This window comes from Vreelandella glaciei, from assembly GCF_013415125.1.
GTDB lineage: Bacteria > Pseudomonadota > Gammaproteobacteria > Pseudomonadales > Halomonadaceae > Vreelandella > Vreelandella glaciei.
This window is the reverse complement of record NZ_JACCDE010000020.1, coordinates 57,672-104,064: the sequence shown is the minus strand read 5'-3', so window position 1 is coordinate 104,064 and position 46,393 is coordinate 57,672. Positions and strand designations below refer to the sequence as shown.

General features: G+C 55.2%; 48 protein-coding genes (1 of these 48 running past the window's edge). 13 read left to right on the top strand and 35 right to left on the bottom strand.

Annotation, left to right across the window (positions count from 1 at the left end):
- Window positions 1-161 precede the first annotated feature (161 nt).
- From HZS80_RS14280 to HZS80_RS14245, 8 genes are all read right to left on the bottom strand, one after another.
- On the bottom strand, window positions 162-1,478 hold the full coding sequence (locus tag HZS80_RS14280) for a DUF2252 domain-containing protein (protein WP_179916465.1): 1,317 nt from the start codon (window positions 1,476-1,478) through the stop codon (window positions 162-164).
- Between the two features lie 123 nt (window positions 1,479-1,601).
- Entirely contained in the window at window positions 1,602-3,092 is a 1,491-nt protein-coding gene (locus HZS80_RS14275) for a sodium:solute symporter family protein (protein WP_179916464.1), read from the bottom strand.
- On the bottom strand, window positions 3,085-3,312 hold the full coding sequence (locus HZS80_RS14270; RefSeq protein ID WP_035559978.1) for a hypothetical protein: 228 nt from the start codon (window positions 3,310-3,312) through the stop codon (window positions 3,085-3,087). Before HZS80_RS14270 ends, HZS80_RS14275 begins: the two co-directional genes overlap by 8 nt.
- Before the next feature lie 80 nt (window positions 3,313-3,392).
- On the bottom strand, window positions 3,393-4,808 hold the full coding sequence (locus HZS80_RS14265) for an amidase (protein WP_179916463.1): 1,416 nt from the start codon (window positions 4,806-4,808) through the stop codon (window positions 3,393-3,395).
- Window positions 4,809-4,931: 123 nt separating this feature from the next.
- Window positions 4,932-5,843: a LysR family transcriptional regulator gene (locus HZS80_RS14260; RefSeq protein ID WP_101147762.1), complete on the bottom strand. Its 912-nt coding sequence runs from the start codon at window positions 5,841-5,843 to the stop codon at window positions 4,932-4,934.
- 9 nt (window positions 5,844-5,852) lie between these two features.
- A complete protein-coding gene (locus HZS80_RS14255; RefSeq protein ID WP_179916462.1) occupies window positions 5,853-6,329 on the bottom strand; it encodes a GNAT family N-acetyltransferase in 477 nt (158 codons plus the stop codon).
- Window positions 6,330-6,389: 60 nt separating this feature from the next.
- Entirely contained in the window at window positions 6,390-7,079 is a 690-nt protein-coding gene (gene bluB, locus HZS80_RS14250) for a 5,6-dimethylbenzimidazole synthase (protein WP_179916461.1), read from the bottom strand.
- Window positions 7,080-7,138: 59 nt separating this feature from the next.
- Window positions 7,139-7,894: an NAD(P)H-dependent oxidoreductase gene (locus tag HZS80_RS14245; protein ID WP_101147759.1), complete on the bottom strand. Its 756-nt coding sequence runs from the start codon at window positions 7,892-7,894 to the stop codon at window positions 7,139-7,141.
- 88 nt (window positions 7,895-7,982) lie between these two features.
- Between HZS80_RS14245 and HZS80_RS14240 the strand changes: the two genes are divergently transcribed.
- Window positions 7,983-8,855, top strand: a complete 873-nt coding sequence (locus HZS80_RS14240; protein WP_179916460.1) for a LysR family transcriptional regulator — start codon at window positions 7,983-7,985, stop codon at window positions 8,853-8,855.
- 61 nt (window positions 8,856-8,916) lie between these two features.
- Here HZS80_RS14240 and HZS80_RS14235 read toward each other — a convergent pair whose 3' ends face one another.
- Window positions 8,917-9,405 carry a MarR family winged helix-turn-helix transcriptional regulator gene (locus HZS80_RS14235; RefSeq protein ID WP_179916459.1) on the bottom strand — a complete coding sequence of 163 codons (489 nt, stop codon included), beginning with the start codon at window positions 9,403-9,405 and terminating at the stop codon, window positions 8,917-8,919.
- A gap of 84 nt (window positions 9,406-9,489) precedes the next feature.
- On the opposite strand from HZS80_RS14235, the gene HZS80_RS14230 reads away from it, so the two are divergent.
- The 5 genes from HZS80_RS14230 (at window position 9,490) to arcC (ending at window position 15,589) form a co-directional block, all read left to right on the top strand.
- Window positions 9,490-10,428 (top strand): DMT family transporter, encoded by a 939-nt coding sequence (locus HZS80_RS14230; RefSeq protein ID WP_179916458.1) that lies wholly within the window; start codon window positions 9,490-9,492, stop codon window positions 10,426-10,428.
- Window positions 10,429-10,950: 522 nt separating this feature from the next.
- Window positions 10,951-12,396 (top strand): YfcC family protein, encoded by a 1,446-nt coding sequence (locus HZS80_RS14225; protein ID WP_035559940.1) that lies wholly within the window; start codon window positions 10,951-10,953, stop codon window positions 12,394-12,396.
- Window positions 12,397-12,418: 22 nt separating this feature from the next.
- Entirely contained in the window at window positions 12,419-13,648 is a 1,230-nt protein-coding gene (locus tag HZS80_RS14220) for an arginine deiminase (protein ID WP_179916457.1), read from the top strand.
- An 18-nt stretch (window positions 13,649-13,666) separates the two neighbouring features.
- Window positions 13,667-14,668, top strand: coding sequence for an ornithine carbamoyltransferase (locus tag HZS80_RS14215; protein ID WP_035559934.1), 1,002 nt, complete (start codon window positions 13,667-13,669; stop codon window positions 14,666-14,668).
- 15 nt (window positions 14,669-14,683) lie between these two features.
- Window positions 14,684-15,589: a carbamate kinase gene (arcC, locus tag HZS80_RS14210; protein WP_035559932.1), complete on the top strand. Its 906-nt coding sequence runs from the start codon at window positions 14,684-14,686 to the stop codon at window positions 15,587-15,589.
- A gap of 157 nt (window positions 15,590-15,746) precedes the next feature.
- On the opposite strand, the gene astB is transcribed toward arcC, so the two are convergent.
- From astB to HZS80_RS14185, 5 genes are read right to left on the bottom strand one after another with little or no spacing between them, the layout of a single operon-like run.
- The gene (astB, locus tag HZS80_RS14205; RefSeq protein WP_035559931.1) at window positions 15,747-17,114 is read right to left on the bottom strand and encodes an N-succinylarginine dihydrolase; all 1,368 of its coding nucleotides are present in this window, start codon (window positions 17,112-17,114) and stop codon (window positions 15,747-15,749) included.
- A complete protein-coding gene (astD, locus tag HZS80_RS14200) occupies window positions 17,111-18,583 on the bottom strand; it encodes a succinylglutamate-semialdehyde dehydrogenase (RefSeq protein ID WP_035559930.1) in 1,473 nt (490 codons plus the stop codon). The genes astB and astD overlap by 4 nt, the downstream gene beginning before the upstream one ends.
- Before the next feature lie 53 nt (window positions 18,584-18,636).
- On the bottom strand, window positions 18,637-19,668 hold the full coding sequence (gene astA / locus HZS80_RS14195; protein WP_035559929.1) for an arginine N-succinyltransferase: 1,032 nt from the start codon (window positions 19,666-19,668) through the stop codon (window positions 18,637-18,639).
- Complete coding sequence (locus HZS80_RS14190; protein WP_179916470.1) at window positions 19,668-20,732, bottom strand: arginine N-succinyltransferase; 1,065 nt, start codon at window positions 20,730-20,732, stop codon at window positions 19,668-19,670. The genes astA and HZS80_RS14190 overlap by 1 nt, the downstream gene beginning before the upstream one ends.
- A 38-nt stretch (window positions 20,733-20,770) precedes the next feature.
- The gene (locus HZS80_RS14185; RefSeq protein WP_035559924.1) at window positions 20,771-21,985 is read right to left on the bottom strand and encodes an aspartate aminotransferase family protein; all 1,215 of its coding nucleotides are present in this window, start codon (window positions 21,983-21,985) and stop codon (window positions 20,771-20,773) included.
- A gap of 229 nt (window positions 21,986-22,214) precedes the next feature.
- Here HZS80_RS14185 and HZS80_RS14180 point away from each other — a divergent pair, with 229 nt between their 5' ends.
- On the top strand, window positions 22,215-23,009 hold the full coding sequence (locus HZS80_RS14180) for an SDR family NAD(P)-dependent oxidoreductase (RefSeq protein ID WP_179916456.1): 795 nt from the start codon (window positions 22,215-22,217) through the stop codon (window positions 23,007-23,009).
- Between the two features lie 33 nt (window positions 23,010-23,042).
- Here HZS80_RS14180 and HZS80_RS14175 read toward each other — a convergent pair whose 3' ends face one another.
- From HZS80_RS14175 to fabV, 7 genes are all read right to left on the bottom strand, one after another.
- Complete coding sequence (locus HZS80_RS14175) at window positions 23,043-23,963, bottom strand: GlxA family transcriptional regulator (protein WP_035560356.1); 921 nt, start codon at window positions 23,961-23,963, stop codon at window positions 23,043-23,045.
- 283 nt (window positions 23,964-24,246) lie between these two features.
- The gene (locus HZS80_RS23560) at window positions 24,247-24,699 is read right to left on the bottom strand and encodes a PRC-barrel domain-containing protein (protein WP_281662276.1); all 453 of its coding nucleotides are present in this window, start codon (window positions 24,697-24,699) and stop codon (window positions 24,247-24,249) included.
- A 6-nt stretch (window positions 24,700-24,705) separates the two neighbouring features.
- Entirely contained in the window at window positions 24,706-25,032 is a 327-nt protein-coding gene (locus HZS80_RS23555; protein ID WP_246362094.1) for a DUF6470 family protein, read from the bottom strand.
- Between the two features lie 259 nt (window positions 25,033-25,291).
- The gene (locus HZS80_RS14165) at window positions 25,292-26,236 is read right to left on the bottom strand and encodes an IS5 family transposase (protein ID WP_101147219.1); all 945 of its coding nucleotides are present in this window, start codon (window positions 26,234-26,236) and stop codon (window positions 25,292-25,294) included.
- A gap of 142 nt (window positions 26,237-26,378) precedes the next feature.
- Entirely contained in the window at window positions 26,379-26,633 is a 255-nt protein-coding gene (locus tag HZS80_RS14160; protein WP_035559918.1) for a hypothetical protein, read from the bottom strand.
- A gap of 192 nt (window positions 26,634-26,825) precedes the next feature.
- Entirely contained in the window at window positions 26,826-27,041 is a 216-nt protein-coding gene (locus HZS80_RS14155; RefSeq protein WP_008958099.1) for a hypothetical protein, read from the bottom strand.
- 54 nt (window positions 27,042-27,095) lie between these two features.
- Window positions 27,096-28,307 carry an enoyl-ACP reductase FabV gene (gene fabV, locus HZS80_RS14150; RefSeq protein WP_035560353.1) on the bottom strand — a complete coding sequence of 404 codons (1,212 nt, stop codon included), beginning with the start codon at window positions 28,305-28,307 and terminating at the stop codon, window positions 27,096-27,098.
- A gap of 207 nt (window positions 28,308-28,514) precedes the next feature.
- On the opposite strand from fabV, the gene HZS80_RS14145 reads away from it, so the two are divergent.
- On the top strand, window positions 28,515-28,901 hold the full coding sequence (locus HZS80_RS14145) for a DUF7079 family protein (protein WP_179916455.1): 387 nt from the start codon (window positions 28,515-28,517) through the stop codon (window positions 28,899-28,901).
- Window positions 28,902-28,945: 44 nt separating this feature from the next.
- On the opposite strand, the gene HZS80_RS14140 is transcribed toward HZS80_RS14145, so the two are convergent.
- The gene (locus HZS80_RS14140; RefSeq protein ID WP_035560350.1) at window positions 28,946-29,437 is read right to left on the bottom strand and encodes a glutathione peroxidase; all 492 of its coding nucleotides are present in this window, start codon (window positions 29,435-29,437) and stop codon (window positions 28,946-28,948) included.
- A gap of 58 nt (window positions 29,438-29,495) precedes the next feature.
- Window positions 29,496-30,113, bottom strand: a complete 618-nt coding sequence (locus HZS80_RS14135) for a LysE family translocator (RefSeq protein WP_035560347.1) — start codon at window positions 30,111-30,113, stop codon at window positions 29,496-29,498.
- A gap of 245 nt (window positions 30,114-30,358) precedes the next feature.
- Here HZS80_RS14135 and HZS80_RS14130 point away from each other — a divergent pair, with 245 nt between their 5' ends.
- Window positions 30,359-31,093: a YebC/PmpR family DNA-binding transcriptional regulator gene (locus HZS80_RS14130; RefSeq protein WP_035559913.1), complete on the top strand. Its 735-nt coding sequence runs from the start codon at window positions 30,359-30,361 to the stop codon at window positions 31,091-31,093.
- Here the strand turns inward: HZS80_RS14130 and HZS80_RS14125 are convergent.
- Both HZS80_RS14125 and HZS80_RS14120 read right to left on the bottom strand, forming a co-directional pair.
- Window positions 31,090-31,941 carry a mechanosensitive ion channel family protein gene (locus tag HZS80_RS14125; RefSeq protein WP_035559911.1) on the bottom strand — a complete coding sequence of 284 codons (852 nt, stop codon included), beginning with the start codon at window positions 31,939-31,941 and terminating at the stop codon, window positions 31,090-31,092. The genes HZS80_RS14130 and HZS80_RS14125 overlap by 4 nt on opposite strands.
- A gap of 35 nt (window positions 31,942-31,976) precedes the next feature.
- Window positions 31,977-33,125 (bottom strand): hypothetical protein, encoded by a 1,149-nt coding sequence (locus HZS80_RS14120; RefSeq protein WP_179916454.1) that lies wholly within the window; start codon window positions 33,123-33,125, stop codon window positions 31,977-31,979.
- Between the two features lie 157 nt (window positions 33,126-33,282).
- Here HZS80_RS14120 and HZS80_RS14115 point away from each other — a divergent pair, with 157 nt between their 5' ends.
- A complete protein-coding gene (locus tag HZS80_RS14115; protein ID WP_035559906.1) occupies window positions 33,283-33,549 on the top strand; it encodes a hypothetical protein in 267 nt (88 codons plus the stop codon).
- Between the two features lie 89 nt (window positions 33,550-33,638).
- Here HZS80_RS14115 and HZS80_RS14110 read toward each other — a convergent pair whose 3' ends face one another.
- From HZS80_RS14110 to ybaK, 6 genes are all read right to left on the bottom strand, one after another.
- Window positions 33,639-34,646, bottom strand: coding sequence for a zinc-dependent alcohol dehydrogenase family protein (locus tag HZS80_RS14110; protein ID WP_035559902.1), 1,008 nt, complete (start codon window positions 34,644-34,646; stop codon window positions 33,639-33,641).
- A 36-nt stretch (window positions 34,647-34,682) separates the two neighbouring features.
- Window positions 34,683-36,587, bottom strand: coding sequence for an ABC transporter ATP-binding protein (locus HZS80_RS14105; protein WP_035559897.1), 1,905 nt, complete (start codon window positions 36,585-36,587; stop codon window positions 34,683-34,685).
- 39 nt (window positions 36,588-36,626) lie between these two features.
- On the bottom strand, window positions 36,627-37,658 hold the full coding sequence (locus HZS80_RS14100) for an AbrB family transcriptional regulator (protein ID WP_179916469.1): 1,032 nt from the start codon (window positions 37,656-37,658) through the stop codon (window positions 36,627-36,629).
- Between the two features lie 196 nt (window positions 37,659-37,854).
- The gene (locus HZS80_RS14095) at window positions 37,855-38,730 is read right to left on the bottom strand and encodes a PA4780 family RIO1-like protein kinase (protein WP_179916453.1); all 876 of its coding nucleotides are present in this window, start codon (window positions 38,728-38,730) and stop codon (window positions 37,855-37,857) included.
- Window positions 38,731-38,763: 33 nt separating this feature from the next.
- The gene (dbpA, locus tag HZS80_RS14090) at window positions 38,764-40,197 is read right to left on the bottom strand and encodes an ATP-dependent RNA helicase DbpA (protein WP_179916468.1); all 1,434 of its coding nucleotides are present in this window, start codon (window positions 40,195-40,197) and stop codon (window positions 38,764-38,766) included.
- Window positions 40,198-40,295: 98 nt separating this feature from the next.
- Window positions 40,296-40,763 carry a Cys-tRNA(Pro) deacylase gene (gene ybaK / locus HZS80_RS14085; RefSeq protein ID WP_179916452.1) on the bottom strand — a complete coding sequence of 156 codons (468 nt, stop codon included), beginning with the start codon at window positions 40,761-40,763 and terminating at the stop codon, window positions 40,296-40,298.
- 221 nt (window positions 40,764-40,984) lie between these two features.
- Between ybaK and HZS80_RS14080 the strand changes: the two genes are divergently transcribed.
- Window positions 40,985-41,170 (top strand): DUF3008 family protein, encoded by a 186-nt coding sequence (locus tag HZS80_RS14080; protein WP_179916451.1) that lies wholly within the window; start codon window positions 40,985-40,987, stop codon window positions 41,168-41,170.
- A 74-nt stretch (window positions 41,171-41,244) separates the two neighbouring features.
- Here HZS80_RS14080 and HZS80_RS14075 read toward each other — a convergent pair whose 3' ends face one another.
- Both HZS80_RS14075 and HZS80_RS14070 read right to left on the bottom strand, forming a co-directional pair.
- Window positions 41,245-41,517: a hypothetical protein gene (locus tag HZS80_RS14075; RefSeq protein ID WP_179916450.1), complete on the bottom strand. Its 273-nt coding sequence runs from the start codon at window positions 41,515-41,517 to the stop codon at window positions 41,245-41,247.
- Window positions 41,518-41,617: 100 nt separating this feature from the next.
- The gene (locus HZS80_RS14070; RefSeq protein WP_179916449.1) at window positions 41,618-42,484 is read right to left on the bottom strand and encodes a cation diffusion facilitator family transporter; all 867 of its coding nucleotides are present in this window, start codon (window positions 42,482-42,484) and stop codon (window positions 41,618-41,620) included.
- A gap of 115 nt (window positions 42,485-42,599) precedes the next feature.
- Here HZS80_RS14070 and HZS80_RS14065 point away from each other — a divergent pair, with 115 nt between their 5' ends.
- Both HZS80_RS14065 and HZS80_RS14060 read left to right on the top strand, forming a co-directional pair.
- Window positions 42,600-43,469, top strand: coding sequence for a LysR family transcriptional regulator (locus HZS80_RS14065; protein ID WP_179916448.1), 870 nt, complete (start codon window positions 42,600-42,602; stop codon window positions 43,467-43,469).
- A gap of 208 nt (window positions 43,470-43,677) precedes the next feature.
- Window positions 43,678-45,087: a PhoH family protein gene (locus tag HZS80_RS14060; protein WP_179916447.1), complete on the top strand. Its 1,410-nt coding sequence runs from the start codon at window positions 43,678-43,680 to the stop codon at window positions 45,085-45,087.
- A 72-nt stretch (window positions 45,088-45,159) separates the two neighbouring features.
- Here HZS80_RS14060 and HZS80_RS14055 read toward each other — a convergent pair whose 3' ends face one another.
- Window positions 45,160-46,146: a YihY/virulence factor BrkB family protein gene (locus tag HZS80_RS14055; protein WP_179916446.1), complete on the bottom strand. Its 987-nt coding sequence runs from the start codon at window positions 46,144-46,146 to the stop codon at window positions 45,160-45,162.
- A 63-nt stretch (window positions 46,147-46,209) separates the two neighbouring features.
- On the bottom strand, window positions 46,210-46,393 hold the final stretch of the coding sequence (locus HZS80_RS14050) for a proton-conducting transporter transmembrane domain-containing protein (protein ID WP_179916445.1). Its footprint extends 1,589 nt past the window's final position; only the last 184 of its 1,773 coding nucleotides appear in the window; its start codon lies off the right edge, out of view — the gene reads right to left on this strand; its stop codon occupies window positions 46,210-46,212.

The following is a 46,393-nucleotide window of genomic DNA, read 5'->3' as shown; positions in this document are numbered from 1 at the left end:
GTTGTCGGTATCCCATGCTCTGCTTCACTTTGGTAGGTAAGGCAGAGAGGGTACCGGCGCTGGCCCTCCTGCCTCTACCTTGTGATCCAAAGTGCTGCGCTTATTCTATGAATCCAGGTATACAACGCCTGCAATTGAGCATTTAGTATCATTTTCTACCGCTATGGATTGGCCAGAAAGTGATCAATAAACACTGCGTAATCCTGCTCAGTGCAGTCGGCGTAAGCGACTGCCAGTGTTGAAACGATCTCGACAAACTGCGTTTCCCTTCCTTTCAGGCGCTGACCTACCGCCTTAGCAAAGCGTGTCGCGTCACCTCGATTAAGCGCCTGGGCACCGCGCAGGTGTTCACGGGCAAGAATTTCCCCCCACTGCTGCGCCAGCTTTTTATACGACTTACCACCAGAAAGCTTATGGGTCGGCATGTCTTTCTTGAACGGCGAGCGCTCGCGAACCGAAAACACCTTGCCGTTCATGGTTAGCCAGCCAAGATAAGCATCCGGGTGCTCGGCAATGGCATGGAATGCCGCAGCATGGCGGATACCTTCATTGGGAAATAGCTTTCGCCATGCCTGCTGCTGTGGCTTGTCCATCAGCTGGAACGCTTCTGGCGACACCTGCTCTTTGATATCCAGAATGATATCGTCGTGCTCGTGCTCAACGCCTCCTTCAATCAATACGTAGTAGCGCTCCACGCCCAGCGAGCCGGTACCTGCATCCAGACGTCGAGCCGTATCTTTCACACGAAAATGGTGAGGGTCGCTCTCTTTAAAGGCGTGTTGCAGCGTTTGCTGGTACTCCTGCTCAATCAGTCGGCCTAGCTGGCTGGCGACATCCGCCGGTAGATTAGCGAGTTTACCGGGCCGTTCGGCAAATTGACGGCCTTTCTGATCATCAAGCGTCGTCCACTTCTCGAGCATCCGCGCACGGCTCTGTTTATCCGCCACCTTATTCATGAACGGCTTCAGCGGGCCCTTGGCGGTGTCGAGAGTTACGGCGTGAATGGGTTTACCATCGACATGATCCGCCAGCGTTTGGTAATAGCCCTCTATTAACTTTTTAAGGGCTTTATCAATAGCCTTGGCATCCAGCTCCGCGTTCTCGCGACCATCCAGTACCAAGCTGATAGCCAGTCGCCAAACGTCGTACTGGTAATCGCCAATTAACGCATCGTCGAAGTCGTCCATACCATAGCGCACCTGATCATCATGATGCCCATAAGCGCCAAAGTTATAGGCGTGAGCATCGCCTTGCAGCCATGTTTGGGTTTCCGGCCAGCCGCCGAACAGGGCAAAGCGCCAATCATGCCAAACGTCTTGCCAGAAAAGATGATTGCTTCCCCGATAAAATCGGTAAGGCGACGCAGCCATTTTGGCGTACTTGGCTTGGCGCGTGGCCGTGGCCAATGTCTTGTTCGCCTGATGGGTTGCCTCAATCACTTGCTGAGGGCGGTTATGTCCAGTCAGTGCATGGCTCATTGCGTTGCCTTTGTTAGTGCATTCATTCGCTGTGTTTGCCCGGTGCGTAAAAAGCGCTCGGAGCATAAAAGCGGTTATCTGCAAGGGTAAGCGATGAACATGAATAGATTAAGTCAGCGTTTACTATCCACCCTTGCGCCCTAAGCGTGTTAACCCGCGTGGAGCTGCGATACGAAAGAAGCGCTCAACCACTTCTGCGTTGGTAGATGGCGTCATTAATGAGATCACAATAAATACCGGCAGATTGAGCATTAGCCCCCAAAAGCCTGCATGAATACCCATCGGGTGTGGCCAAAGGATAGTAAATGCTGTGGTAATCAAAAAGCCCACCACGATACCGGCCATCACGCCCAGGCGAGACGCTCGCGGCCAGAAGAACATCCCGATGAACGCAGGCATTACCTGGGAGGCAAAGCCCAGCCCCACCAACAGAATCATCACCAGGCTACCGGGTTCGGCAATTGCCAGTGGCGCTATCACCAAGAACATGATGGGTAGGATCAACAGTCGCGCCAACTTGCCGGTGACAGCGTCGGATAACTTCAACACGGGCTGAATCACATCCTTACTGAGCGACAACGACACCGAGTGAATAAAAGGTTCGCTGGAGGACATAGAGGCCGCCAGAGTGCCCGCTCCCAGCAACCCGACCAGTACGACAGGCAAATGCTGCATGGCGTATTCGAGTACCACAGTATCGGCGCGGGCGAGTTCAGGCAGCGAAAAAATGCCGATGAAGCCCACCACTACCATAGGCAAAATCACTACGTAATAAGTGGGCAGCCACGTCGCGCTACGACGAATGGTGCGCGCGGAGGAAGCGCTCATCCACTGCGTCCAGACGGGTGGCATGAACGAGAACATCGAAACGATGATTGAGGTCGTCCAGAAACTAAAGCTCATATCACCACCGGCGCCTGGCAAGGTGAGAAACTCGCTATGCTCGGTCTGAATACGTTCGAACACCCCAGCAAAACTCAACCCGCCAGTGGCGCTATGTACGGCCCACAGGCCGACGGCCCAGGCAACGATTAGCATCAGCACGCCTTGAAAGGCATTGGTGCGGCCAATCGCCCGCTGTCCGCTGACGTAGAGATACACGGCGATACAGGCCAACACCAGCACGACTCCCAGCCAAATCGGTATCAAGCCGCCGCTCATCACAAACAAAATATAGGCAGAGCCGATAGTTTGAAGCACCGCATAGGCCACAGAGCCGATCGCCATAACGAGTGCCGCTAGTGCTCCCAGCGCCGGGCTCTGGTATCGGTCGGAGATGGCGCTTGCTTGGGTTACGTGACCAAACTGCTCGCCGAATTGCCACACCTTCGGGCCGAAGTACCAGGCGACCAACGCGAGATAGGCAAGGTAAATCGCTACATAAAATACCGCGACACCTTTGGAATAAGCCCAACCGGGCGCACCCATGAAGGTGTAAGCACTCACACTACCGGCGGCGATCAGCAGATAAAGCGTCACCGGCCCCATGCTGCGCCCCGCCACGCCCCACTCCTCCAGGCTGTTCATGGAACGGCCTGCCTTGGCACGTAATCCAATCACCATCGCAATGACCACATACGTCAGCGTTATCAGTAATGGCCAAGGGCTATTCATGGTCGTCTCGCTCCACAATGCGATTACCGATCAGCATGACCACCACGCAGGCGAAAATAACCAGATAGCTCCAGACCACCATCAATGGAAGCCCCATCACCAGCGTTGCCCGGTTCACCAGGCCAATCACTGGCCAGGTTCCCGCCAGCACCAGTGCCACGAAAGCAATCAATAACCCCCACCCTGCCCGAGAGGTGGGCAGTACCAAAAAGCGTCGCATGAGCGTTCCCTTCGTTATTAATGATTAAACGTATTCAGAGGCAGAGCCATGTAAAGACCGATGTTAACTGACAGTTGCCATTACGCTGGCAGCATCGGCCAGCGTAATGGCAACGCCAGGCGCGTCTCCAATTGATGAGCCAATTTCAGCACGAAATGATCGTCGAAACGTGGGCCAATCAACTGCACACCAATAGGCATGTTAGCGGCCAGGGCCGGTGACGTTTCAGGACTGCTGAATCCAGCGTTAAGCGAGATTGCAGGCTGCTCCCCCATGTTCCACGGCACGGTGTAGGCAATATGCTCGAACGGTTGGCGCGGATCATTGCTGGGTGATGGCCACTCGGCAGGAAAGGCGATAGTGGGCGTTGAGGGTGAGATTACCGCATCGACCTTATCAAATACCGCTTCAGTAGCACGCCGCATGGCCATCGTCTGCTGAAACCCCTGCAACGCGGCTACGCCACTTAAACGTTCACCACCATCTGCCCAAGCCAAAATCGCAGGCAGCACTTTTTCGCGCTCCTCAGAGGAGAGCTTTAGCAGCTCTCCCCACTGACGAGCCTGCCAAAATTGATCCAGCCCATCCAGCATCTCTCGAGTCAACACTGGTGCTAACGGCACCAGCGTTGCACCTGCGGCTTCCAGTTGCTTTGCTGCCTGCTCGACATGACGGCGAATCTCGTCATCCAGCGGTAAGCCGCAGCCTGCCTCCATCATCACCCCTATGCGCAGGCCCTTCATCTCTAGCGATAAATCCAGCCAATCGATCTCTTCCGGCGGCAGGCGCATTGCATCGCGCCGATCCGTCCGGGCCAGCGCTGTCATCATTAGCGAGGCATCTTCTACACTGCGCGTCATGGGCCCTGCACAACGGCCCACATAATACGGGTCTATCGGTATACGACCCAGGGTCGGCTTGAAGCCCACTACGCCGCACCACGCGGCGGGCAACCGTATCGAGCCACCGATATCGGTACCTACGTGCAGCGGCCCAAACCCGGCAGCCGCCGCAGCGCCTGCGCCCGAGCTGGAACCGCCGGTATTACATGCCAGCTTCCAGGGATTACGAGTCAGGCCATGAAAGGACGATAGCCCTGATGACAGCATGCCAAAATCAGGGCAGGTGGTTTTCGCCACCACCAGCGCATGGTCTTCCGCAAGCCGCGCAGCCGGAGGTGCATCTTCTCGAGCAACGGCCTGCTCCCCCAGCCCTGTCCCTCCAGGAACTGGCATTCCCTTGGTGGCAATCAGCTCTTTCAGGGTTATCGGCACTCCATCCAGTGCGCCGCCTGGCTCGCCTTTGGCCCAACGCCGGGTCGAGGCCTCCGCGGTTTCCAGCAGCGACTCGGGGCGATAGGTGTAAAGCGCGTTGATATGCGGTTCCCATTGATCAATATGGGAAATCAGTGTTTCAGCAACATCCAGAGGAGAAAATGCTTGAGTGCGGTAACCTTCGAGTAATTGAGTAGCGGTCAACTGGTGTAGTTCGGGCATCACATCACCTTTGCTGTTGTTATCATGTCGTCATTACCACTAATGTCAGCATGAACCCACTCAGTGTCTTCTGCTATTTCAATATTGACCACAGCGTGTCCACTTTTTGTGTGCACATTGCTTTCAAGACGACGCTTCCGTCATCGTTTGCAGGGCACTCGCCAGTAACGAGAGGCACGCCTCGGTGGCAAAGCTGCGCTGGCGATGACGATAGACGCAAAGATCAATCCGCGCCGGCTCAAGCTCCAGAGGTGACAACGGGATGCTCACCAGCTCACCTGACTGACACTCACGCGCCACGGCCATCGGCGGAAGGATGAGCACGCCCGCACCGTTAAGCGCGAGGGCTTTCTGGGTTTCCAAGGAAGCGGTCTTGAAGGTAGGTGCCAACGCCACCCCTTGATGATGGGCAGCTCGCTCGAGCGCCTGACGCACACCATAGGATTCATCAGGCAGAATCAGGCGATGCTCTGCCAATATGGCAAGGCTTAACTCATTAGCATCTGCCAAGGGATGAGCAGGCGCCATGACGGCATGATGGTGCAAGTCAGAACTGGAGAACGGCACAATGTCATCATGGCGTGGCATGAAGAACGACAGGCCAATATCAGCGTCCCCACGACGCAGCGCTTCGATCATATGGCTGGCGCTAGCGGTGCCGATATCAAAGCGAAGATAAGGATAGCGTAGCCCCATGTTGGCCAATGCCGGCGCCAGCAGTCCGGCGACGACTCCCTCCGCTACTTGCAGACTGACCCGGCCGGTTCGTAGGCCTTTCAAGTCGGCAATGTGTTCCTGTACCCGTTCAAGATCGCGTAGGGTTCGCTGGGCCTGGGCAGCCAATAGCTCTCCTGCTGCCGTCAAACTAATACCGTTAGGGCCGCGTTCGATCAGTGGAGCCCCCAACTGATGCTCCAGTAAATCAATCTGACGGCTGATTGCCGTGGGGGCGATATGTAACTGAGCTGCGGCTTGGCGCAAGGAGTGACACTGGGCCACAGTATCAAAATAGCGTAATGCGCGGCCACTGATCATAAGCGCACCTTAAAGCCCCAACTGCCGCGACATCACCGTGACGTTTTCGCCCCGGTACTCAAGGCTTTCTACATCTTGCCAACCCAAGCGCCGATAGAGCGCCTGCTGGTCGGGGGTATAGAGATAGAAGCGCTCAATCCCGTTCTCGGCTGCTTCTACTTCTACCCGATGCACTAATGCAGAAGCAATTCCTTGCCCCCGCCATTCGGGCACAACAAACACGGAGGCAAGCCATGGGGTAAGGTCGCGGCGAATACTCATATCATCGACAATGAGGCTGGCAGTCCCCACTGGCGTTTCTTCACTCAAGGCCACAAATATCGTTGGCACACCAGCGTGCCCACATTCTGCTTTTAAACGTGCAATGGCTTGTTCTTTAGTAAGCCCAGGGTGCAAGTGTCCCCAGGCTTCAAATGTCCAGCACGCGACTATTTCAGCGCTAGGAGCGTCCGCGTTTAATCGCTGAATAGTGATATCGCCTCGCATAGTTCGCTCCAAACCTTATTTAGCACAAACGGATACATTAGCGACAAATAAGTATTAGCGCTATAGAGGGTCGAACCATTGGCTGGCTAGGGGCTGCCCCCAAGTATCGTGGTGCACCAACTCAGTCAATGCCAACCGACTCCGCCACCCCTTTGCTTCAAGCTCCGGCTGATCTAAAAACTCGCTCACATAGCCAAGGCAGAGATACGCCAGAGGATAGACATGTTCGGGCAAATTCAACGCCGCGCTTAGCTGCTCTTGATCGAGAATACTCACCCAGCCAACGCCAATACCTTCTGCCCGCGCCGCTAGCCAAAGATTTTGCACTGCTAAGCAGGTACTAAACAGGTCGGTATCGACAATGCTATTGCGCCCCAGCACATGCGGGCCGCCCCGGCTTCGGTCACAGGTAATACAGAGATTGAGTGGGCTTTCCAGAATGCCTTGCAGTTTAAGGCTGCGGTAATGCTCCTTGCGCTCGCCTTCAAAGCGCTCGGCGGCCTTCCGGTTCTCCTGCTCGAACATCGCCAGCACGGTTTCCCTGACGTCACGACTTTCAATCACGATGAAATCCCAGGGCTGCATAAACCCTACTGACGGCGCATGGTGTGCAGCTTCTAAAAGACGGGCCAGCACATCAGGGGGAATCCGGTCGGGCAGAAATTGCGAGCGCACGTCGCGCCGTTCGTGTATGGCGCGGTAAAGCCCACGGCGCTCAGCATCGGTAAAACGGTGATTCGAGGTGGTCATGGCGCTTGTCGGACCTTTTGCTGATCTGGTTTATAGACGAGTAAAGAGTCTACACGAGGTCAGCCCAGCCTCCATCGCAGTGGCGTTGTTTGGCGTAATACACCGTCCTCGTCCCAGTCGCCCCAGCCAGCAAAGGGGATGGCCAGTTCACTATTTAGGCTCTTCAGCCGAGATGCCCAGGCCGCTTTACAAGCCTCCAGGTGACCTGGGAGGTCAGCTTCCGGTTGATAACGAATACCGCCGCCTTGAATGCCGTAGCTCACCTGGGGCGCCAGTACGTCAAAGCCAACGTAGTACAGTGATGAATGAATCGGCCAAAGCCAGTGAACCATGTTGCCTGCACGACCAAAGGGCTGAAATGTCTTTTCAGGCGAGCCCGTGGTCACTGAAAGTATGGCCCTCTTGCCACGATAGTAGCCTTTATCGTAACGCATGCGACTCGTGTAGCGTCCTCCATACACCAGCACCCGATCAAACCAGCCTTTCAAAATGGCAGGCTGGGCGTGCCACCATAAGGGAAACTGGAAGATCACCAAGTCAGCCCACTCCAACCGCGCCAACTCCCGCTGGACGTCCTGCGGCAATGTGTTTTCTTCGTGGTGAGCCCGCTGCTCATTGAGGGGATAGAAGTAGTCCGATGCCACAGCGCTATGCGGATAGTGCCCAGCGCGCTCCACTGGATCAAACTGCTCAGCATAAAGATCATCCACTTCCACTGTGTGACCCTCGCCTATCAGCTGTGCTACCGCTTCATCTACTAGGCCGCCATTAAACGACTTGCATTCAGGATGAGCCAAGACGATCAATACATTCATACTGCGCTTCCCCTATCGATTGGTTCAACGACAGACTAACCTGTTCATATATGCTCAAAAATTGGCTAAAAATGAGAACCGGGCTTGCATGAATGAACAACGGATAAGATGGGACGACCTAGAAATTGTGCTAGCGATTGCCGAGGCGGGCTCGCTATCCGGCGCCAGCCGAACGCTGCGGATCAGCCACGCCACTGTTTTCAGGCGTTTAAGCGAGATGGAGAGACGACTGGGCGTTACTCTTTTTGAGCGCAGCCGTAACGGCTATACGCCGACCATGGCAGGCGACGATTTAACAGCGTCGGCCCTGCGTGTGCAAAATGAGATCAACGGCGCGGAGCGCCGAATCATAGGGCAGGATTTAGCGCTTACCGGCAGCCTGCGAATCACCACGACCGATACACTTTTCGCGGGCCTGCTCTCCCCGTTATTGGCAAGCTTTCGAGAAACCTATCCGGCTATCTCGCTGGAAGTGGTCATCTCCAACCAGCTTCATAGTTTGACGCGACGTGAGGCCGATATCGCTATCCGTCCAACCTGCAAGCCACCGGAAACGCTTGTAGGCCGAAAAGTAAGCGACATCCCCTTGGCAGTTTATGGACAACAAGCGCTTTGGCAAAAAGCTCCTCTGCCATTAGATCCAACGTCACTAACAACAGAAAACTGGATAGGCCCGGATGTTCACCTAGGCGATACAGCGCTTGAGCAGTGGATGGTGGGTAAAAACGCGGCCTACCGACTGGACAGCATGCTGGGGATGAAGCTGGCGGTCCGTCATGGGGCGGGCATTGCGGTACTGCCTTGCTATCTTGGCGATGCCGATGAAGCACTACTCAGACTCAGCCAGCCGATTGACGCGCTGACGACTCAGCTTTGGCTGCTCACCCATCCAGATTTGCGTCATGTGGCTAAAGTACGCGCGTTTATGGAAACGATCACTGAGGGGCTTCGCGGACGGTAACCACAAGGTCTGGTACCTGAAGGGCGAATCAAGTGACAGCGCACTCCGATGGCAAAAGCGATCACTCCTGCTCAACCCCCGCCAGGAACTGCTTTAACAACGCATCCAGTTGTTGACGTTGTTCGTCAGTCAGCCCGCTCACCAGCTGCGCCTGTGTCTCTACATGAGCAGCCACCGCTTCGTCGATCAGATCAAATCCGCGCTGAGAAAGAGAGATCAGAAAACCGCGACCATCATCCGGGTTCTTGACCCGCTCGATCAGTCCTGACTTTTCCAATTGATGGATACGGTGAGTCATGGTGCCTGAGGTCACCATGGTGGATGCCATCAAATCGCTCGGCGATAGCGCATAGGGCGCTCCCTCTCGGCGCAGCGTGGCCAATACGTCAAAGCCCGCATCCGTCAGGCCATATTTTGCCCAGGTCTTCTCCATCGCGCGCATCAAGGTGTGGTTCAGCCGTTTGACCCGCCCGATAGTACCCATCGGGGCTACGTCGAGGTCGGGACGCTCCTGGCGCCACTGTTTGAGTATGTGGTCTACATGATCCATAAACGTATTTTGCGCCTATATACCTTGACGTCAAGGTTAATCCTACATACCTTGATATCAAGATATAATCCTTGAAGGCTGCTAATGACATTACCCAACAAACCCAAGCTATACTCCTCTAAAAGAACCTGGCTTGCCCCGCTGCTGTATCTGCTCGCTGGTGGCGCCTTGCTGGGCCTATCGACTAATTTGGCAAAGCTCGCGGGTGAAATGCAGCTATCAGCGCTCGCTTTTCTGTTTTGGTCAATTTCAGGGGCGGCACTACTTCTGCTTGCGCTCGCCGCTTACCGCCGCAATCTGCCACCGTTGACCGTTCGCAGCGTCGAGTACTACCTGATCTCTGCGCTGCTGGGCGTGGCGGGCGCCAACCTGCTCTTCTTTTCGGCTATCCCCCATGTCGGCGCAGGATTTGTGGCATTGATCATCACGTTGCCACCGCTGCTCACCTACGTCGGTGCGTTGACGTTAAAAATGGAGCGCTTTCAGCTCTTGCGTGCGGCTGGTGTCATGTCAGCCCTTGCAGGCGCCTTCACTCTAGCTTTCCATAAGCTATCCGCCCCTGATGCTGACTACCTGTGGATTCTTCTTGCCTTGATTGGCCCTGTGCTGCTGGCCATCGGTAACCTTTACCGAACCCTGCGCTGGCCAGTGGGGGTGTCCAGCGATGCGCTGGCGCCAGGGATGCTGATAGCTGCCTCTATGCTTCTGCTGGGGGTGGGCCTACTGCCAGGCTTCTCACTTCACGTCCCCATGGATCGGTCTCTGCCGATAGTCCTAATTGCTGTCCAAGCAGTGGTGTTCGCTGGCCAGTTTTTACTGCTCTTCCTGCTGCAAAAAAGCGGTGGCCCGGTATTTCTGAGTTTGTTGGGCTCCGTCGGTGCCGTGGTGGGAGTTCCAGTCGCCATCCTGTTACAGGGAGAAACTGCCCCTGAGGGCTTGCTGCCTGGCATCCTACTGATTGGTGCCGGTATTGCCTTGCTTAACATTGGTAAAGCGAAGCAGGTGCCTGATAAAGCAGTCTAAACGGTGGCCTTAAGCGATGAGGCAATGTGATGATCATGGCAGGGCGCCACTGAGAGGGGGACAAGAACTGTTATACGATCCTACTTACTGCTACAGAATGCGACACTCCATGGGGTAAACGTAGCTGAAAATCTCACTTGTAGAAGACCTGTTGCTGGGAAAAGATCACAGCGTTTATTTCAAGCCCCGAGATTCATCAAACCGATGTGCTGTAGCGAGATATAAAAACCACTAGTGAATAAATCACAGAACCAAACTTAGTCTGCTGCCAAAAAAACGTAAAAGATAATAATAGCTAAAGCTACGAAAAACTTACCAGCTCGTCTTCAGAACATACCAAAGCTCAAAATCTGCATTACCAGTTACAGCAGCAAGCACGGCTCGACCAATTAAATTTTTCGTCATTTATTAGCTGCAGCTGCATGTACTTTTGCGTGATTGATCTAAATCAATTCAAGCCATTGTAATGGGAATACACTGAATATAGTTGATTGCTCCTTAACCATAGGTCGGAGACAGCGCATGTCAGATGAAAAGCTCACTTCACCAAAGCCTGAAGAGGATCTAGCGACACGGTTCCCTACAGCCTACTCAATTCTCTTCCTGCTAATTATTCTTGTAGCGGCGCTGACCTGGATCATTCCTGCCGGGCAATACGAACGTACGATGAATGAAGAGGTCGGACGCGAAATTGCAGTACCTGGCACCTATGTAACGGTTGATTCAAACCCTCAAGGTTTTGTGGACGTCATGCTGGCCCCCACGGCGGGTTTCTATGATCCCGACAGCTATGTCGCCAATGCCATCGACGTTGCCTTATTTGTGCTGTTTTTGGGTGGCTTCTTAGGCGTTATCAATGCTACCGGCGCAATCGACACGGGGATACGTAACGTGATGCATCGGCTGGAAGGCCGAGAGATCTGGATGATCCCCATCCTGATGACGCTGTTTGCCCTCGGAGGCACCACCTATGGCATGGCAGAAGAGACTCTGGCCTTCTATGCCATTCTAATCCCCATCATCATCGCTGCTGGCTATGATGCGATCACAGGAGTCGCCGTGATTCTGATCGGCGCTGGTATTGGTGTGTTGGGCTCCACTATCAACCCCTTCGCTACTGTCATTGCCTCTAACGCAGCGGATATTCCTTTTACAGAGGGAATTGTACTTCGGCTGGTGCTGCTGATTGGCGGGCTGGTGATTTGTTCAGTCTACGTGATGCGCTACGCCAAACGCATTAAGTTGGATCCTGCTCGCTCCGTTGTGGCCAGACAACAGGATGCACACCGCAAACTCTTTCTACAGGGACACGACGAGCTGGAAAATTTTGATCTTTCAGGCACTCAGAAAATTACCCTTGTTATTTTTGCTCTGACCTTTATCGCGATGATTTGGGGCGTCTCGTCCCAAGGCTGGTGGATGGCTAGGATGGGCGCACTTTTCTTTGGTTCCGCCATTGTGATCGGCATCATCGCTCGGCTGGGCGAGAAAAAGCTGACCAGTAGTTTTGTCGACGGCGCCCGCGATCTGCTCGGCGTAGCCCTGGTCGTTGGTCTGGCCCGCGGCATCGTGGTGATCATGGAACAAGGCATGATTGCCGATACCATCTTGCATAGCGCCGAAAGTACATTAGGTGGATTGCCTGAACTAACCTTTATCAATTTGATGTTCTGGATCGAGGTAGGAATGAGTTTCTTCGTACCCTCCTCATCCGGACTTGCCGTACTATCCATGCCTATTTTAGCGCCCTTGGGCGACTTTGCTGACGTAGGACGTGACTTGGTGGTAACTGCTTACCAATCAGCCAACGGCCTGGTTAATCTGATAAACCCGACCTTTGCCGTAGTGGTCGGTGGCCTAGCGATAGGCCGTATCTCTTATGACCGTTGGCTAGTATTTATCTGGCCTCTCCTTCTTATTTTGACTGTTTTTATCAGTGCAGTTATTAGCATTGGTGCATTTCTATAATCAGGGCAAAGGAGTATGCGACATGTCAGAACACACTTTGGGCGTTCACTCGGAAACTGGGACTTTACGGCAAGTTATCGTCTGCCGCCCTGGGCTAGCCCATAGAAGACTGACTCCCTCCAACTGCGATGCGTTGTTGTTCGACGATGTCTTCTGGGTCAAGCAGGCACAGAAAGACCATGACGTATTCGCCGAGGTAATGCGTGAACGTGGTGTGGAGGTTCTGGACGTTAACGACCTGCTGGCGACAACGCTTGATATTCCCGAAGCACGTACCTGGGTTCTAGACCACCGGATTACCTGGAATCATATCGGGGTAGGCATGGTATCCGACCTTCGCACATGGATGAACGAACTGCCGGGTAATACGCTGGCGAAATTTCTCATTGGTGGTTTGGAAGTAGGTGACCTGCCTTTCGACCCTGCAGGGCTGTTCGGTAACCATCTGGGGCCTCACGGCTTTGTGCTGCCGCCACTGCCCAACTTACTGTTCACCCGGGATAACAGCGCCTGGATTTATGGTGGTGTCACCCTGAACCCTATGTACTGGGCTGCGCGCAAACCAGAGACGCTGCTAATGAGCGCGATCTACCGGTTCCATCCGAAGTTTGCCGGCAAGGTGAACGTGCATTGGGGCGACCCACTTGAAGATCATGCGCTGGCGACCCTGGAAGGAGGGGACATCATGCCGGTGGGTAATGGTGTCGTGCTGGTGGGAATGGGGGAACGATCCTCTCCGCAAGCCATTGGCCAGCTGGCCAAGACGCTTTTTGCTAACGGCACTGCAGAACGGATAATTGCCTGCCAGATTCCCAAGAGCCGTTCTGCCATGCACTTGGATACCGTGTTTACCTTCTGTGGCGGCAATGTAGTGACCACTTTCAAGGAAGTCGCAGATGAAATGGTTTGCTACGACCTGCGTCCGGGGGAAGGCAGCAAGCACCTGTCGTTCTTCCAGGACAGCCGTCCGCTGTTTGATGTTGTTGCCGATGTACTTGGTTACCCGTCCCTGGAAGTGGTCGCCACGGGTGGCGATACCCCTGCCGAACGGGAGCGAGAACAATGGAACGATGGCAATAACGTGCTGGCACTGAGTCCGGGGGTCGTCATCGGTTATGACCGCAACGACGATACCAATGCTGCGCTGGAAGCAGCCGGCATAGAGGTACTGGCCATACCCGGAGCGGAGTTGGGCCGGGGCCGGGGCGGTGGGCGCTGCATGAGCTGCCCGACAATACGAGATACAGTCTGACAAGGTAGGAGCAGAACCATGGCTTTCAATCTCAAGAACCGGCACTTCCTGACCCTGAGGGACTTTACGCCCCGAGAGATCAGTTTTTTGCTCAAGCTTTCCACCGACCTGAAAACAGCCAAGTACGCCGGCACCGAAGTACCGCAGTTGCAGGGCAAGGACATAGCGCTGATCTTTGAAAAGAACTCCACCCGAACCCGGGTAGGCTTTGAGGTTGCAGCGTTTGATCAGGGCGCCCGAGTAACCTATCTGGGCCCGACGGGCACCCATATCGGCCACAAGGAATCCGTCAAGGATACCGCCCGTGTGCTCGGCCGCGTTTACGATGCCATCGAATACCGGGGGTTCGGCCAGACGGTGGTTGAGGAGCTGGCACAATATGCCGGCGTGCCGGTTTACAATGGGCTGACCAATGAATTCCACCCCACACAGATCCTCGCAGACTTCCTGACCATGCAGGAAAACGTGGAAAAGCCGCTGCGGGATGTTGCCTTTGTATTTATCGGGGACGCTGCGAATAACATGGGCGACAGCCTGCTGATCGGCGGCGCCATGATGGGAATGGATGTGCGCTTGTGTGCGCCCAAGGCCTGTTGGCCCAGCGAGGCTATTCAGAATGAAGCACAGGCTATTGCCAGTGAAACCGGCGCCCGGATTATGATCACGGAGGACATTGATGCCGCCGTTGCGAGCGTGGATTTTGTCTACACCGACGTGTGGGTGTCCATGGGTGAACCCAAGGAAAAGTGGGCAGAGCGAATCAAACTGTTGCAGCCCTATCAGGTCAATGCTGCCCTGATGGAGAAAACCGGCAACCCCCGCGTAAGGTTCATGCATTGTCTGCCGGCCTTCCATAACACCGAGACCACCATAGGCAAGGAAATACAGGCCGAGTTCGGCATCGACGCCATGGAAGTCACCGACGACGTCTTTGAAAGTCCCGCCTCTATCGTATTTGATCAGGCGGAGAACCGAATGCACACCATCAAGGCGGTGCTCGTCGCCACTCTTGGAAACTGATTCAAGGAGCATGACATGCTTGTAGTAGCAGCTCTGGGAGGCAATGCCCTGTTGCGGCGAGGGGAGCCCCTGACCGCCGAGGCCCAGCGCGCCAACGTAAAAATTGCCGCCGAATCATTGGCCGAAATCGTCCGCGCTGGCCACCAGCTGGTAGTCACTCACGGCAATGGCCCCCAGGTAGGCTTACTGGCGCTTCAGGGCGCCGCCTATAAGCCGGACGAGGCTTATCCGCTGGATGTACTGGGCGCTGAAACAGAAGGTATGATCGGCTACATCATCGAGCAGGAACTGGAAAACGCCCTGGACCATAACAGACCTGTGGCCACCCTACTTACCCAGGTTCTGGTCGACAAGAATGACCCCGCCTTCAGCAATCCCACCAAGTTTGTCGGGCCAGTTTACGAAAGGGAAGAAGCCGAGACCAAAGCCGAAGCCGCCGGTTGGCACATCGCTCAGGATGGTGACAAGTGGCGGCGGGTAGTGCCTTCGCCCAAGCCTTTGGAGATACCCGACATGAGGGTGCTCCAGCTGCTGCTGGAACAGGGCGTTGTGGTGATCTGCGCTGGAGGCGGTGGCATCCCCATTCTTCGCCGAGAGAACGGCAGCATGATCGGCATCGAAGCCGTGATCGACAAAGACGCCGCCAGCGCACTTCTGGCCAGCCAGCTGGGCGCAGACGCCTTGCTCCTTCTCACTGACGTGGACGCCATCTACCGTGACTTCGGTAAGGACACCGCTGCACCTATCCATAAATTAACGCTGGATGAAGCTCGCAAGCTGGACCTGCCGGCTGGTTCTATGGGGCCAAAAATGGACGCCGCGTGCAATTTCGCTGAAAGCGGAGGCATCAGTGGTATCGGCCGTCTAGAGGATGCACTAGATATTCTTAACCTACGGACGGGCACTTGTGTTGCTAGCTAACGCTGTTTACTGCTTATTGCAGACTTAATGAAGACGTGTACCTACCGAAGGACGCCTTCATCAGTTGTCACAGCCTCCCCCTTATAAAACTAATAGAGGTAAGCCACCAAATCTGATGGCTCTTTTGATTCTCTCTTTACTCTGTTTATTCAATCCCCTACCCCAACTGGAACGGGTAGACCGAACCAATCTGCAGTAACTGCGTCAGTTCATCCAGAGCAACCAGTGACTCTTCCGCCAGCTGTGGATCGGCGAGATCGTCCGGGGCTAGGCGATCGCGGTAGTGGCGCTCCACCCACGCGGTCAGATCGGTATACAGTGCCTCGTTGAGCAGTACTCGGCCAGTGAGCGCGGCACGTTCGGCTTCCGTTAGCACCACACGCAAGCGCAGGCAGGCGGGGCCGCCACCGTTGCGCATGCTCTGCTTGACGTCTTTGACGATCACCTCACCGATGGGGTTATTGCCCGCCAGGATCAGATCCTGGATCGTCCGCCAGACCGCTTCGCGCTCCTGACATTCGCCGGGTACCACCAGCGTCATGGTGCCGTCCGGGCTGGAGAGCAGTTGGGAGTTGAAGAGATACGATGCGACCGCGTCTTCCATGCTCACCGCCTCGACCGGCACGCGCACGGGAATCAGCGGCGTGTGCATTTTGGCACGCAACTCATCGAGCGTGCCCTCTTCGTCCAGAAAGGCCATTTCGTGGTAGAGCAGCACGGGCCCGTTGCCCACTGCAATGACATCGTTATGGAACACGCCAGCATCGATGGCATCCGGGTGCTGCTGGGCGAAGACGGTTTGCGCTTCCGTAAGCCCGTGCTGGCGGGCTACCGACTGGCTGGCTTCCAGAGTCTGCCGGGCGGGATAGCGCTGGGGTTCACGCTCGCCGCTACGCACGTCACCAAATGCCTGGCGACCATAGACAAACAGGTGAACCCCGGGTTCACCATATTCGCCGCAAAGGCGGGTGTGATTGGCCGCCCCTTCATCGGAAAAGGCCGGCGTTGCAGGCAGCACCGGGTGGTGAGCAAAACACTGCTCATCGCGGAAAATAGCTTGCAGTACTCTCCCGGTGGTTTGCGGCTCCAGGTAGCGGTGAAAGCTCGACTGCAGATTGGCTGGCGTGAAGTGCACCCGGCCATCCGGTGCGTCGACGCTGGGGGTAATCGTGCCTGCGTTAGCGGTCCACATGCTGGAGGCCGAGCATACCGCCCGCAGAAGCTGCGGTGCCTCGACAGCGGCACGGGCCAGCACATCGCTATTACTGCCGCTGAAGCCCAGATCACGCAGCGCCCCTACATCAGGCCGCTGCTGTGGGGGCAGTACGCCCTGGGCGTAGCCCGCGTCCATCAGCGACTTCATCTTTGCCAGCCCCTGGAGCGCGCCCTCCTTGGGATTGGAGAGCAGGCCACCGTGGCTCATCGAGGCGACGTTACCAACTGCCAGCCCCGAGTAATTATGGGTAGGGCCGACCAAACCGTCGAAATTGACTTCCCTGATACGACTGAAGGCACTGCCTTTCATAGACTCACTCCTGGTGGCAGGGTTTCAGGCATCTCCAGGGTGTCGGCTTCCATGGAAGCCACCGGATAAGCGCAGTAGTCTGCCGCGTAATAAGCGCTGGGGCGGTGGTTGCCGCTGTCACCTACGCCGCCGAAGGGCGCATCGCCGGAAGCGCCGGTGGTCTGGCGGTTCCAGTTGACGATGCCTGCGCGAATGCGCAACAGGAAGTCGTCCCAATCGGCTTGCTCGCCGCCAATCAACCCGGCGGAGAGCCCGTAGCGGGTGTTGTTGGCAAGCGAGAGTGCTTCATCCCAATCGCGATAGCGGTGGATTTTCAGCAGCGGTCCAAAGTGCTCCTCGTCAGGAACGTCCAGGCCCGTCACATCAATCAGCGCGGGGCTTAGCAGGCTGGTGTTCTCTTCCAGGCGCCGCATGCGGTTGATCACCGTACCGCCCATGGATTCCAGTTCCTCTTGCGCCTTGAGCAGGCCATCTGCAGCGGCCACGCTCACCAAACCGCCATAGAACGGGGTAGGGTTCTCTTCGAACTGGCCCGCCACATGCAGCTTGCTGACCGCCTCTGAAAGCGCATCGATCAGCCGGTCGCCGACGGCGCCCTCCGGCACCATCAATCGGCGAGCGCAGGTGCAGCGCTGGCCACCGGAGAGAAACGCCGACTGCAGAATGGTAAGCACCGCCGCACGCTCGTCATCGATATCTTTCACTACCAGCGGATTATTGCCGCCCAGTTCGAGCGCCAGGATTTTATCCAACTGCCCGGCAAACTGCTGATGCAGCATGCCACCCACCTTGGCGCTGCCGGTAAACAGCAGGCCATCGATCCCGGGGTTGCCTGCCAGCGCCTGGCCCACGGCAACGCCGCCCTGCACCAGGTTGATCACCCCGGCAGGCAGCCCGGCTTCCAGCCAGCACTGAAGGGTTAAATCGGCGGTCAGTGGGGTCTGGTCGCTGGGTTTGAAGACGACGGTGTTACCCGCCAATAGCGCGGGCACCATATGGCCGTTGGGCAGGTGGCCTGGAAAGTTATAGGGGCCGAACACCGCCATCACGCCGTGGGGGCGATGGCGCAATACGGCTTTTGCATTGCCAACAGCTTTTTCACGCTCACCGGTACGCTCGTTATAGGCCTTGACCGATAGCGCGACCTTGCCCACCATCGCACCCGCTTCAGTGCGCGCTTCCCAGAGGGGTTTGCCGGTTTCAGAGGCAATCGCCACGGCTAGCGCTTCCCCTCGGGATTTCAGCACCTCGGCAAAACGCTCGACGAGAGCCTGGCGCTCGGCAAAGGGGGTACGCGCCCAGCCAGGAAAGGCACTGCGGGCGGCTTTCACAGCGATCGTGACCTGATCCTCGCTGGCCGTGGCGGCCTGCCAGAGCAGCTGTCCGGAAACGGGATCGTGCTTGCTCAACGACGCGGCGTCGCCTGCTAGCCAGGCGCCATTGATAAGTTGCTGCTGTTGGGCGTGCATCGTTCTCTCCTTGCCGTGTAAATGCGGGCTTATGTACGTACAGGCTTTCGGGCTCAGGTTTCCAGCAGGCGCAGGTAATCACCGGTAGCGACACTCAAGCGGCTCGCTTCCTGCTCGTTAAGCACGATGGTGTTGTCGTCGGCGGGCGCGCGGCCTATCCAACTGGCAGTAAAGTTCAACATATGGGTGGTAGCCGCCAGCCAGCGGCTGACGCTCTCTTCACGGGCAGCGGCAGATACTTCCACCTGGCATAGCCTTGAATTACGGATAGCGCGCACATCATCGATGTAGGCTTCCACGGTGGGGCCCCCGTCGAAAATGTCGATATAGCCTTCCCAGCGCAATCCCTCCTTCTTCAGCATTTCCAGTGCTGGGCGGGTATGGCGATGCACCTGACCAATGCAGGCGCGCGCCTCTTCGGCCATAAAGGTGGTGTAGATCGGAAACTTGGGCATCAGCTCACCGATAAAGCTCTTCTGCCCCAAGCCGGTGAGTCGGTCCGCTTCGCTGAAATCCATGGGGAAGAAGTGTTTGCCCAGGCTCTCCCAGAAAGGGCTGGTGTTGTTCTCATCGAACACACCGCGCATTTCTGCCAACACTTTATTGGGGAATCGGTCACGAAACTGGGCGATAAACAGCCAGCGCGCCTTGGAAAGCAGCGCGCCGTTGCGCAAGTGGCGATTGGCTTCACCGCGATACTCCGGACGCAGGAACAGCGAGCACACTTCGGCATCACCGGTGTGGTCGGAGCTTAAAAACAGCGTGTCGATGGTGCGGTGAAGGTCCAGCTGGATGGAGGAGTGCGCCAGGGTGCCGAGACGATAGTTATAAAACGGCACTTCTCGGCCTACCTGGCCTTCAATGGCGCAGCAGCCCGCCAACTCACCACTCACTTCATCTTCCAGTACAAAGAAGTAGAGTCGGTCATCCACCGGGGTGCGCTCTTCAAAGGCACTGGCGGCGGCTTCTATCTTGCCGGCCAAAAACTCGCGGTTATCCGGCAGCGAGGTAAACCCCACCCCGGCCTGCTGCGCAAGCGCCTGCAGCCCATCCAGGTCATTGCGGGCAATGGGTCGAATGCGCATTACATTTCTCCTTCATCGAGCGCGTCCACCGCGACGGGTAAGGTAAGCGGTGCGGCCAGCACGGCTCGCCCTTCCGAAACGCCCAGCCGCTCGGCGTGCTCCGCCGACAGCATCAACTGGCCCGTGGGCGACAACGCATAACGCGCGACGATACAGCGGAAATCACCCAGCTTCTGGTTGGCAATCATCGCCGGTTCTGCGTCCGGCAAAGCGTGTTCAGGGCGAATGCGCACCGGATGCCAGGCGGCACGGCGAAAGGTTTCCAGCCGGTCGCGCTCGGCTTTGACAATTGGCCCGGCGTCGAAAATATCCACATGGCGAGAACGCACAAACCCCTCGGCCAGCATCTCTTCCAGAGCCTCTTCATGGGCGGGGTGTTCACGTCCAATCGAAGCCCTCGCCTGGGGCGTCAACAGCGGCAGGTAGAGCGGGAATTGGGGCATCACTTCAGCGATAAAGCTTTTCGAGCGTACCCCCGCAACGTGATTGATGTCCTGGAAGCTGCGGGCAAAAAAGTGCCTGCCGACGCTTTCCCAAAACGGCGATTCGCCGCGGGTATCCAGATAGCCGGGGAACGCGACCGCCAGGATGCGCGAAAAGCGCTCGGGATACTGGGCAATAAACATCAACCGCGCCCGACGCAGCAGGTTCTCGGCACTGGTGCCCTTATAGCGGGGGTTCAGCGAAAAAGCGCATAGCAGGGTGGCATCCGAAACTTCGTGGGAAAGTGCCAGTGTCTGAACTTCACGACGCACATTCAGCTGCTGCGAAGCGTGAATCAGCGTTTCCTGACGATAGGTGTAGTAAGCCTCATTGGCACCCGCCTGGGCACGGATAGTGGCGGTACCGAGCACTTCCTCGCGTGAGTCGTCAGCCAGCACAAACGTATAGTGCTCGTTTTCTGGAAACTCGACGTCACCATTGAAAGCCTCCTGGGAGCGCGCGATGCGCTCCTGAAGCCGCTCGCGATTGGCAGGCAAGTTGGTCAACCTGGGCACTGCATGCTCAGCCAACTGTTCGAGCGCCGGTAGATCCGACGCTTTAACGGGTCGCACTACCAGCATCTTCGACGCCCCCTCTGTTAACCCAGTAGGCTGCTCACTCATGCTGAGGCAACTAGCCGCTCAATGGCACGCTCTAGCCGAGCCATGCCCTCGGCAATATCCGCTTCTGGGATCACCAGCGAAGGCGCCATGCGCAGCACATTGGGGCCTGCAATCAAGGCCATCAAGCCCTCTTCGATGGCCAGCGGCAGGATATCTTTGGCGCGGCCTTCATAGGCATCCGACATTTGGGCACCCATCAGCAGGCCCATACCACGGATCTCCTTGAACACCCCGTGTTTGCGGTTGATGGTTTCCAGATGCTCGCGGAACAGGTCGTGGCGTTTTTTCACCCCTTCCAGCACGTCAGGGGTATCGATAAACTCGACGGCCGCCAACGCCACGGCAGAGGCCAGCGCATTGCCGCCGTAGGTGGAGCCGTGAGTACCAACGACCAGCGACTTAGCGACGTCATCGGTGGCCAGCATGGCACCAATGGGGAAACCGCCGCCCAGCGACTTGGCGCTGGTAAGGATATCCGGCGTAATGCCGTAGTTCTTGTACGCGTAGAGCTCGCCGCTGCGACCCACGCCGGTTTGCACCTCGTCAAAAATCAACAGCGCGTTATGTTCATCACACAGATCGCGCAGGCCCTGAAGAAATGCTGGTGTTGCGGGCACGATGCCGCCCTCGCCCTGCATGGGCTCAACCATGATCGCGCAGGTGTCGTCGCCCATCAGCGCACGAACGCTTTCCAGGTCGTTGTAGTTGGCGTGCTGAATGCCACCCGGCACCGGGCCAAAGCCCTGGGAATACTTGGGCTGGCCGCCCACGCTGACGGTAAAGAAGGTACGACCGTGAAACGATTGATAAAACGAGATGATCTTGTCTTTCTGTTCGCCATGGTTATCGACGGCCCAGCGGCGTGCCAGCTTTAGCGCAGCTTCATTGGCTTCACCGCCGGAAGAGCATAAAAACACTTTATCAGCGAAGGTGCGTTCAACCAGCGTTTTAGCCAGGTTCAACGCAGGCTCGTTGGTAAACACATTAGAGAGATGCCAGAGCTTTTCGCCCTGCTCTTTCAGCGCATTAACGAGCACCGGGTGACAGTGGCCCAAGGAGTTGACGGCGATGCCACCGGCGAAATCGATATATTCGCGCCCCTGCTGATCCCACAAGCGGCTCCCTTCGCCGCGCACGGGAATAACCTGCTGCGGTGAGTAGTTGGGCGTCATGTAGTGATCGTAATCTTGACGGCTTGGGGTATGGCTCATGGGGCGTTATCTCCAATGGAGGGAAGGAATGAAAACAGTATAAGGGGCCAACACGGTCAACCGCTTTCAGCAATGGGACGGCAAATTATGAATAGCGACGCCCACTGAGTCGCGTTAACGTCTTGAAGAACGCTATAAGACCCCCATACTTATTGGCAAGCGATAAAGTCATGCTTGGATAGCGAGGTATCGCGACGTACTGACACTCAGGAAGAGAGGAGTACACCTTATGCAAATTGATCTAAGCGGTAAGCACGCCATCATTACCGGCTCGACGGCGGGTATCGGTTTTGCGATTGCCCAAGGGCTTGCCAACGCTGGCGCCAAGGTTGTCGTCACAGGCCGTTCGCAGGCACGTGTGGATCAGGCAATAGCCAGCATTAAACAGGATGCCCCGAATGCCCAGGTAGAAGGCGTGGCCGCCGATCTCGGTACTGCTGAAGGCTGCCAAACACTGATCCAGCAGCAACCCAGCGCAGATATACTGATCAATAATGTGGGAATTTTCGGTCCACAGGACTTCTTCGAGGTTGATGACGCGACCTGGCAACAATTTTTCGACATCAATATCATGAGTGCCGTGCGCCTTTCTCGCCATTATGCCCAAGGCATGCGCGACCGCAACTGGGGCCGCATCCAGTTTATCTCCAGCGAATCGGGCATCAACATCCCCACCGAGATGGTGCATTACGGCATGACCAAATCAGCACTGCTATCGGTTTCGCGCGGGCTGGCCAAAGTGCTCAGCGGCACGCAGGTAACTGTCAACGCTATCTTGCCTGGGCCAACGCGCTCTGAAGGCGTGCTTAAGATGATTGCTGAAATGGCTGAGAAAGAAGGCACTTCTCAACAGGAGATGGAAGCGCGCTTTGTCAAAGAGAACCGGCCCTCTTCCATCATCCAGCGCCTCGCCACGCCTGAGGAAGTGGCCAGCATGAGCGTCTATGCCGCATCGACCCAAGCGAGCGCCACCACGGGTGCGGCGCTGCGCGTGGAAGGCGGTATTGTCGATACCTTAACCTGAGCTCTCTAATCTTATCTTTCTAATCATACCTTTCTAATTTAGGCGCTCTTCTCTTGGCGTCATGCCAAAATGATTTCGGTAGGCGGTGGAAAAATGCGCGCCGGAGGAAAAACCGGTAGCAAAAGCGATATCGCCTACCGGCCGGTCACTCTCACGCAGTTGCTTGCGCGCTTCCTGCAGGCGTAAATCGAGGTAGTACCGGCTAGGTACCGCCTGTAGATACTTCTTAAACAGTCGCTCCAGCTGGCGCCGGGAAATCCCCAGGTGCTCGGCCAGTTCGAGGGTCGAGAGCGGCTCCTCGATATTGGCTTCCATTAGCGTAACGGCATCCACTAAGCTTTGCGGCGCGTGGCCCAAGCGAGTGCGCAGCGGCACATGCTGGCGCTCATCCGCCAGCCGAATGCGATCGCACACGAACTGTTCTGAGACCTGCTCTGCCAAGCGTGCGCCGTGGTGCTGACCTATCAGCGTCAGCATCAGATCCATCGCCGCCGTGCCACCGGCGCAGGTCAGCCGGTCGCGGTCAATTTCGAACAACTGCTGGGAAAGGGTGACTTGCGGGTAGGCCTGCGCAAACGCCTCAAAGCGCTGCCATGGCAGCGTGGCACGATAGCCTTCCAGCAACCCACAGCGGGCCAGCACTTCAGTTCCCCCGGCCAAACCACCAAGCGCCACACCGCGCCCTTGGTGGCCTCGCAACCACTCATTGAGCTTTGCTGGCAACGTATAGGGAAGCGGCGTGGGTGCGCATATTAGTAACAGATCAAGCGGCCCCAGCGCTGTACCCAGTTCATGTTGTGCGATCAAGGAAAGCTGAGCACCGCTGCGCACTGGTTCATCGCTGAGGCTTAACGTAACGGTGTGATAAAGCATCTGGCCGCTCAATTGGTTCGCCATTTGCAGCGGCTCCAGCGCGCTGGCATGGGTCAGCAGCGAGAACCCCGGCAGTAGCATAAACGCGACCCGCCGACGGACTATCGTTACTTTTGATGCTAAGTGATTTGACTGCATAATTATTGAAGAAACTGCATGAGAACCGCCAACGGCTTGGAAAATAACCATCTTACTCAATTGCGCAAATGAAGGTAGCGCTTGTTACTCATACATAAAAAAAGATGTCGCCGGGTTAATAGCGTTAGCGCAGCTACCAAAAAGGGCAAGGCGTATACGCCTTGCCCTCTTCATTAGTCACTACAGATTGGCTGAATCAAACAGCACCTCTGTTAGTGTTGCTGCGTTACTGCTGCTGCGCCTCAGATAGCGTCATGTTGCCATCCACTTCGCTGTACTCATCTTCTTGGTAATTATTCGATGAAGCTTCGATTTCATCTTCGCCATAGTTTGTGTTGACAACGAACTGATCATTTTCAAGCTGCATGTCATTGATAGGCAGCGCAATGTCCGTTGCGCCAAAACCCCAAATACCACCTACTGAAACGATAGCAAACAAATCGCCAGACTCATCGTGCTTTGCAATATGCTGCACTCCACCGATCTCTTCGTCCTCCTGATTCATCACTGTCATCCCTTCCAGGTCGCTGACCTGACGTGACATCAGTGAGTTGGACTGGTCATTTTGATTGGCCTGATCATTTTGATCAGTTTGGTCACTCTGCTGATCATTCTGCTGGCGCTCTTGCTCGTCTTCATTGACATTGACCTGGGCGTCTTCCGCTTGCTCAACCGTCACCTCAGGCTAGCCAGTTTGCTCAACAGTGACATTAGGTTCGGCGTCTTCAACGGTCACATTGGGCTCAGGTTGCTCAATAGTGACTTTAGGTTGAGACTGCTCCACCGTGATATCAGGTTTCTCTTGCTCTACTTCTACTTCAGCAGGCTTTTGTTCAACGTTGATGTCCCTAGTTTCGTCGTTGCTACGCTGCTCTTGCGCGTTTGTGTCTTGTTGCTGAGCCGTTTGATTGCTGCGATCAGTGTCATTCTGGTTCTCTTCCTGAGCAAGAACACCAGCTGACAAGCCTGCGCAAACCGCACCGATGGCAATTGCTAATGCTGTCCGTTTCATACAATCTCTCCTTGTGTTGGTTTACACATAAGAAGCTAGTACACCGAAGTACACTAAATCAAAGCCAAAACGAATTTCTTATAAAAGATTAATAAATATTAACCACTTACCAACAACTATGGAAGGTCTGAATAACTGCCGATATTCATCACCGCTCACTTGAGCCGAGAAAAAATCGAAAATTCAGACATTCTTCTCCCGTTCTTTGTGTATTTTTGCCCGTTTCCCGCTCATTGAGCGGAAAACGGGCGCAATCGCCCTATTCCCATAGGTATTTCTCACTGATCAGCAGGTTGCTGAACGCCGCCAGCAAGTGCAGGCGCTGAGTGTTTTTGGCCAGTCCACGATAGCGAGCCTTGCCATAACCAAAAACTTGTTTGATGTACCGAAAGGGGTGCTCCACCTTGGCACGGATACTGGCTTTGATTTTTTCGACTTTCTGTCGCCTGGCATCTAGCTGCTTGCGGGTGCCAGGCCGTTTGGCAATATACCAAGAGACATCGTTGCGGTGCTTGTGCTCGTCTCGTTTTTGAATACCAAGGTAACCGGCATCACCGAAGACGCGTTGCTCTTCACCGTGAAGGAGCTTATCGGCAGGCACAATGTCATGGACATTGGCAGCCGTGGTCTCAATGCTGTGAATCAACCCAAGCTTATCGTCGACACCTATGTGCATTTTCATGCCAAAGTGCCAAGAGCTACCTTTTTTAGTTTGGTGCATTTGCGGATCGCGCTCGCCTTTTTTGTTTTTGGTGGAACTAGGCGCAGAAATGATAGTGGCATCGACAATGCTCCCTTCGCGCAGCATCAGGCCATTTTTCTCCAGGTGGTTGTTCACTTCCTGGAACAGCACCTTGCCAAGGCCGTGGCGTTCCAGAAAATGGCGAAACTTGAGAATCGTGGTTTCGTCCGGCAATCGGTCCAGTTTCAAACCGGCGAATTGGCGCATGGACTCGATCTCGTAGAGGGCGTCTTCCATGGCCGGATCGCTCAGGTTGTAAAACAATTGCATGCAATGGACGCGGAGCATGGCAGACAGTTGATACGGAGGCCGCCCGCTCTCGCCCTTGGGGTAATAACGGGCTACCTTCTTCTCCAACTGCGTCCAGGGGATCAGCTTGTCCATCCGCTCCAGAAAGAGTTCGCGGCGGGTCTTTCGCTTCTTGTTCTGGTACTCGGCTTCTGAGAAGGTGATTTGATCCATGGCAGCACTGAATCCTATGCAGTTGACGATAGCCGTATTATCGCTGATGGCAGTGACTTTTTCAGAGCTTCCCTATTATTGATTTAGGCAAAGTACTTACTACCACTTTTACTATTTAGCTTTTAGCTAATTAGCAATGCAATTACCCAGGAAAACGCTTACCCGCCTGTTCATCCGACGCATCATAATCTTGAGTATCATCAGGGTCGGAGCCAAGCTCCTCGGCTGTTTTGGCTTCAAAACGACGTGCAGCCTCAATGGCTTGAGGTTCAGTTTCGTGTTGTGAGATTTCCTGAGGCTCATTAGGATCAGTTACATCTATCACTCGCCAACCCGAAATAATAAGCTTATTGTCTCGCTTTTGACTGATAGGCTCCACGCGTGCTACTCGTGTCATATATCCTCCTGCTTGACAGGTATTAACTTTTTATAACCTCTTCCTTTCTTAGCAGAGCTTTCGCCCTCTGACGAATTTATAGGCGAAATTTAACAACGGTTGAAAGTAATAAGCCTCCTTCTAACTATTAAGCGCTCTTGCCAAAAAAATTGCCGGGCGCTTGGCCCGGCAATACATCAGCATCGTGACTCGCTAGTTACCCCGATTAATGATGCCTAATACAATAATGCTCACCACAATCACACCAAGAATGATAATCACCAGCGGGAGTAACTTATACATCCCGCCGGGGCGCTTCTTGGCCTCAGGTTGAAGATGTGGCTTGGAAGATTCAAAATCTTCGGGCACCCGTTCACCAATGATGTGCTCTTTCTGTTCTTCCGGGGTTTTGCTTTCCTTAGTATCCATAAACACCTCCCGCGTTCCGGTCGAATAGGCGTCACTAACGCCTAGGTGAATGACTTACAGATTGACGACATCGAACGTAACCTCTGGGTTGACGTCAGCATCGTAATCTACGTCGTCACGCTCGAAACCAAACAGCTTCAAGAATTCGTGCTTATAACCAGCATAGTCGGTAATGTCGAACAAGTTATCGGTCGTCACCTCTGGCCATAGATCCTGACAAGCTTGTTGAACGTCGTCACGTAGCTCCCAGTCATCCAAACGCAGACGCCCAGCTTCATCTGTCACGAGTTCGCCCCGCTGTCCTTGGGCTGAGTAGAGGTGCTCGCCGAATAGGCGGTTCAATTGGTCAATAGTGCCTTCGTGCAGCCCCTGCTCTTTCATGATGCGATAGACCATGGCGATATACAGCGGCATTACCGGAATCGCCGCACTCGCCTGGGTGACCACCGACTTGAGTACCGCCACATTGGCACCGCCACCGCTCTCTTTCAGCTTGGCGTCGATAGCCATGGCAGCACGGTCCAGATCTTCCTTGGCTTTACCCAATGCACCGTGCCAGTAAATCGGCCAAGTGATTTCGGTACCGATATAACTAAACGCCACGCTGCGTGCGCCTTTCGCCAACACGCCTGCTTGGTCAAGGGCTTCCATCCACAGTTCCCAATCTTCGCCACCCATGACGGTAATGGTGTCGTCGATCTCTTGCTGGGTGGCAGGTTCTACTTCCGCTTCAATGATGGCGTCTTTATTAGTGTCGATTGCGGTGGCACGGTAGGTTTCGCCAATCGGCTTCAGGCTGGAACGCTTCAACTCGCCGCTGTCCGGCAGCTTACGCACGGGCGACGCCAGCGAGTAGACCACCAGATCGATTTCACCCATGTCTTGCTTGATCAGCTCAATGGCTTTTTCTCGCGCTTCATGGGAGAACGCATCGCCGTTGATCGACTTGCTGTAAAGCCCTTCCTGCTTGGCAAACTTATCGAAAGCCGCACTGTTATACCAACCGGCAGTGCCCGGTTTTTTGTCGGTGGCGGGCTTTTCAAAGAAGACGCCTAGCGTATCGGCCCCATAGCCAAACGCCGCGGTAATACGGGCGGCCAAGCCATAGCCACTCGAAGCTCCTATCACCAATACTTTTTTCGGGCCAGCCTGCTTATCCAAACCGCGGGCACGGGTCGCTTCAATCTGCTCGCGAACGTTCTGCTCACAGCCAATGGGGTGAGTGGTAGTACAAATAAAGCCGCGCACTTTGGGTTTAATAATCACATTGAACCTCGTTATAGGATTGATTTGGTTACCAACATCGCCCTGCCAAGGCAACATTGTGACTCAGTGGGGCTATTCTAGCTGTCTCCGTGCCGTGTGTCCGCTCTTGAGCTATTGTGTAGCCGTGCGCTATTGTCCGCCCTTGAGCTAAAGGCGCTTTCACGTCACGATAGTTGCCTAAGCACCGACTTCTCTAATGAGGTGACCATGAATGCACAGCAGCTAGTAGATGAACGTGGTGACCTTTGGCTAGCGCTAGCCCCGCTGTGGCTGGATCGTGAACCCAGCGAACGCGATTACGCCCACATGGTAGACGTCGTGCAGCGCTACGATATGACCCTCAATGAACTTGAGTGGATGTTTCGCTTGGAAATGGCCCCGGTGATGTCTCGCCACCAACTTTCAATCGCTAGCGAGTGGCGGCAATTTGACGATTATAAGCTGATGAAGCAGTTGGTTAATCACAACATGCGCTTGAAGGGCTGGCGACGCAAAAGCTGGGCGCTGTTTTCGGGGTTGACCACGATGATGGTTCGCCACCGCTGGAATGCGCTAATGAACCGCGTCGCTGTCACGCGGGGAGAACAGATTTAGGCCGACTTTTTCAGGCAGTCTCACTCTTGTTTTACAGATTAGCGTTATGGGTAGGCTTGATCCAGCGCTTGCTCTAACGCCAGACGCAGCGGGCGCCCATGGTCGCGGGGCCCAAAGCGCGCAATCACTTTGCCATCGCGGCCTATTAAGAATTTGGTGAAATTCCACTTAATCAATTGGGTCCCCATCACACCGGGCGCTTCACGCTTAAGCCAGCAAAACAGAGGATGGGCCTGGCTGCCATTGACGTTAACCTTCTCCATCAACGGAAAGCTTACCCCAAATTTCTGTTCCCCAAACTGGCAAAAGGCTTGCGCGCTCTCGGGTGACTGGCGGCCAAACTGGTTGCAGGGGAAACCAAGCACGGTAAAGCCCCGGTCCCGATAGCGCTGATAAAGTGCTTCCAGCTCGCTTAACTGGGGGGTGAAGCCACACTGGCTGGCAACGTTGACCACCAGCAGTACTTGGCCACGCAGCGCGCGTAGGTTGAATGGCAGCCCTTGGTGGGTATAGCAGTCTTGGTCGTAAATTGGCATCACTCGACCCCACAAAACCTCAAACGGCATAGCGATCACCATGCCACGACTCTACTTTTTACACCAGCGGCCCAGCGACCACTCTTAGCGCCAGCGCGATCAGTAGTACCCCGGTAATGCGGTTAATCCAGTGGGCACGCTGTTGCAGCCAAGGCAAAATGCGTGAGTGGGAAAGCAGCACAGCCACCAACACGTACCAACCACCATCAATAATCATCGCTGTTAGCACTATAATTGCTTTGGCCAGCGCGCTCATGCCCGGCGTTACAAACTGACTTAGCAGGGCGACAAAAAATAGGATCAGCTTAGGGTTACCTAACGCGACGAGGACGCCCTCTTTGGCTGCTTGGCCCCGGTTAGTGGTCATCACTGTCGGCTGTAAGGCACCCGCTTGACCGGCCCGCAGTGCTTTAATTCCCAGCCATGCTAAGTAGGCGGCACCGCACCAAGTGATCAGTTGAAACAGCAGCGGAAAACCGGCAATTAATGCCCCCAACCCCCACACGGTCAATAGCGCGTAAAACCCTACGCCCAGGGCATGAAATATGGCTGCCGTTACACCAACAAAACGACCACCGCCTAATGTATGGCGTAGCACCAGTGCCAAACTTGGCCCCGGCGACATAGCGCCCATGGCACAGATCGCGGCAAGTGATAGCCACAGTGTCAATGGCATGCGGTTGTCTCCTTGAGGGTCGATATCACGATATAAGGCGTAAGCGCCAGTATACGCTAAGCCAAGTAACACTTCGGCCAGCTTCTTAAATAACGCTGTTAGCATGGTACGCTGTTGGGTAAAATTTGCTTTTTCGCTCTTTTGCACTCTTTTGAAGACACCCGTCCCGCTGCGCAATGCGCGGGGCATATAGAAAACTTAAGTCTAGAAAAATTAGGTCTAGAAAACATACATAGGACGGCAACATGGGTAGGGCTTTTCAGAACCGTAAGGAATCCATGGCCAAAACGGCCGATGCAAAGACCAAGGTCTACAGCAAATACGGGCGCGAAATTTACGTCTGCGCCAAAGCTGGTGGTACCGACCCGAACGGTAACTTAGCACTGCGCGGTTTAATGGAGCGGGCTAAAAAAGACCAAGTGCCCTCTCACGTCATTGATAAAGCGCTCGATAAAGCTAGCGGTGCCGGTGGGGAAGATTTCTCTGCCGCGCGCTACGAGGGCTTTGGCCCCGGCAATGTGATGGTGATTGTCGACTGCCTAACCGACAACCCTAACCGCACCTTTGGCGATGTGCGCGGCTGCTTTACCAAAACCAAGAGCAAAATTGGTACGCCCGGTAGTGTGAGCCATATGTTCGACCACTGCGCTATCTTCTCCTTCGCCGGAAGCGATGAAGACGCCGTACTGGAAGCATTGATGGAAGCCGATGTCGATGTCACCGACATCGAGCAGGAAGGCGAGCGTATTACCGTTTTCGCGCCGCATACCGACTATGCCAAAGCCAAGCAGGCGCTGCTGGATGCGTTTGGCGAGATTGACTTTGAGGTTGACGAGATTCAGTTTCTGCCGCAAACCACCACGCCGGTTGAAGGCGATGACGTGGTCATGTTTGAAAAATTCCTGGGCATGCTCAATGAGCTGGACGACGTGCAGAACGTCTATCACAGCGGTGAATTACCCGAAGAGAGTGATAGTTAATCATTACCTCTTGAGGAAGCTGACCCTACCGCGTTGCGGGTATCCAGAGCCGCATCCGGTGGCAACATCGCTGACTGTACGCCCGCGGCACTCAGCACTTTTTTGCCGCGTAAGGTGAGATCGGTAATAAACAAGAATTGCTGGCGAGGGTCCACCGGGTAGGCGCGTATGCGGTAGTGGGTACCCCAGGGTTTCTCCTCAGCTACGACAATAATTGGTTTGTCGAACTTCAGGTAGGCACTGGTTAGCGCCACATCGCGCAATGCTTTGCGTACCCAGCCTGCTTCGTGCTCCGGGTGAAGATAAAAGCTCGCCACGCACTGCAGGCTGGTACCGCCGTTGTTGGCGTTATAAACGGCGTGATCCCACAGTTTTAAATGCGGCACATAAACTAAATCATCGTCAGGGGTTTGGATGTCAACGGTGCGTAAGCCAACGTGTTTGACCTCGCCGTAGGTATCTTCAATTTGCACCCAGTCGCCGGGCCGATAAGGCAGTTCTACCGCTGAGACAACGCCCGCTATCAGGCTGCTGACGTAATCTTTCATGGCAAAGCCAATGGCTAAGCCCAACGCCCCCATCACGGTCACCATGTTACGTAGCGAAGGCTCAATAATCGTCGGTACGATGATGGCGAGCGCAGTCATCAATATCAGCAAGCGTGTCATCGGCACCAAGGCAAAAATACGAAAACGTACTTGGCCATGCATTCGATTGCCGATCCAGTTCAGCCCGCGTTGGCTGACAATAATCAACACAATGGTTGCTAGCAGCACAACACCTAACGTAATCAGCGTTTGGCTATCGATATCGTTAAACAGTCGCGCGTACTTCTGTTGTTCTTCCATGGAATGCCCTCCGTGGGCCTATCGCGAAGGGCTGCTTAAAGAGGGTCGACCAGATAATTACGCGACGCCAATAACTGACGAACGCTCGCGTAGCTTAGCGGTGTGATCTGCCAGCGCCCTTCGCAACTTAAAATAATGCCTTTGCGCTGCAGGGCTAAACGGGCATTCAGTGCTTCATGGTGTGAGAACGGCAGCACATCTCCTAGAGCGTGGTCATCCAGACCGCCATGAAGCAGTAACGCATGCAGTACCAGTGTGGCGATATCCCCGGTGTCGGCGGAAAGCTCCGCCTCGGCGAGGGCATCCACTAACCATAGGGCCTCTTCATCCTCTGCTTTTGGCTCACGCAGCCGCTCGCGCCAGTAGTGCCATGCAAGTCCTATATGACCACGGCAGTGAGCCGCTAAGCGCTGGAGCTCTTTATTAGGCGCTTTACCGTTTTGCTTAGATGCTGAATCGGACAATACCTGCTTGCCGGTTCGCGTACTGTAGACCCCTGGAGGCTGCCCCTCATGAGTCGCCATCGCCGCAAAATAACGTGACAGCTGCTCACCCTCCATCGATTGCAGGGTAAACACCGGCGCGCCATCAATTCCGATCACCTGCTGAAGATACGCATAGGCCCAGCTGTCACAGCCAATCACGCCCTGCCCCAGGCGGCCGCTTAAAGCGCGCTCAAGAAACTCACGAATACCCTGAATCCCTTGGGTATGGCGTAAAAAGTGGCGCTCTAGGGCCGGCACTGCCCACTTTTGTTGATTGATGCAGCGCTCTACCCACTCAGTGCCCCCCTTGGCGAGTTCGTTAAGCGTGGGTGGCGGTAAACAGGCGACGTGATGCTCTTCCGCCCACTGCCTAACCACCGATGTATGGCCGCTATGAGGTGGGGTAATAAAAAAGATTACCGGCGCTTCGCAGCTTTCAAGCTGTTGCGCTAACGCCTTAGCTGCAAATGACCAATCGATGGGTGGCACTAAATGCGCCAGCCGAACCTCAGGTAGCGCGCGTAGCTCGCTCTCTTCTTTCACTTGCTGCTCGGCAGCGCTCTTGCCCACTAGCCATTTTGACGCCGAGCGTAATGAACGTCGCCACTGGCTGGCCTGGGTCTGCTCGGGGGTATGAAATTGATCAAGCTCAACGACTTCCCACAACGGTGTGTCGGCTGATGATGGCTGCTCCCCCATGTACCTATTCCTGTCACTAGAAATACCAGCACTTTAGCACGGCATTCCTAAAGGCTAACCTCATAACCGAACTTATAGTCTAAAATAAAGTCGTTAAAAGCAATATTTAACGCTCTTAAAGGACGGATGTCGTAGGCAACAGCTAAAGGAGAAAGCGATGAGTGTTGTTCAGGTCAGCGCAGAAGAGCTACACGCCAAATTAGAAAAATGTATTGCTGGTGAGCGGCTATTGATCGAGCATGAAGGTAATCGATTTAGTGCCAGAATTCAGCATGTCGGCTTGTTTGGCGTGAAAGTAATTCCAGAAACTGAAATTAAAAACAGCCACCGCACGCCAGGCGATGTGGAAGGGATTACAGTGCCCTACAAAGAAATACTTGAGCTTGAAGTAAAGGGGGTAGTCTATAGCCTATTGCCGGAATAACGTAAATGTTGTCTTGCACGCCCACAAGGTCGGCTAGGCGTGCAAGCTTTCTGGCTATAGCGATGGTAGAAATGACGCTGCCAACTGGCTTAGAACGTTAGACAAATCTTACCGAAGTGTTGACCTGACGCCTGATGACGAAAGGCGTTAGCGATTTCAGCCAGCGGAAATTCCCGGTCAATTACCGGATGCATATCGAGGGTTTCCAGCGCACGAATCATTTCGACCTGCTGGCGACGACTGCCGACGATTAAGCCTTTCAAATTCGCCTGCTTGGCCATTAATTTAGCCGTGGGTATTTCACCCTCACGGCCAGTGAGGATGCCAATCAAGGCGATATGCCCACCGATTTTTATCGCATCAAAGGACTGCGGCAGCGTACCCGGCCCACCTACTTCAACGATATGATCAACGCCTTCGCCATTTGTCAGCTCTTTCACGCGCTTACCCCAATCAGGCGTCTCTGTATAGTTGATGGTGTGCTCGGCGCCCATTTCCCGCAGCCGCGCCAGTTTTTCATTCGACGATGAGGTGGCGATCACACGCGCGCCCATCAGGCGAGCAAACTGCAGGGCAAAAATGGATACCCCACCGGTGCCCAGCACAAGCACCGTATCGCCCGCTTTAATGCCACCATCGACGACCAGTGCCCGCCATGCGGTTAAGCCAGCGGTAGTTAACGTAGCGGATTCCGCATGGCTGTAGCCCTTGGGCTGATGAGTAAACCATTCAACCGGGCGTATAACCTGCTCACGGGCATAGCCATCCACGCCGTCGCCCGGCGTAGTGCGAAAATCCCCCACTCTGGCCGGGCCTTCCAGCCAGTGTGGGAAAAAGGTCGAGACCACGTGGTCGCCCACCGCGAATTCGCTAACACCTTCGCCGACGGCTTCGACAACGCCCGCACCGTCCGACATGGGAATACGCCCATCTTCGGCAGGAATCATCCCGGCGACCACGGCATAGTCGTGGAAATTCAAGGAACTTGCATGAAGGCGTACTTTAATTTCACCCGCTCCCGGCTCACCGGGGGCTTCCGCCTGCTGCACCTTAAGATTGTCTAGCCCGCCGGGCTGCTGCAATGTAATCACTTGCATCGGATACCTCCTTCGAAGCAGTAGCTGCTGCTGTATTCATGTGTACGACACGTTAGCAGACGAAGCATCTTCTGACACGTCCAGACCCAGGAAACCACCAGATTGGCGCTGCCACAGGCTGGCATAGATACCCCCTTTTGCCAGTAACTCCTGATGCGTACCGGTTTCCACCATGCGCCCTTCATCCACCACAATTAACCGATCGAGCATGGCAATGGTAGAGAGACGATGCGCAATGGCAATCACCGTTTTGCCTTCCATTAGCGTATCCAGCTGTTCTTGAATGGCGGCCTCCACTTCTGAGTCCAGCGCCGAGGTGGCCTCGTCCAGAACCAGAATCGGAGCATTTTTGAGCAGCACCCGGGCGATCGCGATCCGCTGGCGCTGCCCGCCGGAAAGCTTCACACCGCGCTCGCCCACATGGGCATCCAGGCCGCGACGCCCTTTCGGGTCGACCAGATCATTGATAAAGGTATCTGCATGGGCACGGCACACCGCGTTCCAAACATCTTCATCACTGGCGTGGGGGCTGCCGTAACGAATGTTCTCGCGCAGCGAGCGGTGCAGCAGCGAGGTGTCCTGGGTCACCATGCCAATCTGGTGGCGCAAGGAGGTTTGCGTCACCTCGGCAATGTTTTGCCCGTCGATCAATATCTGCCCACCTTGCAAGTCATAAAAACGCAGCAGCAGATTGGCCAGGGTAGATTTACCTGCGCCGGAACGGCCGATCAGACCGATTTTCTCGCCAGGCTTAATGGTCAGGCTGAGTCCATCAAAGACATTTTTACTCTCCCCTTTCGCCTGAGCGTATTGAAAGCGCAGCGCGTCAAACACAATTTCGCCATGGGGAACCTGAAGCGCTTTCGCATTGGGCGCATCGTTGATCGTTGGCTTCTGAGCGATGGTGTTCATGCCATCTTGAACCGTGCCAATATTTTCAAACAGCCCGGCGACTTCCCACAAAATCCAGTCGGACATAAAGCGGATACGCATGACCAGCGCGATGGCAATCGCCAAAACGCCCAGAGAAATCGCCTCCGTATACCAGGCGCTGATCGCCATGGCCGCAGTACCCACCAACAGCGCCGTGTTGAGCAGCGTCAATCCCACGCTCATGATCGTCACCAGTCGCATCTGGCGGTGAACGTTGACCATAAAGCCTTCCATCGCGTCTTTGGCGTAGCGCTGCTCGCGCTCGGTATCGGCAAACAGCTTGATGGTTTGGATATTGCTGTAGCTGTCCACCACGCGACCGGTCATCTGGGCACGAGCGTCCGCCTGGTCCATAGAGACATCACGCAGACGCGGTACGAAGTAACGCATGATCGCCAGGTAGCCCACCAGCCAGAGCCCCAACGGGATCAGCAGCAACAGATCCGCCCGGCCCAGCAGGTAGGCCGCGCCGGTAAAATAGACGATGGCGTAAACCAATAAATCCATCACCTTGGTGACGGTCTCGCGGATCGCCAGCGCCGTTTGCATCACTTTTTGCGACACCCGCCCGGCAAATTCGTCCTGATAAAATGCCAGGCTCTGGCTCAGCATATGGCGGTGGGATAGCCAGCGGCCGATCATCGGGTAGTTGCCGAAAATACTCTGATGGGTGACCAGTGACTGCATCAGCACCAACAGCGGCAAGCCGACCAGCAGCACTAGCCCCAGGCCAGCAAGCCATAGGCCGTTTTCAGCCCAAAAGCCTGCACGTTCAACGTTGCCCAGCCAATCGACCAGTTGACCCATGTAGCTGAAGAAAACCACTTCAGCCGCCGACACCAGCGCCGTGAACAGCGTCATGAGCAGTAACAGCGGCAGCATCGGACGGGAAAAGTGCACAATAAACGGTATTAAGCCCTTAGGCGGCGTTTTGACCTCGCCTTCCGGGTAAGGGTTAACCCGTGTTTCGAAATAACGAAATAGCGGCTGTAAAACACGCGATAGCATGATGTTTCCTTACGTCACTGGCGTTGGTGTTAATGGACGTTATGGCGTGGTGGAGGAGTGGCGCAGTAACCAGCGCGCCCAGAACGGAGCAATAATCATCAGCGTGACCATACGCAACAGGTGATGAAAGGCGACAAACACCGGATCAATGTTGAGCGCAACCGCAAGAATCGCCATTTCGCCAATACCGCCGGGGGCAAGCGCCAATAGCGCCACATCGCGCCCGACGCCCAACAGCTGGTGGATTAGCTCGGCAAACAGCGCCAGTACCAGCAGTGCTAACAGCGTCGCCACGCCAGACTGCCATAAATAGCGGCCAAAAAGCTTGCGCGTCATGCCTTGAAAGCGCGAACCAATGGCACTGCCCAACACCCATAGCATCAGGTTCATCCCCCATCCTGGCAGAGCGAGACTAGCCATATCACTACCGGATAATAAAGCCGCGACTAGCAGTGGTGCCAGCAATGCGGGGCTGGGAATTCGCAGCCAGCGGCCTAGCGGCAATATTAGCGGGATCATCAATAGCATCCAGCCATGTTCTAAGCCAATGTGAACAGGGCCAATGCTGTCGCCACCGTCCTCGTAGGCCCAGAACAGCGGCGGAAGAAATAGAATCACTAAAATGACCCGCAGCGACTGCGCGACCGCAATGCGCTGAGGGTCGCCGCCGCACTTTTCGCCCAACAGGATCATCGCCGTCATGGCACCAGGAGAGGCACCAAACCAGGCACTGACCGGGTCAAATCCACAGCGTCGATACCAGGCAGCGGCGACGGCGGTGGAAGCGGCTACCCCTAGCAGTAATAGCGCAGCGGAAACAGGCCAATCCAACACACGGTGCGCTAACTGTGGGGTCACCTGGCTGCCCAGCACCATGCCCATCACCGCTAGAAACACGTTACGCAGCGGTTCAGGTACCGCGACCTTCACGCCTTGTGAAGACGCCAGCAGGTTGGCAATCAAGGGGCCTAGCATCCAGGCGAGGGGTAATCCGGTGAGTTGAAACAGCGTGCCGCCGACGGCGCCAACGGCTAACGATATTGATAGCGCTTTTGCACTCCCTGCAGACACTCCCGTTACGCTGCCCCTCACACGTGCTCCTCACCTTAGCCATGTTTTCACTGGCAGCCCTGTCAAGAAGCGAGCGGCCAACAACCGTTAACAAGCTAAGGATATCGATTTACGTCAGCTATGGCTATTGACTGGGGCTCTTCTTCAAGGACTGTTCTTCAAGGACTATTGCTCAAGGGCTATCAACTGCGCTGATTCAGTAAGGCTGCGGAATCTCGCCGTCGTCATCATCGTCACGCATACGCGCCTGGCGGTCGGCTTCTTCCTCTTTGGCATCGTCAATGACTTCCATCAGCTCATCGACGTTAGCAATATGCGTATCGGCATCGAAGTGGCCGGTAAGCTTGCTATCTGGGTGCAGCTCACCGGTTTCATACAGCGCCCACATCTCTCTGCCATATTCGGTATTCAGAAGCGCTGGCGCGTACTTACCGAAATAATCTCGCATGTTCTCGACATCGCGATAAAGCATGGCCGCTGCGCTGTTATTACTAGCCGCATCGACAGCCTGGGGTAAATCAATAATCACCGGGCCAGAAGCATCGACCAGCACATTAAATTCCGACAAATCGCCGTGAATCAAACCTGCGCACAGCATCCTAACCACGTCTTGAATGACTTTGGCGTAGTAGGTCTCAGCCTGCTCTGGCGTTAGCGTCACTTCGTCCAGGCGCGGTGCCACATTGCCTTCGGCATCGCTGATCATCTCCATCAGCAATACACCGTCGACAAAACCGTGGGGCTCGGGCACCCGTACGCCTGCAGAGGCAAGGCGATAAAGCGCATCGACTTCGGCGTTGAGCCATGCCTGCTCCTGCTCTTTTTGGCCGTAACGGGTTTTTTTGGCCATTGCCCGGGAACGGCGGCTGTTGCGCTCTTTACGCCCTTCTTGGTACTGAACAGCCTGTTTAAAGCTGCGCTGTTTGGCCTCTTTAAACACTTTGGCACAGCGCACTTCTTCACCGCAGCGCACCACGTAGACCTGCGCCTCTTTACCGCTCATTAACTGCACCAGCACCTCGTCGATCATTCCATCATCGACCAGCGGCTGTAATCGCTTAGGGATTTTCATGGTTAGCTGCGTCGGCTCCTCTTTGGTACGCTTTCAATAACGGATACGGCGAACGCGGAAAGCCCGCCCTTTTAATTTATCACGCTCGAGTTTGGCCTGGGCCTGCTGAACCACATCGCGCTCAACGGCCACATAGGCACTGCGCGCCAGCACTTTAATCTTGCCCACTTGGTTACCACGCAACCCGCCTTCGCTGGTCAGTGCGCCAAGAATGTCACCGGGGCGCAGTTTATCTTTCTTACCACCGGCTAATTGTAATGTCGCCATCAGCGGCTCAAACGGCACTGAGTGCTGGGGTTTAGGCAAAGGTTCGGTGGCAACAGGTTGCTCCAGCAAGCCTTCTAGCCTCTCCAGCCGGTAACTCTCTTTAGGGGTCACTAGCGTACACGCAATACCGCTGGCCCCTGCGCGGCCCGTGCGCCCTACTCGATGCACATGGACATCAAGCTCGCGGGCAATCTGGTAATTGAACACGGCGTCCAGTTGGGCAATATCCAAGCCGCGGGCAGCCACGTCGGTGGCCACCAGAATAGAGGCACTCTGGTTAGCAAACAGAATCAGTATACGGTCGCGATCTTTCTGCTCTAAATCGCCATTGAGCGCCACGGCGCTAAACCCAACATCCGTTAGCTGCTCAGCCACTGCCTGGGTTTCGCGTTTGGTGTTGCAAAACACCACACTAGTGGCAGGCCGGTAGACCAGCAGTAGTTGACGCAGGGCGTCAAATCGAGCGTCTTCATCGGCGACGCTATAAAAGTGCTGTTGAATCGTCGTGGCATCATGCACTTCGGCGATTTTCACCATCACCGGCTCACGCATTACGCCGCGGGTCATCACCGTTAGGCCGCCCGATGACTGCTCATCGGGGAACGTCGCGCTGAACAGTAGCGTTTGGCGGTCAGTCGGGGTGTCAGCAATGATGTCATCGATGGTGGCCTGAAACCCCATATCCAGCATGCGGTCGGCTTCATCCAGTACCAGTATCGAGAGCGAATCGAGGATCAGCGACCCTTTGCGCAGATGCTCGTCAATACGCCCTGGTGTGCCCACAACAATGTGCGCGCCATGCTCTAAAGAGCCGAGCTGGGGCCCAAACGGTGCCCCCCCGCAAAGGGTGAGTATCTTTATATTCGCCATGCCACGAGCCAAACGGCGCAGCTCTTCTGCCACCTGGTCAGCGAGCTCACGAGTAGGGCACAGTACTAAGCCTTGCACCGCAAAGCTCTCTACTTTCAATTTAGCCAGCAGCGCTAAGCCAAAGGCCGCCGTTTTACCTGAGCCGGTTTTCGCCTGCGCCAGCACATCGCGCCCGGCCAGCATAGGCGGCAGGCTTTCAGCTTGCACTGGCGACATTTCATGGTAGCCAAGGGACGCAAGGTTGCTCAGCAAAGCTTGTGGCAACGCTAACGAGGAGAAAGAGGAGTCAGACACGATATTACCTTGCTTGGGCCACACGTGGGTGGCCATCAGAAACACAGCGTGCGCCCCCTGGAGGGCAAGTGACGCACAAACGTAACGGCACCATACCAGAAAGTGCTTCGGCCTGCGTCGCCATCACACCGACATCACGTTGCCAGCGGTACAAAAGTGGCCTGGCTCAAGGTGGCGAGATCCCGTGGCGAGAGCTCAATCTCGAGCCCTCGGCGCCCGGCACTGACATAAATATTGGGAAAGCTTTCTGCGGAGTTATCGATAAACGTCGCCAGCCGCCTCTTTTGCCCCAGCGGGCTTACGCCTCCTAATACATAACCGGTAGTGCGTTCTACCTCGTCGGGTTGCGCCATCGCTGCTTTCTTCGCCCCGGCAGCCTTGGCGATCTGCTTCAAGCCTAACTGGCAATTCACCGGCACAATGCCCACTGCCAGCTGCTTACCGTCCAGCTTCACAACTAACGTTTTAAATACCTGTCCAACCGCTACGCCCAGCTTTTCCGCCGCGTCCAACCCATAGGAGTGCGCGGAGGCATCGTGCTCATACTCATGAAGCTGAAAGGCAAAGCCTGCGTGTTTTGCGCTATTAATAGCCGGTGTCATGTCGCTCTCTTGGTTAACAGCGTTGATGCTAAGAATTTTACTGTCAGGCGCATTTCGCCCTTTAGGTTAATAGCGCGACAGGTAAAAGAAAGTCAACCGATTAGAACTGGTGAAAGGTCTGATTGATGTTTCTGGAAAGCTACGCCCCAGCGACTATGCTCAACAGTGCAGTGCTCAACAGTGCAGTCGGTAAAAGGAAGCTAACCGAAAGGAGTCCAGCAATGCCAGCTACCTCTAAAGCGCAACAGAAAGCAGCGGGTGCGGCCCTTTCCGCGAAGCGCGGAGAAACCAAGCCGAGTGAACTTTATGGCTCGTCTAAAGAGATGTATGACTCGATGAGCAAGGAGGAACTAGAAGAGTTCGCGAGTACAAAGCGTGAAGGTAAGCCGCAAAAGAAAGACGATTAATCAACCGCTTGCTGATCAACAAAAACGCCAGCTTAACGAAGCTGGCGTTTTTGTTGGCACTGCCTGATTAGCGGCTACTGCTTGCAAGGCACCACTTTACGCAGGGTGTCTTTTGCCCATAGCGTTTGGTCATCGGGCGTACGACCATGCTCGTTCCAGCGTTCTGCAGTTTCGAGGCAGAACGACCCGGTGTTTTCAACGCTCGCATCGCGATTGGCTGGGCGCTCTCCGCCAATCCGCATGACATCGGGATTGCTGGAGGTATAGCTTGGGGCAATGGTAGAACTTGCACAGCCAGCGACCATAGCGGTCAGCAGCAGTACGGGTAAACAGCGGCGCAATGGCATGTTTTTAGAACCCTCAACGTATCAATATTAGGCCGACACCTATTGTCGGTAGCGCTAAATAGCATTGCTTTAAACAGAACGTCAATATTTTTCGTTCATCTTAGCCAGCAACCAGCGTCAGGCTGGTCACCGGGCGCAGATTTAGCCGCTTACAACGCTGCTCGACACTATCGACAATCTCTTGGGCGTCGTTGAACTGCTGCTTGTCGAGCTGAATATCCACCATGAGAAAACTGCCCACCTGGGCAAGCCTCACATCGTCGGCGGTGACATCAAAATCAGCGACATCCTCCACCACGTTTTGGCGCACACTGCTGCATGAACCGCCAAACATAAGTTCACGTAACGCCCCCTTCACCATGCGAATAGGCATAGGCAAGAAATAGCCTGCAATGATCAGCACCATCACCGGGTCGGCAAAGCGCGCATAGCTGGCCCAGGGCGATTGGGTCAACACCCAAGTAAGCCCAAATCCGAGCATGACAGCAGCACTCAGCCAGGTATCCATCTGCCACTGACGTAGCTCGGCGGCTAACAGCGAGGAGCGCGCAACCCGGGCGTAGCGCGCCAGCCACCACCAGGTTAATAAACAGCCTGTTACGTTGGCTACGCCAAACATCAGCGCCAAATCCAGCGTTACCAAACGGCCACCCTCAAGCAGGCTCCACATGGCGGACACCAGCGACACGATACACACCATAGCGATCACTACGCCTTTGAGCAGCACCGCAAGAGGCTCCACCGTCAGCCGCCCAAAGGGGTAGTGATCATCTGCTGGTCTGCGCGCCTGCTTGAGGGCATATAGCGACAGCGATGCCAGCACTAAGCTTAATAGTGAATAGCCACTATCAAACAAGATCGTTATTGAACCACTGGCAAGCCCTAGCGCTAACCCGGTAAACGCAAACAGGCTAGCTGAAATGGCTGAAAATTTTAGCGCACGGCGCTCGGCAACAAAGGGGGTCACGCGGATAACTCCATAGCATTAGACGAATTGTGGGCCATAATAGTAGGGAGTGATGACAATCACGAATCGCTCAGCGCCAAGTTAAATGGCGCTCAATGAATCCAGCGGAACGATTATGCGTGCGGAACAGGTTCAAGCCTTTATTGATGTCACCGAGCATGGCTCTTTTGCCGCCGCGGCGCGGCATACTGGCCTCAAGCGGAGCACTCTAAGTGCCGCCGTTAACGCACTAGAGGACAGTCTAGGTGTGGCGTTATTTGAGCGCTCTGGCAATAGTCTAACTCTCACCGCGGTAGGCGATAGCGTGCTACCCGACTGCTACCGTTTACTGACCAGCGCCAGCCGGATCAAGAAGCACTGTCACCAACATTTGCAGGGCGTTGAAAGCCAACTCTGCATTGCCCGCGATGACGCTTTGCCTGAAGTGTTTTGGCGCCAGGTGATGCATGACTTAAAACAGCAATTCCCGCTCACCGCGATTTCGGTGTATTTGGTGCCTCCCCAGGAGCATACCCAGTTTGTGCAGCGCCAAACGGTGGATATTGCCTTCGGCCTGTATACCGCCGAAGGCATTGACGCCAACGCAGCCAATCTTGCTCCGGTCAGTATGCGTTTAGTGGCCGCGCCTAAACACCCGCTCAGTCGCTTGCCTAGCGTAAACCGCGACGACTTAGCCCAGTACACCCAAGTGTGTTTGACCCACGTACAGGATGACAAGCTGATCAGCGAAGCGCTATTTTCAGGTAACTACCTGGGGTTGACCATGTTTGAAGTGATTCGCGACGCGGTTATCAACGCTACCGGTTGGGCACTGCTGCCTTACCCACTGGTAAAAGGCGCTCTGGAGGCTGGCACCCTGGGCACACTAAATCATGACCTCGCGCTAGATAGCCACTACTACCGCTATGTGGAGAGCGATAATCGCGGCGTGGTTGCCACTGCCTTATTGACGAAGGTGACGCACTTCTTAGCCTCCCAGAACTGATACACAGAACTAGTACACAGAACCGGCTGACATATCGTTGAAATCTTTTTTGTGGCGAAAAACACCAAAGCCTTCCACGCTATTAAAAATAGCTAAATAAGGAGCCGCCAGGACACGCCACGTGAGGGAGACACAGGCAAGTGTCATCTAGGCGTAATACGCACCTGCCAGTGTCGAAGTTGCCGTCAACCAAGGAGTGATTCCAACGATGGTACGACTCGATAAGAAAGCCACTCGGCTATATGTGTTGGACACCAATGTCCTCATTCATGACCCCACCGCGCTTTATCACTTTGATGAGCACGATGTCGTTATCCCCATGACAGTGCTGGAGGAACTTGATAAGCACAAAAACGGTGTTCGTGAAATCGCTCGCACGGCTCGCCAAATCAGCCGTACGCTCTCTGACCTTACTAGCCAAGTCACTTTTGACGAGATTCAACGCGGCATTCCCATTCCTCGAATCAGCGGCGAAACAGGACGCCTGCACTTCTTATGCTATAACGACTTAAAGCTCTTTGACTCACTCGATGATAGCCCCGATAACCGCATTCTGGCGGAGACCTGCCGCCTACGCGAAGAGCGCCCTGACGCCTCCGTCATCCTAATCACCAAAGATATTAATCTTCGTGTTAAAGCCGCCGCATTGAAGGTGCCGGTCGAGGATTACCTTAACGACCGTGCTTTCTCCGACAGCGACGCCATGATCGAGGGTGCCCAGGTCTACGCTTCAGCGGGCCATGATGGCGCGTCACTCTGGGAAACGCTTAATGTTGACGTGTCCGTTGAACGCGTTGGTCACCACACATTCTATCAGCTCACTGGCAATATGCCCCGCCAATGGCACGTTGGCATGCTGGTCTCGGATAGCGAAAACGGCGCTGAGTTTGAGGCGATCATTCGTGAAATGGGGCCATCCACGGCTCGTCTTCAACTACTGACTAACTACCGTCACCACGCAGGTGTCTGGGGCGTCCACGCTCACGACAGCCGGCAAAATTTCACCTTAAACCTTCTGATGGACCCCGATATTGATCTAGTGACCATTGCGGGTAATGCCGGTACGGGTAAAACCTTTATGACTCTGGCCGCCGCCTTTCAGCAGACGCTGGATGCCAAGCTGTTTGAACGCATTGTGTTTACCCGCGCGCCGATCCCCATGGGCGAAGACATTGGCTTTCTACCCGGCACGGAGGAGGAGAAGATGTCGCCGTGGATGGGGGCCTTCCACGACAATATGGACAACCTGTTACGCAATGAGGAGGGGGAATCAAGCTGGGACAACGGCGCCACACGGCAGTTGATTGGCTCGCGGGTACAAATACGCTCACCGAGCTTTATGCGCGGGCGCACCTTAAACGACACTTTCTTAATCATTGACGAGGCACAAAACTTCACTCCCAAACAGCTCAAATCGCTAGTTACCCGGGCGGGACGCAATACTAAAATTGTCTGCTTGGGCAACGTCGGGCAAATCGATACGCCGTATCTGACGGCTAACACCTGCGGCATGGCGGCGGTGGTGGAACGCTTCCGCGATTGGCCCCACGCAGGGCACATCACACTGAAAAGCGTTGAGCGCTCACGCTTGGCACTGGCGGCAGAAGAGCTGCTTTAACCCAACTGCCTCCCGCCGCTGGTATGGGGCGGGAGGCAAGGTGCCATCAACAAGCCTTGTGGTTACGTTGACTTACTCACTATCGGCGTCTCTATCTACGTCCTTCCACGGCCGAGGAGTACCAATAGTATCCGCGGCAAATGCCTCGCGCTCGCCTAGCGGGCGCGCCTCGCCAATCGTAGTGTCGTTGTAAGTTTGACGCTCCATTTCGCAGTTCACTTCCGCACCGAACAGCACCACAAAGGCGGAAAGCCAAAACCATAGCATCAGCGCCACTACCGCCCCTAACGACCCATAAAGCTCGCTAAAGGTAGAGAAATAGCGCACATAAAGCGAAAGACCGCCGGAGCCTAACAGCCACATCACCGTCGCCAGCAGCGTGCCATAACTTAGCCAGCTCCACTGCGCGGACCGTCGATAAGGTGCGTAGCGGTACAGCAGCGCGACAAGAAAACTCATAATCACTAGCAGTGCAGGCCAACGCAGCCACTGCAAAATTTTGTTTAACGGCGGGTCGATCGCCAGGCTATTGACCACCGCGGGCACAATCGCAATAAAACCTAGTGAAATCAGGGTCATAATAATCAGGCCAAAGGTCAGCGATACCAGCACAGTGCTACGGTGCAAAAGGCTGCGCTTTTCGGTTTCGCCATACACTACGTTAAGCCCGATCACCAATACTCCTACCCCCTTGGAGGCAATAAACATCGCAATCAGCAGCCCCACCAGAGCACCCAGAAAGTTACCTGACTCCGCGCTTTCCACCACCTGCTGCGCCTGTTGATCAATAAGCTCGGCAGCATCCGGCGGCATAAAGCGGCTGATCTCATAGAGCTGTTGGCCTGCCTCGTAGGGGTCAAATAGTAATCCCCAGAGTGAGATCACCGCCGCGATGGTCGGAAACAGCGCCAATAAGGCATAGAAAGCCACCCCAGCGGCCAGCATGGTAATACGATTACGGCGAGCGGCTCGTACCACCCGCCAAGCAATATCATGCCAGCCACGCTGCGGTATATCGCCAGGCACAAGAGCGCGGCGGCCGCGCGCAAGTTTACCCACAGAGTGCTCCTAATAAGAGCCTGCTTGAGTACGTTCCAGACAACCTTTTTTCTAACAGACGTATCATCGCTGGCCTTCCCACATCAGTAGCGCCGCAAGTAGTACGGCAAGCATCATCATTAAACCGCTAGTATGGTGACGCAGCCAGGACTCTCCCGACAATAGCCGAGTTAAATGGCCCATCAACGTCTCTTCCGCTTTTTGAGTGGTTACCACGCTTGCCGATTTCAGCCGGCCGCAGCAGTGA

What these genes read in the sequence shown, in the direction of transcription:
- HZS80_RS14280 (WP_179916465.1), bottom strand. Translation starts at nt 1,478, where the DNA reads ATGAGCCATGCACTGACTGGACATAACCGCCCTCAGCAAGTGATTGAG.
- HZS80_RS14275 (WP_179916464.1), bottom strand. Translation starts at nt 3,092, where the DNA reads ATGAATAGCCCTTGGCCATTACTGATAACGCTGACGTATGTGGTCATT.
- HZS80_RS14270 (WP_035559978.1), bottom strand. Translation starts at nt 3,312, where the DNA reads ATGCGACGCTTTTTGGTACTGCCCACCTCTCGGGCAGGGTGGGGGTTA.
- HZS80_RS14265 (WP_179916463.1), bottom strand. Translation starts at nt 4,808, where the DNA reads ATGCCCGAACTACACCAGTTGACCGCTACTCAATTACTCGAAGGTTAC.
- HZS80_RS14260 (WP_101147762.1), bottom strand. Translation starts at nt 5,843, where the DNA reads ATGATCAGTGGCCGCGCATTACGCTATTTTGATACTGTGGCCCAGTGT.
- HZS80_RS14255 (WP_179916462.1), bottom strand. Translation starts at nt 6,329, where the DNA reads ATGCGAGGCGATATCACTATTCAGCGATTAAACGCGGACGCTCCTAGC.
- bluB (WP_179916461.1), bottom strand. Translation starts at nt 7,079, where the DNA reads ATGACCACCTCGAATCACCGTTTTACCGATGCTGAGCGCCGTGGGCTT.
- HZS80_RS14245 (WP_101147759.1), bottom strand. Translation starts at nt 7,894, where the DNA reads ATGAATGTATTGATCGTCTTGGCTCATCCTGAATGCAAGTCGTTTAAT.
- HZS80_RS14240 (WP_179916460.1), top strand. Translation starts at nt 7,983, where the DNA reads ATGAATGAACAACGGATAAGATGGGACGACCTAGAAATTGTGCTAGCG.
- HZS80_RS14235 (WP_179916459.1), bottom strand. Translation starts at nt 9,405, where the DNA reads ATGGATCATGTAGACCACATACTCAAACAGTGGCGCCAGGAGCGTCCC.
- HZS80_RS14230 (WP_179916458.1), top strand. Translation starts at nt 9,490, where the DNA reads ATGACATTACCCAACAAACCCAAGCTATACTCCTCTAAAAGAACCTGG.
- HZS80_RS14225 (WP_035559940.1), top strand. Translation starts at nt 10,951, where the DNA reads ATGTCAGATGAAAAGCTCACTTCACCAAAGCCTGAAGAGGATCTAGCG.
- HZS80_RS14220 (WP_179916457.1), top strand. Translation starts at nt 12,419, where the DNA reads ATGTCAGAACACACTTTGGGCGTTCACTCGGAAACTGGGACTTTACGG.
- HZS80_RS14215 (WP_035559934.1), top strand. Translation starts at nt 13,667, where the DNA reads ATGGCTTTCAATCTCAAGAACCGGCACTTCCTGACCCTGAGGGACTTT.
- arcC (WP_035559932.1), top strand. Translation starts at nt 14,684, where the DNA reads ATGCTTGTAGTAGCAGCTCTGGGAGGCAATGCCCTGTTGCGGCGAGGG.
- astB (WP_035559931.1), bottom strand. Translation starts at nt 17,114, where the DNA reads ATGAAAGGCAGTGCCTTCAGTCGTATCAGGGAAGTCAATTTCGACGGT.
- astD (WP_035559930.1), bottom strand. Translation starts at nt 18,583, where the DNA reads ATGCACGCCCAACAGCAGCAACTTATCAATGGCGCCTGGCTAGCAGGC.
- astA (WP_035559929.1), bottom strand. Translation starts at nt 19,668, where the DNA reads ATGCGCATTCGACCCATTGCCCGCAATGACCTGGATGGGCTGCAGGCG.
- HZS80_RS14190 (WP_179916470.1), bottom strand. Translation starts at nt 20,732, where the DNA reads ATGCTGGTAGTGCGACCCGTTAAAGCGTCGGATCTACCGGCGCTCGAA.
- HZS80_RS14185 (WP_035559924.1), bottom strand. Translation starts at nt 21,985, where the DNA reads ATGAGCCATACCCCAAGCCGTCAAGATTACGATCACTACATGACGCCC.
- HZS80_RS14180 (WP_179916456.1), top strand. Translation starts at nt 22,215, where the DNA reads ATGCAAATTGATCTAAGCGGTAAGCACGCCATCATTACCGGCTCGACG.
- HZS80_RS14175 (WP_035560356.1), bottom strand. Translation starts at nt 23,963, where the DNA reads ATGCTACTGCCGGGGTTCTCGCTGCTGACCCATGCCAGCGCGCTGGAG.
- HZS80_RS23555 (WP_246362094.1), bottom strand. Translation starts at nt 25,032, where the DNA reads ATGAAACGGACAGCATTAGCAATTGCCATCGGTGCGGTTTGCGCAGGC.
- HZS80_RS14165 (WP_101147219.1), bottom strand. Translation starts at nt 26,236, where the DNA reads ATGGATCAAATCACCTTCTCAGAAGCCGAGTACCAGAACAAGAAGCGA.
- HZS80_RS14160 (WP_035559918.1), bottom strand. Translation starts at nt 26,633, where the DNA reads ATGACACGAGTAGCACGCGTGGAGCCTATCAGTCAAAAGCGAGACAAT.
- HZS80_RS14155 (WP_008958099.1), bottom strand. Translation starts at nt 27,041, where the DNA reads ATGGATACTAAGGAAAGCAAAACCCCGGAAGAACAGAAAGAGCACATC.
- HZS80_RS14145 (WP_179916455.1), top strand. Translation starts at nt 28,515, where the DNA reads ATGAATGCACAGCAGCTAGTAGATGAACGTGGTGACCTTTGGCTAGCG.
- HZS80_RS14140 (WP_035560350.1), bottom strand. Translation starts at nt 29,437, where the DNA reads ATGCCAATTTACGACCAAGACTGCTATACCCACCAAGGGCTGCCATTC.
- HZS80_RS14135 (WP_035560347.1), bottom strand. Translation starts at nt 30,113, where the DNA reads ATGCCATTGACACTGTGGCTATCACTTGCCGCGATCTGTGCCATGGGC.
- HZS80_RS14130 (WP_035559913.1), top strand. Translation starts at nt 30,359, where the DNA reads ATGGGTAGGGCTTTTCAGAACCGTAAGGAATCCATGGCCAAAACGGCC.
- HZS80_RS14125 (WP_035559911.1), bottom strand. Translation starts at nt 31,941, where the DNA reads ATGGAAGAACAACAGAAGTACGCGCGACTGTTTAACGATATCGATAGC.
- HZS80_RS14120 (WP_179916454.1), bottom strand. Translation starts at nt 33,125, where the DNA reads ATGGGGGAGCAGCCATCATCAGCCGACACACCGTTGTGGGAAGTCGTT.
- HZS80_RS14115 (WP_035559906.1), top strand. Translation starts at nt 33,283, where the DNA reads ATGAGTGTTGTTCAGGTCAGCGCAGAAGAGCTACACGCCAAATTAGAA.
- HZS80_RS14110 (WP_035559902.1), bottom strand. Translation starts at nt 34,646, where the DNA reads ATGCAAGTGATTACATTGCAGCAGCCCGGCGGGCTAGACAATCTTAAG.
- HZS80_RS14105 (WP_035559897.1), bottom strand. Translation starts at nt 36,587, where the DNA reads ATGCTATCGCGTGTTTTACAGCCGCTATTTCGTTATTTCGAAACACGG.
- HZS80_RS14095 (WP_179916453.1), bottom strand. Translation starts at nt 38,730, where the DNA reads ATGAAAATCCCTAAGCGATTACAGCCGCTGGTCGATGATGGAATGATC.
- dbpA (WP_179916468.1), bottom strand. Translation starts at nt 40,197, where the DNA reads ATGGCCACCCACGTGTGGCCCAAGCAAGGTAATATCGTGTCTGACTCC.
- ybaK (WP_179916452.1), bottom strand. Translation starts at nt 40,763, where the DNA reads ATGACACCGGCTATTAATAGCGCAAAACACGCAGGCTTTGCCTTTCAG.
- HZS80_RS14080 (WP_179916451.1), top strand. Translation starts at nt 40,985, where the DNA reads ATGCCAGCTACCTCTAAAGCGCAACAGAAAGCAGCGGGTGCGGCCCTT.
- HZS80_RS14075 (WP_179916450.1), bottom strand. Translation starts at nt 41,517, where the DNA reads ATGCCATTGCGCCGCTGTTTACCCGTACTGCTGCTGACCGCTATGGTC.
- HZS80_RS14065 (WP_179916448.1), top strand. Translation starts at nt 42,600, where the DNA reads ATGCGTGCGGAACAGGTTCAAGCCTTTATTGATGTCACCGAGCATGGC.
- HZS80_RS14060 (WP_179916447.1), top strand. Translation starts at nt 43,678, where the DNA reads ATGGTACGACTCGATAAGAAAGCCACTCGGCTATATGTGTTGGACACC.